Consider the following 40,900-nt stretch of genomic DNA (forward strand, 5'->3'; position numbering starts at 1 on the left):
GGCAAAGCGCTTCCAGCTTCTCACCCACATTCTCGCCCCGCAAAATCACCTGACCCATATGAGACACATCAAACACCGCCGCCTTCTCACGACACTGCTTATGCTCTCCCATTATCCCCAACGGATACTGAACAGGCATCTCCCAACCCGCAAAATCAACCAACTTACCCCCCAACTCAACGTGCAGCGCATGAAGAGGAGTGCGTTTTAATGTATCGGTCATGGCAAGTTCCGTTTCTTTCCAATTGCTCCGCGCTTATGCCGTCAGTCTGACGCAACCGGTTCATTTTGCAACGTTCGAATGCGTCGGCTTCAGCAGCAAGGCCGCGCTCGCATTTGAAGTTTCTTTTTTGGCGAACGCCAGCAGCGCGCGACTGGATGTATGCGGTTGCATGCTTCAATATTTCCTTTAGGAAACTTTTTTCCGTTACGCAACACAAGATACCTGTCGTTACGCGCTCAAAGTGCGAACCGCCTGTTCCAGCACATGCAGGCCGGCGACCAGATCGCCTTCTGTAGTGTCTTCGGCGAAATCATGGCTGATCCCGTTTATTGACGGAACAAACAGCATCGCGACAGGCATCAATCGCGAGACATTGGTGGCATCGTGCAGCGCGCCGGACGGCATGTCCCGCCATTTCCCCGGTGCGACCTCTTCGGCCCCGACCTGCAAGGCGCGGCGCAGAATGCCATCCATGGCAACAGGTTCGAGCCCGAGCATTGGGCCATAATCCAGGTTCAGGCCCAGTTCCTCTGATACCTCTTGCGCAGTGTTGCGAATGATCTCTTCCATGCGCGCGAGTCGGTCCGCGTCGCCATCCCGCCATTGCATGGAAAACCGCGCTCGGCCGGGCACGATGGAAGAGGCGTTGGGGTGCAGGTCCACCCGACCGATGGTCCAGACCGTTTGCGGCGTGACCACGTTGCGGAACCGGTCGTTGATCCGGTGGTTGTACAGCGCAACGGCCTGAAACGCATCGCGACGCAGATGCATGGGCGTGGTTCCGGCATGGTTCTGCTGGCCCTCAAAGGTGATGACCATATCGCGAATGCCGACGATATCCGTCACGACGCCGATCTGTTCGTTATGGGTGTCCAAAGTTGGCCCTTGTTCGATATGCATCTCGATAAAGCCGGAAAACCGTGCCGGATCAACAAACTCGGCGGTCAAGTCAGCCATTGAGGATCGCGCATCGCCAAAGCTTGTCCCCGACGCGTCCGTCAGGGTGTCGGCCCGTTCCAGCGGCAACCCGCCGGACCAGACAGCGGACCCGGTCGTCACGCCGAACCGGCCCTCTTCGTCCTGAAAGCTCACGACCGAGATGGGCACGTTGCTGGCCCGCGCCACCTCAAGCGCTGCGATCACGCCCAGCGCGCCGTCCAGCCACCCCCCTTCCGGCTGGCTGTCGGAATGCGATCCCATCAGTAGGGACGTGCGCGGGGCCAAACCGAACAGATTGCCGACCGGATCGAAATGCGGTGTCAAACCAGCCTCGGCCATGCGTTCGGCAAGCCATTTGCGCGCGGCAATGTCCGCTTGGGAATAGGCCGGGCGAATGACGCCCTTGCCGACCCCGGATGCCCCAAAGGAACGCAGTTTGTGAAGATCAGTCAGAAAGCGCGCAGGATCGACAGCCATGGGGAACTCCGGGAATTTACCCGCCCAACCATAGTCATATACCTGCCCCGCGCGAGGATTTTTTGCGGCGCCGGACAAACCCCTCTGGCCCCTGCCCGGAACCTGCCCTAAGACTTCGGCGCAAGAGGAACCGACATGTCGCATATCACATTGGTGCGTCACGGGCAGGCCAACACGGCGGCGCGGGACGAGATTAACTACGACAAGCTCAGCGATCTGGGCCACCAGCAGGCGCGCTGGCTGGGTACGCATCTGCGGGATACACGCTGCCACTATCCAAGGGTCTATTGCGGCACCCTGACCCGCCACGCCGAAACCGCCGCCAGCATGGGGTTGAGTGACCCGATCCGCGACGCGCGGCTGAACGAGATCGAATATTTCACCATCGCGCAATTGTTTCAGGAACAGCACGGCGTTGCCGTCCCCACGGACCGCGAGGGGTTTGTCGAGCATCTACCCCGGACCTTTGCCGCATGGGCCAATGGCGAGATTGAAAACACGCCTGAGACCTTTGCCGAATTCGAAACCCGCGTCCGGGATGCACTGCGCGACATCGGAACCGAGGGCGGGCCGGCGATCGTTGTGACCTCGGGCGGTCTGATTTCGATGGTGGTGCGACAGGCGATGGGTCTGGACATACCGAACATGGCCAGGGTGGCTCTTGCCATCATGAACACGTCAATGCATCGTCTGCACCCGATTGGCGCGCAGCTGAGCCCGGTTCTTTTCAATGCGGTTCCGCATTTGGAAGCACCGGACCGGCAATTTGCGCAGACCCATCTGTAACAGGATCGGAGACACATGATGCAGCTCTACTATGCCCCCCGCACAATCTCGGTCGCAGTTGCCATCGCGTTGGAAGAGGCCGGGCTGGAATACGAGGCGATCAAGCTGGACTTTGCCTCGGGCGAGCAAACCAAACCCGCCTACAAACAGATTAATCCAAAGGGCCGGGTTCCGGCATTGGCGGTGGATGGCGGCATCCTGACAGAAACCGGCGCGTTGCTGGATTTTATCGCGGCGGTTGCGCCCCAGGCCGGGCTGGTACCCGCCGATCCGATCATGGCTGCCCGGATGCGCGAGGTGATGTACTACTTGGCCTCGACCATGCATGTGAACCACGCGCACAGGCTGCGCGGGCCGCGTTGGGCGGACAAAAAGGCCAGTTGGAAAGACATGAAGGACAAGGTGCCCCAAACAATGACGGCATCCTGCGACTATGTCGTTTCGAACGGGCTGCGCGGGCCGTTTGTACTGGGCGAGGCATTTTCGCTGGCCGACGCCTATCTGTATGTGGTTTGCAGCTGGCTGGAAGGTGACGGTGTCGATGTCGGTTCCTTTCCCAAGATTCTCGCCTTTCGTGACGCGATGGAGGCGCGCCCTTCCGTTCAGGCGGTCCGAGCCGCCGGAATGCTCTGACTAAAGGAATTGAAATGACACATCTCTGGGTCCGGGCAGAACAGCGCCCGAACGAGGAACGGGTTGGCTTGACGCCTGAAGGTGCGGCCATGCTGATCGCCGCAGGCATCCGGGTGACGGTCGAGGAAAGCTCGGTGCGGGCGATCCCAACCAAGGGTTACAAGGACGCAGGTTGCGAGATTGCATCCGAAAACTCCTGGCCCGAGGCCCCGCTGGATGCGATCATCTTTGGCCTCAAGGAATTGCCCGAGGACGGCACACCCCTGCCCCACCGCCACATCATGTTCGGCCATGCCTATAAGGGCCAGCATTCCGGTCGCGCGCTGCTGCAGCGGTTCAAGGCAGGGGGCGGCACGCTTTATGATCTTGAGTATCTGGTGGACGCGGATGGTCGCCGGGTTGCCGCCTTTGGCTATTGGGCCGGATATGCGGGTGCGGCGGTCACGCTGAAGACATGGGCGGCGCAGCAACGGGGTCAGGAATGCCCAGCGGTTGGGGTCTATGAAGGCAAAGACGCTCTGAACGCGGAACTGCTGGACGAGCTGGATGCGACCGGGGTGGACCGCCCTCGCGCCATCGTCATCGGCGCCTTGGGCCGCGTGGGAACCGGGGCGGCCGATCTGTGCGAGGCGATGGGCGTCTCCGTCACCAAATGGGACATGGCCGAAACCGCCAGCGGTGGCCCGTTCCCGGAGATTCTGGACCACGATCTGTTCCTGAACTGCATCTTCGCACGTCCCGGCACGCCGGTGTTTGTCCCGCAAGAGGCGCTGACTGCACCACGTACGCTGACGGCAATCGGCGACGTGGCCTGCGACCCGGACAGCGACTACAACCCGGTGCCGGTCTATGACCGCGCCACCTCATGGGATGCCCCGGCGCTGCGCGTGGCGATCGACCCGGTGATGGACGTTATGGCCATCGACAACCTGCCATCGATGCTGCCGGTCGAAAGCTCGGAAGACTATGCCGCTCAATTGCTGCCATCCCTTATGACCCTGACCGATCTGGACAGCGGTGTCTGGAGTCGGGCAGAAACTACCTACAAAACCCATATTGAAGGGATCTGAGCGATGACGATTCATTGGTGTGGCACCGGCCTGTCGGCCATTCCCGGCCTGCGCCGCCTGATCGAAGGCGGGCACAAAGTCACGGTCTGGAACCGGACCATCGACAAGGCCAAGGCCGAGGTCGGAGACCTGACTGACGACATCCGCGCCTTTGACATCGACGCGCTTGGCGCGGTGTTGGAGCAGGGCGACGTGATCGTCTCGATGCTGCCCGGCGACTGGCACGTGCCGCTGGCAGAGCTGGCAATCTCAAAGCAGGCCAACTTTGTTTCGTCGTCCTACATCGCACCAGAAATGCGCGCGCTGGATGACAAGGCGCGCGACGCGGGTGTCGCGCTCGTCAACGAAGTCGGACTGGATCCGGGCATCGACCACTTGATGGCGCACGCTCTGGTCGCCGATTACCGCGCCTCGGGCGCGTTTGATGCGCAAAACCACCTGAGCTTCATCTCCTACTGCGGTGGCATCCCCAAGCACCCCAACCCATTCCGCTACAAGTTCAGTTGGTCGCCGCTAGGGGTTCTCAAGGCCCTGCGTTCGCCATCCAAATCGATCCGCGACTACGCTCCGCTGGACGTCGCCCGCCCGTGGGACGCAATCAGCAGCTATATCGCGCCGCTGCCCACCCCCGAAAGCTTTGAAGTCTACCCCAACCGCGACTCGTTGCCCTTCATGGCCGAGTACCAGTTCGAGGATCACTGGACCGTCAAGGAATTCGTCCGCGGCACCCTGCGCCTGAACGGCTGGGCTGATGCCTGGTCGGATGTCTTCACCGAGATCGAAACACTGTCCGGCCCCGAAGGCGACGCCCGTCTGAAAGAGATGTCCGATCAGTTCTGGGCCGAGAACGCCTATGACGAAGGCGAACCCGATCGCGTGGTTCTTTGCGTTGGCCTGAAGGCCGAGAAAGACGGCATCCCGGTCTGGCACAAGACCTATGTCATGGACGCCTGGGGCGACGAGCGCGGCACCGCAATGGCGCGACTGGTCTCGGTCCCCGTCTCATTTGCCGTCGAAGCCGTCCTGAACCGCGCCATCCCAGCGGGCGTTCACGCAGCGCCGAGCGATCCGAAACTGGTGCAGGGCTGGATGACCCAGATCGACACGCTGGCGCAGCATTTGCAGGTGGTGGATCATACGGTTTGAATAAGGGTGCCGACCGGGCTTTGCCCGGTCGAAACTCAATTTGCATAGACATGGGCCAGATCCAGCAAATTTAAGCGAAGCGCCATGTTATAATATTTCTCTACTTCCCGCTCCAATTCGTCCTTTTCTTCTTCCGTTTTTCCAAGATAGGCAAATTTTCCGCCAGATACACAGTCAAACAATTTGTGAATTTGAATTAACTTTCTGGCCAGATCAGATGAAATTGTTTGATCGGCTGTGTGATCGAACCAATGCTCAAACGTCCAAATATATTCCTCTGAGATTCGGTGCGTGGCAAGCTGAGTGCCGGAATCGAACAGATCACGCAGCGTCTGATATTCTGTTTTCTTTAGAATACGCTCAACTTCAACGGGTCTTTCCCGTGAATAGTCTTCTATTACATCATTGCATTCGAGGTTTGGGTAAGACCGTCGTTTTTCAGGCAACAATGGAGGACAGCTACCGGCCAACATCATACACTGATACCCAAATCTCCATCGAAGTTTCGGATTGTGTAGGTCATCTAATAGCTCGTCCCTCAGCTTCACAGTTAAATCTAGAAAAACTGCGCGGCTTTTGGGAAATTGAGACGGGTTCCAAGTTACTTTCTGAGGTTCGCCAGGCGGAAGCCAATCTGCATTTCCGCCATTGGCCCAATCCTGACTGACAAGTTCATCTAAATCCTCAAACTCTCCAAGCTTGGTCAGCAACTTGTACTTGGTTCGCAAAGAGTGCTTATTGTCCGGTTCGAGTGTCAGTGCCTCATCTATCGCCCGCAGAGCGGCCCGATAATCATCAAGCTCAACAAATATCTTGGCCTTCCACTGCCACGGAACAGGGCTTTCCGGATCGGCTGCAATCGCCAGATCCACTTCGCCCAGCGCCGCCTCCCAATCCTCTTGCAACATATGAACCCGTATCTTGTGCCGATGGATCAACGACCGCGTCGATGGTTTATACGCCGTCCATTTCAACAACGTGTCGCAAGCGGCAAGTTTCTCAGCCGGGTCCGCCACACCAAAGTTGCAGGTCTCAACCAGATCTTGGTGCTCACGGCCCAAGATCATAACCGCGCCGATGGCCACCAGCACAAGACCGGTCAGCAGCCGGGCAAGTATCGATTTGCGTTTGGGCGGATCAGCAAGTGTATCTGAGTTCATTCAATCAACCAAAAGTAAATCGGCCCCCAACGCATGGGCGATTCACCCGGTTCTGTCCATGCCAATCACCGCGACCAAAACCTCAATAAACCGATGATTAAAAAAGGCCACACCGACAACTCGGAATGGCCTTCAGACTCGAGCGTAGTTGGATACGTCCATTCAGATATACCTTCGGATCGTATCTTCGATATCGCTGCGGTTGACTCCGATCTCGGCCAGCTGCCTGTCGTTCAGGCCGTCGAGTTGCTGTGCGGCGCGGACGATATCATCCTTGATCACACGGATCCGCATTGCACGGTCAAACAGCAGCAAGGAACTGGCCATCGGGTCCTGCTCGTTCATCGGGACTTCATCAAACATCGGGCTACCTTTCGCAAAACTTCATTTCCAGACGCGCACCGACCGATCAGTGCCGGTATGGTTTCTGGTGATAGACGCTGTCGTAAGCGCGCCGTTTGATCTGATCTCGAGGCACGCCGATATCTGCCAGTTGCGTGTCATTCAGGCGTTCAAGCTCGCGTACGGTATGGGCAAAGTGCTTGCGTCGAAATTGCTCGACCCGCGCCTCGGCGTAGTCGGCGAACAGCCCGGCGAACATGCCGTTTTGTGGGCGTACTGTACTGACATTCTGCATTGCATTCTCCTCCTGGTCTGACTGGGTTTTGTCGTCACAGTTCAGATAAAGGAGCGTTGCATTAAGCTTGCCACATCCCGAAATTAACGTCTGTTAATCTTGGACGGCCGGGCGGAGAACCGCTACATCAGATCATTTTCGACATCTTCGGCCGATATTCCCAATGCATCGAGACCATTTTCCAGATGGTCAGACATGTGCGGGGTGCCGATCAGATAGTCGGCGCAGGGGGTCGAGGCTTCGGCCTTGGCGGTGGCGACGGCATCGGCCAGGTCCTCGGCAAAAAAGCTCTCGCGCCCGATCCACATGATCGCCACCAGTTCGGCCTGTTCGTCCTCGCTCATCCGGTCGACAAAGGCGCGCATTTCGCCCTCGGCCCGGTGCAGTTCACGCCCCATCATGGCAACCTGAGCAACTTTTCTTGGCGAAATCTCCAGCATATGACCAACTCCTTGCGTTCGCGGCTTTGACCTATCCAAAGCATCCCGAAACAGCGCCGTCTTTGATCTTACGCAAACCCGCTGGTCACCGCTGGTGTGAGCGAGATACGGGTTGAGGCGGAACAGGCACCGAGCGGAACGGGACAAAACGGGCCTTCTTCGCCCAGAGTTTCAGCGCCTGCCACACGATCAGGGCAAAGGCGCGGCGTGCCCCAAAGGGGCGCCGGATCAGCGCCCAAAGGATTGCACGGTTGGTCAGCTTTTGTCGTGATCCGGTCAGGGTTGCGATCAAGCCGCCCTGTTCCCGTGTGTAGTCGATCCAGACACCCACCCGGTCGGCGCGGTAATCGAAGCGGAACGTATATGTCCCTTCGATCTTCTGAAACGGTGACACATGCATCTGCTTATCGGCAACAATGCGATCCGTGGGCTCGATTTCTGACAGGTCGGGCTTGTGACACAGATAGCTGTGCCGCGTGCCATATGTGTTTGTCACCTCGGCCACCACCGCATAAAGCCGGTCGGCCTTATCGAAACAGAACCAGAAACTGACAGGGTTGAACACGTGGCCCAGAACGCGCGGCTGCGTCAGTAGTGTGATGCGGGTGGGTTGCGGAAACGCCATTTCGTCAAACCTCGCACGCAACCAGGCAGCGCCGGTACCTTTGCCCGGCACGCCGCCATGATCGCGATCCCGCCAATTGGTGACATTGGGTCGATCAAATGAGAACAGCAGCGGTGTTTCGGGCTTTGCCTCGGGGTCGAACAGAATGTAGTCCACGGAATAGCGAAAGGCGTTTTCGATCGCGCCCTTTCGCCCGTGATAGGTATGCCCTGCAATATGATCCACTGCGTTCATGCCCTGCTGCTTTGCCCGTAAACTGTTCACGAGGAATGATTTTCCTTGCAATCTTCTGACCCGCATTACGATATTTAGCGAAATCTGGATTAAAACGATCCAAAAAAGTGATCCAGCCTGGGGAGAGCCACGTAATGTGGACATGTTTACCGAGACTGACAGTGCGATCCTGGACGCGCCATTGGCTGATGCCGATGCGGTGGCAGTGCGGGGTGTGCGCAAACGCGTCAGGGGCAAATCGGTGAACGGATCGAAGCACAGCGATACCCGCCAGGAATGGGTGCTGCACATAAGGCGCATTCGCGATGACAAGGATCAGGCGGCGTTTGCCGAGCTCTTCCGGCATTTCGCGCCCCGCGTCAAAGCGTTCCTGATCAAGTCGGGCTCGGACGCGACAACCGCCGAGGAATGCGCGCAAGAGGTGATGGCGACCTTGTGGCACAAGGCCCATCTGTTCGATCCGACCCGGGCCACTGTGGCCACTTGGGTGTTCACTATTGCCCGCAACAAGCGCATCGACGTCCTGCGCAAGCAGCGCCGTCCCGAACCCGAAGAGCTAGGCTGGGGACCGGAGGCAGAGCCTGAACAGGCGGATGTGATCGCGTTACAACAGGAAACCGCGCAATTGCGCGACGCCATGACGGCGTTGCCCGAAGCGCAGAGACAGCTGATCGAGAAGGCGTATTTCGGAGATCTGAGCCATCGAGAGATTGCATCTCAGACCGGATTGCCGCTGGGCACGATCAAATCACGGATACGGCTGGCGCTGGACCGCCTGCGCCATGCGATGAACTGAGATGAACAATATGAGCAAGGATATAAAACACCACCTGACGGACGAGTTGCTGATGGCCTATGCCGCAGGGACTCTGCCCGAGGCGTTCGACCTGATGGTCGCCACACATCTGTCGCTCTGCGACCATTGCCGGGCGCGTGCCGAAAGCTTTGAGGCCGTGGGCGGACACGTGCTTGAAGAACAGTCTGTCGCAATGGATGATGGTGCGTTGGCGGATACGATGGCCCTGATCGCGCAGGGCGCGCCGACACCCAAGCCCGCGCGGCCTACCTGTTCGGTCCTGCCCGCCCCGTTGCAGGATTATGTCGGCGGTGACGTCAATGCGATCCGTTGGAAACCCATCGGCATGGGTGTGAAACAGGCGATCCTGCCGACCACGCGCGAGGCCACCGCACGGCTGCTGTTCATCCCTGCAGGTACAGCGGTTCCGGATCACAGCCACAAGGGCATCGAACTGACCATGGTCCTGAAAGGTGCCTTTTCGGACGAGGTCGATCATTTCGCCCGGGGCGATGTCGAGATCGCGGATGAGAGCCTGCACCATACGCCGACCGCCGACATCACCGAAGACTGCATCTGTCTTGCGGTCACGGACGCGCCGCTGAAATTCGGTAAGCTGATGCCCCGCCTGTTCCAGCCGTTCCTGCGTATCTGATATTCGGATCTCCAATTCCTGCGGCGCGGATAAGAAGAAAAGGAACGCCACGATGATCAAAGCAATTGCGCTTTCCTTGACACTGTTAGGGTCGGCTTCGGTCGCGTCGGCGCAAATGACGGCCGATGTTAAGTTCCAACCGGGCAATTTCGGTACGATGGTAAACGGGGCCGTTACAGGCAACGAATACTTCGACTACATACTGGGTGCGAAAGCCGGGCAGGAGATGTTTGCAGAGCTCAAGGTCAGCGATACCAACGGCAACGGTGTGATCTATTTCAACATTCTACCACCCGGCAGCGACGGTGCTGCGATCTACAACGGCTCAATGGACGGAAACACTGCGCGGATCGATCTGCCCGAGGACGGAGATTATACGATCCGCGTCTACCTGATGGGCAATGACCGCGATACCGGTAAGACATTTGGCTACAATCTGGACCTCTCGATCCAGTAGTGCCTAGCCTTCGGACTTGCCCAATGGAACCACATTCGTGTGATCATCGGGGGCCAGTTCTTCGAAATCGAAATTGTCCAGCCGCTGCGCGCGACGCCCGGCTTTTTCGGCGCTGATCTTGATCTCGGAAATGTCCTTGGCCGCCTGCCCGAAATGGCGGTCCAGATTGGTCACCCGGTCGCCCAGCCGCTCCACATCCTTGTGCAGCATCCCCAATTCCTTGCGGATTGCACCTGCCTGTTCGCGCATCCTTGCGTCCTTGAGGATTGCACGCATCGTGTTCAGCGTTGCCATGCAGGTGGTGGGCGAGACGATCCAGACGCGCTTGCCGAAACTTTCCTGCACCAGTTCGGGGAACTTGGCGTGCAATTCGGCATAGACCGCCTCGGAGGGCAGGAACATCAGTGCCCCATCGGCGGTCTCACCGTCCAGAATGTATTTGTCGGAAATATCTGTGATGTGCTTGCGCACGGTGCTGCGGAACATCTGCACCGCCGCTTTCAGTTCTGTATCATTGGTCGAGGCGATCAGCGCCTCGTATGCTTCCAAAGGGAACTTGCTGTCGATCACGATGGGCCCAGGAGGGTTCGGCAGGTTGATCAGACAATCCGCCCGTCGCCCATTCGACAGCGTCGCCTGCAGCTGAAAGCTGTCCGAGGGCAGAGCTTTGGACACGATATCGTTCAGCTGAATCTCACCAAACGCCCCGCGCGTCTGCTTGTTCGACAGGATATCCTGCAACGACAGCACGTCGCCGGACAGCTTGGTAATATTGTCTTGCGCCTTGTCGATGGCCGCCAGACGTTCCTGCAATTGCGTCAGCGAGGTCGCGGTCTGTTTCGACGAGCCGTGCAGCGATTCCTTCATCCGTTCCTGCATCTCGGCCAGCGCACGTGCCGATTTCATCGCGTTATCCGCCAGCCGGTCATTCATCTGTTGCTGGACCGAGGACAGGCGGGATTCAACCGTCTGGATCACCTGCACCTGCGCATTGGCCTGCGTGTCCGAGACGTGTTGCAATCCGCCGCGCAGCTGTTCCTGCCCCTGCCCCAATTGCTGCACATGCTGGCCAAGATGCGCCATCTGACGGGCCAAAGGTTCCGCCATTCGGGCAGAGCGCTGCGCCGCGCGCAAAGACAAAAACAGCAGCAACAGGATCAACGCGACCACGCCGCCCACGGTCAGAACCACAGGGTCACTCAACGCATATTCGGTGCCAGCAATCTCGATCATGTCGCCTCGAATGTTCTTGTTTTATTCTTCATAGCGCCTGCGCGCAAGGGGATCAACTCCGCCCGAACAGACGTTCAATATCGGCCAGTTTCAGTTCCACATATGTCGGGCGCCCGTGGTTGCATTGCCCGGAATGAGGCGTCGCCTCCATCTCACGCAACAGGGCGTTCATTTCCTCGGCCCGCATCCGGCGGCCAGACCGCACCGAACCATGGCAGGCCACCCGGCTGAGGATCGCTTCGATCCGTGCCTGTACGGTCTGGCTATCGCCCTGATCAGCCAGTTCGTCGAGAATATCGAGGATCATGGCCCGCGCGTCGACCTCGCCCAGAATGGCCGGGGTTTCGCGCACGGCGATGGCCCCGCCGCCAAAGGGTTCCAGCGTTAGACCAAGGCGCGACAGGTCGTTCGCCACCGCCAGCAGGCGCGCGCAATCGCCTTCGGACAATTCGATGATCTCGGGGATCAGCAAGGCCTGTGCGGCGACTCCGTTTTCGGCCATCTGGGTTTTCAGCTTTTCATAAACCAACCGCTCATGCGCCGCATGCTGATCCACGATCACCATTCCATCGGCGGTTTGGGCGATGATGTAATTCTCATGCACCTGCCCCCGCGCAGTCCCCAAGGGTAAATCCTGCACCGGAGGTTCGTCGGCAACAGCAGCGGCGGGTTCCACAATGCGACCGCTGTAATCCTGCGACAATTCCGCAAATCCCGGGGACTGTGCCTGATAGGCTGCCTGTCGCGCAGCAGGTGAGGGCCGGTCCATTTGGTAGACCCGCGCCGGGGCAGGTTGTGCGGGCTCTGGCCGCATCGCGCCCAGCGTCGCGTTGGCCACGGTTGAAGACGCCCGATGACCAGCCTCGGCCAGCGCGTGCCGAAGCGCCGAGACGATCAATCCACGCGCCACCCCAGGGTCGCGGAACCGGACCTCGGATTTTGCCGGATGCACATTCACATCCACAAGCGTCGGATCGCAATCGACGAACAGAGCCGCCGCCGGGTGCCGGTCGCGGCTGAGGAAATCGAAATAGGCCGCCCGCAGCGCCCCGGTCAGCATCTTGTCACGCACGGGACGGCCATTGACGAACAGGTACTGCGCCACCGCAGCCCCCCGCGAATAGGTCGGCAGCGCAGCATAGCCATAGAGGCGGATACCCTCACGCGTGGCATCAATCTGCAATGCGTTTTCGGCAAACTCGCGCCCGATCACCCGGGCCAGACGGGCGTGCAGCGCGTCAAACAGATCACCGTTTTCGCGGTCGGCACGGAAGGTCACGCGCCCTTCACCCCCGCCCGAGACATCGCGCAGCGTGAAGGTGATCGCCGGTTCCGCCATGGCCAGACGTTTGACCGTGTCACCTATCGCCTGCGCCTCGGCCCGGTCGGTGCGCATGAATTTCAGCCGCGCTGGCGTGGCAAAGAACAGATCGCGCAGCTCGACCACCGTGCCTGCGCGCAGGGCTGCGGGTTTCACCGCCTCCATCTTGCCGCCTGACACGTGGATCTGGGCCGTCTCGGCCCCCGGGACCCGGCTGGTGATGGTCAACCGCCCGACCGCGCCCAACGACGGCAGAGCCTCACCCCGGAACCCGAAGGTGTGAATGTTCAACAGGTCCGAACCGTCGATTTTCGAGGTGGCGTGACGCGACAGGGCCAGCGGCAAATCCGATGCCGCAATGCCACAGCCATTGTCGGTGACACGAATCAGAGTCTTGCCCCCGTCGGCGATATCAATCGCGATCCGGCTTGCACCGGCATCGATGGCGTTTTCGACCAATTCCTTGACGGCAGAGGCCGGACGCTCGACCACTTCACCTGCGGCGATACGGTTGATCGCCGAATCGTCCAGCTGTCGAATTACGGGACGGGTATCGCTGATATTGGGGTTTGCCTGCGCCATACCCCCATACCTAGCATAGCCCAGTCCGATTCTGCCACCAAATAGAGCGTAGCTTGCCCTCAAGAATCGAGATGTCCGGCCGCTGGGCTCATGTCGACAAGGGGGAAGCGATCATGAGCATAAGCGGCCGGACAATCCAAGGTGAGTGGTGGTCATCCTGTTAACAATTGAATGACGGTTAACACGTGTTTGCGCATAAATCTTATTAAGAATGCATGATTGTTTCCGTTTGGCGAAGATCAGCCGAAACCCTGCGGAACCCATTGGCGTGAATACGCCAAATCAAGCGGCCGCCGGGGCGCCTCCACGGGTTCGGCAAGGTCCGAACCTGGCCGTCAGCGCAAGAATCAGGCCCGACATCGTGGCGATCATCCCTGCGGCGCTGACTGCAGCGGCGCCACCCAGCCAGATTGGCCCGTACCCGGCCAGAACATAGCCGGACACTGCCGACGTTGTGGCAAAAACAACGCTCCACGTGATCTGGGTTTCCAACCGGTTCGTCATCATCCGCGCCGCAGCGGGCGGGCAAATGAACATCGCGATCACGATGATCGAACCCACTGCGTCAAACGCCGCGACAGCGGCGATAGCAGCTGTCATCACCAGCCCCAAACCAAGCACGCCGGTGCGGATTCCGATGGTGCGCGCAAACCCTTCGTCAAAGGTGGAAATCTTGAGTGGCCGCCAGAACAGCCATGTGAACAGAGATACGCCGAGCAGAGTCAGGGCGATGCGCGGTAATTCGGGCGGCAGTCCCGACAGCGCCTGTGCATCCAGCAACGAGGACCAGCCGGAGGCATCCAGCCAGATCAGACTTTCCAAGTTTCCGTACAGCGCGTGTTCCACGTCAAGATGCACGGTCGACGTATCGGTCTGTTCAAGCAGTAAGACGCCCGCCGCAAACATCGTGGTGAACACCACCCCCATCGCAGCGCCCGGTTCGATCCGACCCAGACGCCGGATCGCTTCGATCATCGCTACGGCGACAATGGCGGCCCCGGCGGCCCCCAGCATCATCGGCCAGGTCGAGATCGTGCCGGTCAGCAGAAACGCAACGACGATGCCGGGCAAAACCACATGGCTGATGGCGTCCCCGATCAGCGCCTGTTTGCGCAGAACCAGAAAATTGCCGGGCAAGGCGCAGGCGATGGCTGCAAAGGTACCGATCAGCAGCGGCGTCAGGGACAGCGGGACAAACTCGGCTCCGCTCATGGACGCACCTCCTGCGGTCCACCGATGCGGCGGTCGATCTCGTCGATCTGATCCTGGGTAAGAACGGTTTCGATGTCACGCAAACCGTCATAGAGCGCGGCTGTCGCCTCATGCGTCTGATCGGCGCGCACGATCGCCCATCGTTTTTCGTCGCGCAGGGCCTTGGCCGCGCGTGCCCGGCCCGCGTCGGTCGGCACGCCGTCCGCACGCAGCAGGCCTGCGCGGCGCAGCAGACGCAGGGTTAGGGGCTCGTATATCGTCTGATCCTGTGCCAGCGCCAGAAGCCCCTGGCGGATATGCACCCGGCGCTGGAACCTCAGATGACGCAATACGGCAGCCAGCACGCCCCGCACCGGAGCCAAAAGCAGCGACAGGGCAAAAAATCCGAAACTGACCAGAACGATTATCGGCCCCGTCGGCAGGTTCGGGGCTGAAGCAGAGACGGCAGCGCCAAGATACCCAGCCAACCCTCCGGCCAGTCCCGCCAGCAGGGCCACCCGGTCCGATCGTTCGGACCAGAACCGCGCGGTTACCGGCGGTATAATCAGCAGAGCAACGATCAGGATCAGACCAACGATTTTCAGGCCAACCACCGTGACTGCCATCACCAGCCCCATCATCGCCAGATCGACGCGGTGTACCTGCACGCCCTGGGCGGCGGCATATTCAGGGTCGAACGCCACCATCAACATCGGACGGCGGATCACCAGAACCAGCAACAGCGTGGCCGCGCCACCCAGCGCGATGATCAGCGCATCTGCCCAAAGCATGCCTGCGGTCGAGCCCAGCAGGAACCCCTCCAACCCGGCCTGACGGCCAACGCCCATGGTCTGAATGACAGTCAGCAGCACGATACCGAACCCGAAGAACACCGACAGCACTGCGCCAATTGCGGCGTCCTCGGCCAGCCTTGTGTGCCGGGTCAACCAGGTCATGCATAGCAAACCGGCCCAGGCAGACAGCGCAGAACCCAAAAGCAACCCGACCAGGTTACGTCCGTCGCCCCCCAACGCCACCAAAACCATGAAGGCAAGGCAGACGCCGGGCAAAGTGGCGTGGCTGATCGCATCGCTGACCAAAGCACGTTTTCGCAAGAACAGAAACGTCCCTGTGACTCCCGCAGAAACGCCCAGCAAGGTCGCCCCGATAGCGACCAGCGTGGCGTTATATCCAAGCTGAAGGGCAAGCGCGTCCCAAAGCATGGGTTACCCCAGCGCGCGCGAGATCTGGTCGATCTGGGCTGTGGCCAGACGGCCTCCGTAAGCCAATTGCAGGGTTTCTGCCGTAAAGGCCGTGGCGACCGGGCCTTCGGCTACTTTGCGGGTGTTGATCAGAAACACATTGTCGAAATAGTCGGCAACGGTGGCCAGATCGTGATGCACGACGACAACGGTCTTGCCTGCCTGTTTCAACCCTTTCAGAACCGCGATGATCGCCTTTTCGGTGGCGGCATCGACGCCGGCAAAGGGCTCGTCCAGCAAATAGAGGTCGGCATCCTGCGCCAAGGCACGGGCCAGAAAGACCCTCTGTTGCTGTCCGCCGGACAATTGCCCGATCTGACGGTCGGAGAAATCGCGCATGCCGACCCTGTTCAGGCAATCCATGGCGCGCGACATATGCCTCGCGCGAATTCGACCCAAAAGCCCAAGTTGACGTGACAGGCCCATCAGCACCACATCAATCACCCGGGTCGGGAAATCCCAATCGACGCTTGCGCGTTGTGGCACATAGGCGATACGGGCCCGTTGATCTTCAAGTGGTTGGCCAAAAACGCTCACCTGCCCTGACAGGGGTTTCACGATCCCCAATGCCGCCTTGAGCAGCGTTGACTTGCCAGCCCCGTTCGGCCCGATGATCGCGGTCATGGCCCCGGGCTGTACCGTCATGTCGACCGAAAACACTGCCGGTTTCTGGCCATAGGAAACGGTCAGCCCGCGCACGGCCAGCGGGCTATTGTCCGGTTGGGGTTCGTGAACGGTTACGCCCTGATCACTGACCAGATCCAACATGGTCTAAAACCCCGCCGAAAGCTTGCCGTCCATGCCGCGTCCGGGCACATCTCCGCCCAGCGCACCGGCGATAACGGTGATGTTGTGATCGAGCATGCCGACGTATGTGCCCTCATACGTGCCCGGTTCGCCCATCGCATCCGAGAACAGCTCGCCCCCGACCCTAACCGCGTGACCCTTGGCCGCAGCACCCTCGATCAGCGCTCGCATCGAGCGGTCGGAGACCGAGCTTTCGACAAAAACAGCCGAGATCTGACGATCGACCAGCAGGTCAACCAGCTCGCCAATTCGGTTCAGACCGGCCTCGGACTGGGTCGAGATACCCTGAATGCCCAGGACTTCGAACCCGAAGCTTTCGCCGAAATAGCCGAAGGCGTCATGGGCGGTAAGCAACACTTTGTTGTGGTCTGGAATGCTGGCCATCGCGCTTTGCGCATAGGCCGTCAGGCGATCCAGATCGGCCAGATGGGCCTGCGCGTTGGTGGCAAAGATGCTGGCGGCATCCGGTCGGACATCAGTCAGAGCTGCCTGAACCTCGTGCACGACATCGCGCCACAACGTGGGTGCCATCCAGACATGCGGGTCGTATTTGTCGGCATAATCGTCATGAGCACGCAGCTTGGACGGATCGATCCCCTCGGCCACGGCCACAACGGTCCGCTTGCGGCCCAGATCGTGGAAGAAATCCTCCATCTGCGCCTCAAGATACAGGCCGTGCCACAGCACCAAGTCGGCGCGGGTCATCGCCACGATGTCGGTGCGGGTCTGGCGATAAGCATGCGGGTCGACACCGGGGCCCATGAGGCCCGTAACCTCGACCTGATCACCGCCGACCTGTCGAACGGCATCGGCGATCATCCCGGTGGTGGCGACGACCTTCAGCGGCGCCTCGGCCCAGCCCGCAATCGGCAGGGCGGCAGCAAAAGCAAGAGCAGCAAGAAAGCTTCGGCGAATCATCTACGGCCTCGGATTAAGGGTCCTGTTGCAAATGAATATGCGAACCATTCGCAACTAAGTCAATGCTATTGAGAATTATTCGCAGAAAAGAACAAATATTTGTCCAAATGGTCAAATTTTTGCACTTTCAGCCACCGCCAAGCCTTCCATTTGTCCGCAACCCATGCGATTTTGGCGCAAACCTCCCTAAAGGACGTGATGATGAAACCGCAGAGCTCAGAAAGCCCCGTGCGCACCGCGCATCTGCCGCAAGTGACCGAGCCCAGAAACCCCGGAATGGATCTGGATCTGGACTGGGTGCGCGCGGTGCAGGTCAATACCTCGGCCATCGAGCGCCGCGCCGCGACCCTGCCCGGTCGGCGCTCGGTCAAGAAAGAGTACCAGGCCGCGTGGCTGCTGAAGGCGATCACCATGATCGACCTGACCACGTTGTCGGGCGACGACACGGTCGGACGTGTACGTCGCCTGTGCGCCAAGGCACGCCAGCCCGTGGCCCCTTCGGTCTTGCAAGCGCTAGACATGCCTGCGATCACCACGGGCGCGGTCTGCGTCTATCACGACATGATCGAAACCGCAGTTGAGGCGTTGGAAGGTACCGGCATCCCGGTTGCCGCCGTGTCCACCGGCTTTCCGGCTGGTCTGTCGCCGTTTCATCTGCGCGTTGCCGAGATCGAGGAAAGCGTGAAGGCCGGAGCCGAGGAAATCGACATCGTCATCTCGCGCCGCCATGTGCTGTCAGGCGACTGGCAGGCCTTGTACGATGAGATGAAGGCCTTCCGCGTGGCCTGTGGCGATGCGCATGTGAAAGCCATTCTTGCGACCGGGGAACTGGGCAGCCTGCGAAATGTCGCGCGCGCCTCATTGGTGTGCATGATGGCCGGTGCGGATTTCATCAAGACCTCGACTGGCAAGGAAAGCGTCAACGCCACCCTGCCCGTTTCGCTGGTGATGATCCGCGCAATCCGCGATTACTATGACCGCACCGGGTATCGGGTGGGCTATAAGCCTGCGGGCGGTATCTCGAAAGCCAAGGATGCGCTGGTCTATCTGTCGCTGATCAAGGACGAGCTGGGCGACCGCTGGTTGCAACCTGACCTGTACCGCTTTGGCGCGTCATCGCTGCTGGGCGATATCGAGCGGCAGTTGGAACACTATGTGACCGGGGCTTACTCGGCTGGTTACAGGCATTCGATGGGCTGAGCCTGTGGAAACGTCTGGACAGTGAGTATTTGGGAAAAGATGAAGTCATGACAGTCAAAGAGATTTTCGAAACCATGGACTATGGCCCCGCCCCCGAAAGCGCCGCCGAGGCTTTGGCCTGGCTGGTCGATCAGGGCGATAAGTTCGGTCACTATATCGATGGTACGTTCACCAAGCCCGGCAAAGGCTTCGAAAGCCGCAATCCCGCGACCGGAGAGGTTCTGGCCAAACTGACACAGGCGAAGCAGGCCGATGTGGATGCCGCCGTTGCGGCCGCGCGCAAGGCGCAACCCAAATGGGCGAAGCTGGGCGGCGCGGGTCGTGCGCGGTACCTTTATGCCATCGCGCGGCTGTTGCAGAAGCACGCGCGCCTGTTTGCGGTGCTGGAAAGCATGGACAACGGCAAACCGATCCGCGAGTCTCGCGACATCGATATCCCGCTGGTGCAGCGGCATTTCTATTATCACGCGGGCATGGCGCAGCTGATGGAAAGTGAGCTACCCGATGCCGAGGCGCTGGGCGTTTGCGGGCAGATCATTCCGTGGAATTTCCCCCTGCTGATGTTGGCGTGGAAGATCGCGCCTGCGATTGCGATGGGCAATACAGTGGTTCTGAAGCCAGCCGAGTACACCTCACTGACCGCGTTGCTGTTCGCCGACATCTGCTCGCAGGCTGGATTGCCGAAGGGCGTCGTTAACATCGTCACCGGAGACGGTGCCGTGGGCGAGATGATCGTGAACGCGGACGTGGACAAGGTTGCCTTTACCGGCTCGACCGTGGTTGGTCGCCGTATCCGCGAAGTAACCGCTGGTTCAGGCAAGGAACTGACCTTGGAGCTGGGCGGAAAGTCGGCCTACGTCGTGTTCGACGACGCCGATATCGACAGTGCCATCGAAGGTCTGGTCGACGCGATCTGGTTCAATCAGGGGCAGGTCTGCTGTGCAGGCTCGCGCCTGCTGGTGCAAGAGGGCATCGCTGATCGCTTCCACGACAAGTTGCGCGCCCGCATGGATAAGCTGCGCGTCGGCGATCCGCTGGATAAATGCATCGACGTGGGCGCGGTTGTTGACCCGGTCCAGCTGCAAACCATCAAGGGGATGGTCGAAAGCAACACGGTTGGCCGCGTACATCAGGCCGCCTGTGATCTGCCCGCCAATGGCTGCTATTACCCGCCGACGCTGATCTCGGGGCTCGAGACGTCGGACCCATTGATGCAGGAAGAGATCTTTGGACCGGTACTTGTTTCGTCCACTTTCCGCACACCGGAAGAGGCGGTCGAGCTGGCCAACAACACCCGCTACGGTCTGGCCGCGACGGTCTGGACTGAGAACGTGAACCTCGCGCTGGACATCGCACCCAAGCTGGTTGCGGGCGTGGTTTGGGTCAATGCCACCAATCTGTTCGATGCTGCCGCAGGGTTTGGCGGCGTGCGCGAAAGCGGCTTTGGTCGTGAAGGCGGCTGGGAAGGTCTGTCGGCCTATACCAAGCCCAAGGGCAAGGCCAAATCGCTGGCGAAGGTTGAGGCGGTGATGGGCGAAGGTGCCCCGGTCGATCCTATCGATCGCACCGCCAAGATGTATGTCGGCGGCAAACAGGCACGGCCTGATGGCGGCTATTCCCAACCCGTCTGGGGCAAGTCCGGCCTGCTGGGGCAAGTGGGCGTTGCCAACCGCAAGGACGTCCGCAACGCAGTTGAAGCCGCAGCTGGGGCCAAAGGCTGGTCCAAAACCACCGGTCATCTTCGGGCGCAGATTCTTTACTACATTGGCGAAAACCTCTCGGCTCGTGCCGGAGAGTTCGCTGAACGTATCGACGCGATGACCGGCAAAAAGGACGGCGCGAAAGAGGTCGAGGCTGCGATCCAGCGCCTTTTCACTGCCGCCGCCTGGGCCGATAAATATGACGGTCAGGTGCACGGCGTTCCGATCCGGGGCGTGGCGATTGCCATGAAGGAGCCGGTTGGAGTCATCGGCGCGCTGTGTGCGGATGAGGCCCCTTTGCTGGGTCTGGTCTCGGCCATGGCTCCGGCAATTGCGATGGGCAACCGGGCGGTTCTGGTGGCGTCAGAGCCCTATCCGCTGGCGGCAACCGATTTCTACCAGATACTCGAAACCTCGGACGTGCCCGCTGGTGTGGTCAACATCCTGACCGGCAGCCACGCGGAACTGGCGAAACCACTGGCCTCGCACCTGAATGTCGATGCGGTCTGGTCGTTCTCGTCCACTGACCTGTCGAAAGAGATCGAGGCTGTGTCAGCCGGGAACCTGAAACGGACCTGGGTGAATAACGCGACGGCATTTGACTGGAGCATGGACCATTCCCGCCGCTTCCTTCAGGCTGCGACCGAAGTGAAAAATATCTGGGTGCCCTACGGCGAGTAGGGCTCCCGCATCAGGGAGGCCTACATGGATTTTTCTGGAAAAACCGTCATCGTCATTGGCGGCACCAGCGGTATCAATCGCGGCATTGCCGAGGCTTTTGCGGCCTCGAGTGCCAAGCTGGCGGTCGCCAGCCGATCACAGGAAAAGGTCGATGACACCGTTGCGGCGCTGAAAGAGGCGGGTGCAAAGGACGCCATTGGTGCGGCCTTTGATGTGCGCGACCCCGAGGCGGTCGCAGCGGGTTTGAAACAGTTCCACGACGTATACGGCGAATTTGACGTGCTGGTCTCGGGCGCGGCGGGAAACTTCCCGGCGCTGATGTCCGAGATGTCCGTGAACGCGTTCAAGACGGTGGTGGACATCGACCTGATGGGTACGGTTCACGTGCTGAAAGGCGCCTATCCCTATCTCAAGCGCCCGGGCGGTAGCATCATCAACATCTCGGCACCGCAGGCATTCCTGCCTTATGAAGGTCAGGCCCATGTTTGCGCCGCAAAGGCCGGAGTCGATCAGATCACCCGTGCACTTTCGATGGAATGGGGGATCGAGGGCATTCGTGTGAACTCGGTCGTGCCGGGGTTCATCGAAGGCACCGAAGGGGCCAGACGTCTGGCCCCCACGGAAAATGCACATGAAGAGATCCGGTCCGATGTCCCGCTGGGGCGCTGGGGGCAACCGCAGGATGTCGCAAATGCCTGTCTGTTTCTCAGTTCTGATCTGGCCAGCTATATCAGTGGCACGGTGCTGTCCGTGGATGGGGCGCTGTATCAGCGAGGCTCGGGCAAGTTCAGTCAGATGATGGGACAGATGTTGCGCGCAGCTAAAAAGGACAAATCTTAGGTGAGGGCGCAGGGATTGGCCTGGAGGCTGAACTTGTCAGTCGCTGGGCTTATTTCCGGCTCACGTAACCTAGGAATTTCTGAAATAGAGGCCTGCCGCAACCAAAAGCGACGTCAGCATGCCGGCTGCCACATAAAGTGTAAACGCGCTGAGCAGGGATTGACCGAGGATCAACGCTGCAGAAAAGGTTAACAGCCCTGCAAGTGTTCCCAATCCCATTATCGCAACTATCATGGCGCCACTATCCGTCCCAAGCCTTGTCACAAGAGAAGTTGATCTGCTGAATCCTGCCTTCTCTTCCGACTAACACATATTTCTCGACATTTCTGGCCAAAGTATGGCCAAGACGAGTTAACGGTTACTTAAGGCGGAGAATCGCCGATCCTGTGTCTGGTGCTGCGCCTTTCAAACGGTGAGAAAGGGGTCGCGTACTTATTGCGTCCGCCAGCGGACTGCATCACTCATTGGTGTTAAATCCAAGAAAAATCACTCAAAAAAGAACGAACAAGCTGTTTGGTAGGCGTAGACGGACGACGTCAGCCGTCCAGCCCTTCCGGTTTGCCGACGATTGTGAAATGAAGCCCCTCAGGGTTGAGCAACTCACCCGCTACCCGGTTCACATCTTCCAGCGTCACCGCGTTCACCTTGTCGTTGCGGGTGGCGATGTAGTCGATCGGCAGACCCTGCATCTGCATCCCCACCATGATTCCTGCAATCTGGCCGTTGCCGTCAAAGCGCAGCGGGTACGCACCGGTCAGATAGGTCTTTGCGTCATCCAGTTCTTTCTGGGTCACGCCGTCTTGGGCAGCGCGAGCCCATTCGGCACGGATCACCTCGACCGCTTCGGCAATGCGATCATTAGCGGACGAGACCGAACCGAGATAAACCGAGGCCAGATCCTTGGGGACCAGATAGGTCGCCACACCGTAGGTCAGGCCGCGTTTTTCGCGCACTTCCTGCATCAGGCGGCTTTCGAACCCGCCTCCGCCCAGAATGTGGTTCAGCAGAAAGGCCGGAAAGAAATCTTCGTCGTCGCGATCAATACCTGCATGGCCAAACAAGGCGACCGATTGCGGGGTATCGAATTCGACCACGCTGACGCCGCCGGGGATGGTCACATCTGCACGCCCCGGGATGGGCTTGCCGGTTTCCGGCAGATCGGCCAGAAGCGTGTCCAGCAATACGCCAAGCTCTTCGGCCGTGATATCACCCACAGCGCCGACGTAGAGCCGATCCTTGGCGAAAACACTGTCGTAAGCGGCAACCACGTCATCCCGGGTCAGCGCGCTGACACTTTCAATCGTGCCCTTGCCTTCGCTCCCATAGGGGTGATCGCCATACGCCATCTGCGCAAAACTGCGCCCGGCGATGTCGTTGGGATCGGTCTGATCGGACCGCAGGCCAGATAGAACCTGCGCCCTGACGCGGTCGACTGCGTCCTGATCGAACCGGGGCTTATGCAGGGTCGTCCGCAGCAGGTCGATCACCTGATCCCGATTTTCGGTCAGGAACTGCGCCGAAACCGACACCGAGTCATCCGATGCATTGTAGCGGAACGAGGCCGCCAGAGATTCGAGTTCACGCGCATAGGTGCGGGCGTCCAAGTCACCTGCGCCTTCTTCGATTAGTCCGCTCATCAGGTAGACAGCCCCGCGTTTATCCGGGTCATCAAGCGATGTGCCGCCGCGAAAGCGCAGCTCCAGCGCGGTGAACGGGATCGAGTGGTCCTCGACCAACCAAGCGGTGATGCCACCGGGTGAGGTGACCTCTTCAATCTCGATTTCAGCCCAGGCTGGCAGGGCGATGACAAAGGCGATTAGAGTCGCGAAAATCCGTTTCATTGTGTCACCTCGTCGTCACGCATCAGCCAGCCGGTGACCGATGCCTCGGGCCGCAACACTTCGCGAGCGGCGGCGATGATTTCCTCGCCGGTGACGGCCTGCAGAATATCGGGCCAGGCTTGCACATCTTCAACCGTCAGGCCGCTGGTCAGGGCGCGGCCATAGCGGTTGCCGATCCCGTCCACATTGTCGCGCGCATAAGTCTGCGCGGCACGCAACTGCATCTTGATCCGGTCCAGATCTTCTGCGTTCACACCTTCGGCGATGAACTCGGCAACCACCTGATCCATCGCGTCCTCGGCCTCTTGCAGCGACACACCTTCGGCGGGCACCACGATCAGATCAAAGGTTGTGTCATCCAGCGACACGCCGCGATAGAACGCCCCTGTATAAACCACCATCTGCTGTTCGAATTGCAACTTTTCGTTCAAATACGAGGTTGTGCTGCCGCCCAGCAACTCGGCCAGCAGATACAGCGCGGCCGCCTTTTCCTGCGCGCCCGCGTCGCGTTCCGGGGCCAGATAGCTGCGTTGCACATAAGGCTGCGACACGCGCGGGTCCTTGTAGGTCAGGCGGCGTTCCGCCGTTTGCGAAGGCTCTTGCGAACGCACCCGTTCGGGCAGGCCGGGGTTTGCAGGGATGACGCCATAATATTGCTCGGCCAGCGCCTTGACGGCATCCGGCTCGACATCGCCGGTGACCACCAGAATGGCATTATTGGGCGCATAGTGGGTCTGGTAGAAGGACAGCGCGTCGTCCATATCCAGCTCTTCCATTTCGTGCTTCCAGCCAATGATCGGTACGCCGTAGCGGTGATTGAGATATTGCGCCGCACTCATCTGCTCGCCAAACAGCGCGCGGGGATTGTTTTCGGTGCGCTGGTTACGTTCTTCGAGGATCACGTCACGCTCGGTCGCAATGTCAGTCTCGCTCAACCGGATGTTGCGCATCCGATCCGCTTCCATCCGCATCATCAATTCAAGCCGGTCCGCAGCAACGCGCTGGAAATAGGCCGTGTAGTCATACGAGGTGAAGGCGTTGTCATTGCCGCCATTGGCCGCGACCGTGGCCGAGAATTCGCCCGGGGCCAGCGTATCCGTGCCCTTGAACAACAGATGCTCCAGAAAATGCGCCACGCCGGATGATCCGATGGGTTCGTCCGCCGAGCCTGCGCGATACCAGACCATATGCTGCACGACCGGCGCGCGGTGATCTTCGATCACCACGACGTCCATGCCGTTGTCCAGAGTGAAGGTTGTGACGGCTTCGTGGCCTTCGCTGGCCATCAGCGGGGTCGCAAACAGGGCAGCCGACAATGCAAGAGCCCGAACCATGGGGCGTCCTCCGTTTCGTTTCAGGTCTCAAACTACGGTGGAACGGCCCGTGTTCAAGGGCGATGACGGAAAGTTAAGAATTATTCACTTGGCGGAGACGACGGCGTTTCCAAGCCCCGCTGCCGGGCCGCGTCGGTTGCAGCATATGGGTCGATCGACTGACGCTCGTAGACCTGCGCGTAACGGTCAACCGGGAACAGTCGCAGGCTTGTCCAGCGACCGCGCCGCTTGCGGAAATCGGCATCGTCCTGTTCCACCACCTGCCGCGTATTGGCCGGAACGCCATATCGGCTTGAGGCCGTGACCAGCGCTGCATCCGTGGACGGGATTGCCGTGTTCGGATTCAGTGCCGTCTCGCTGCCACCCAAGGCCACAACCGCGTCCGCCTTTGGCGTCGGATCGGTCAGATTGCCTCCGCCCGGTGTTGGCGCAGGCAAAAAGGCATAGTCCTTGGGCTGCGTCAGCGGTTTGACCGGCAACACCGAAAACTCATCCGGACCCTGTCCCGGTGGCTGCAAATCCCGCAGGCTACGCTTGGAACAGCCCGCAACCGCAACGGCTGCAAGCGTCAGGACAAGGATGGCGTGCGGCATGCGCATGGGTATCTCCGGCCAGTTTCAGGCGCTTTTATCGCATATAAACGAGCAGGTCACGAGGGCTTTTTACCGTCAAACAGCACCAGCCCGATGGCCCCAGCAAATATGAACACATCTGCCAGGTTGAACACAAACGGATTGTTGATGCCGCAGCAGGACATGTTCAGGAAATCCAGAACATAGCCGTAAAGTACCCGATCGACGACGTTTCCCAGCGCACCGCCGATCAGCAGCCCACCGCAGATCTGCATGAACCTGGTCGGCGTATTCCGGCCAAGCCAGATCAGAACGCCGACGCAGATGGCCAGAGATATACCGATCAGCACCCAACGCGTGGCCTCGGTGTTGCCCTGGAACAGGCCGAAGTTGATGCCGCGATTCTCGCCGTATTTGAACACCAAGAGTGGCGGCAGAACGTCGATATTGCCCTCGGCCACCCGCATCACGTGAACGACCAGATATTTGCTGATCTGGTCGATCAGAAACGCGGCCAGCCCGGCCCAGAGTAACAGAGGAGACCGCATCAGTGCCGGAAATGCCGCATGCCGGTGAAGACCATCGCCAAACCGGCCTCATCCGCCGCCGCGATCACCTCGTCATCCCGCATCGAACCGCCCGGCTGGATGACACAGGTGGCCCCGGCTTGCGCCGCCTCCATCAATCCGTCCGGGAATGGGAAGAACGCATCGGATGCCACAGCCGAACCGATCGTCAGCGGCTGCAGCAGGCCCAGCACATCTGCCATGCGCTCGGCCTTTTTGGCCGCGATCAGGGCTGAATCCACGCGGCTCATCTGGCCAGCGCCGACACCAACGGTTGCGCCGTCCTTGACGTAGACAATGGCGTTGGACTTGACATGTTTGGCGACTTTCCAGGCAAACAGCAGGTCGCGCATCTGGTCTTCGGTCGGGGCCTTCTTGGTCACGACTTTCAAATCATCCATGCCGACAAAGCCATTGTCCTTGTCCTGCACCAGCAAACCACCCGCCACTTGCCGGACGGTTTTACCACCCGCAGTCACATCCGGCAGGCCCTCGGTCGTCAGCAGACGCAGGTTTTTCTTGGCAGCAAAGATCGCCTTGGCCTCATCCGACGCACCCGGAGCGATGACAACCTCGGTAAAGATACCGGTGATCTCCTGCGCGGTTTCTGCATCCAGAGGCTGATTCAACGCCACGATGCCCCCAAAGGCCGAGGTCCTGTCACAGTCGAACGCAGCCTTGTAGGCCTCTAGCAGAGTCGCCCCCTTTGCCACGCCGCAGGGATTGGCGTGTTTGATGATGGCGCAGGCGGCGCCATCTTTCGGGTCGAACTCCGCCGCCAGCTCAAATGCTGCGTCGGTGTCGTTGATGTTGTTGTAGCTCAGTTCCTTGCCCTGATGCTGAACTGCGGTCGCCACGCCGGGGCGGCCCGATCCATCGACGTAGAACGCCGCCTGCTGATGGCTGTTCTCACCATAGCGCAGGGTTTGTTTCAACTCTCCGGCAAAGGCGCGGCGCCGCGGGGCTTCGGTTGCCAGCGCATCAGCCATCCAGTTCGACACAGCTGCGTCATAGGCCGCCGTACGCGCATAGGCTGTCTGAGCCAAACGCTGACGGAACGCGTAAGAGGTCTGGCCCTCATTCGCTTCAAGCTCGGACAGCAGCGCGTCGTAGTCCTGAACGTCCACCACAACGTTGACAAAGGCATGGTTCTTGGACGCTGCGCGGATCATCGCGGGGCCGCCGATATCGATGTTCTCGATGCAAGTGTCGTAGTCAGCGCCTTTGGCAACGGTCGCCTCAAACGGGTAAAGGTTCACCACCAGCAGATCGATCGCGCCAATGCCATGTTCGTTCATCGCAGCCACGTGGCTTTCGTTGTCGCGCAGGGCCAGCAACCCGCCATGCACCATCGGGTGCAGGGTCTTGACCCGGCCATCCATCATCTCGGGGAAGCCGGTGATCTCGCTGACGTCCTTGACCTCAAGCCCCGCGTCGCGCAGCGCCTTCGCGGTGCCGCCGGTCGACAACAACTCGACCCCGCGCTCGGCCAGCGCCTTTCCCAGCTCGGTCAATCCGGTCTTGTCGGAAACGGAAAGCAACGCGCGGCGCACGGGGTGAAGATCGGTCATGGGTCCAAAGGTCCTTTTGGCGTCAGTCGAATTCTGGCTCGTCCCGGTGCAGATCGCGCACGGCATAGGCTGTATCCTGAGCCTTGCTGAGCGTCCACCGGATGCGCGTCGCATACTCTATTGCGCGGCCAGATAGAACGATCTGTTTTGTCGCGCGTGGCTTCAGACGGCCTTTTTCCAGGTAAACGCTTGGTTCGACTGACAACTTTCCGATGTTGTCATGGCGGAAAACCCAGATCTCGCCACTTTTGAGCGCCATCGACACCGCCGCGCCCCCCAGATCCAGTGCTGCATCGACGTCAGGATGCAGGTGAAATCGGATATCGAAACCGATACCCTTCAGTCCCGAGGCGTCCATCGCCTTGTCAAACTGCCGCTTCGCCTTATCGGTCGATGTCAGCAGAATATCCTCTCCTATCAGTTCGCGCCCGTCAAAGCGCAGCTCAAGCGTACGCGCATGGGTCAGGCCAAAAACCTTGGTATATCCGTCATGCCCCACCATGAACCGCCGCCCCTCAAAGGCTTCCTCGCTGTCGGTGGGAACACTCTGGGGGCCGTCGATCAGGGCTTGCCGCGTGGCCCCGCGTGAAGGCTCGGACAGCCGGGCGCTGGAATAGCCTTCAACACTCAGGGTCGAATGTGACGGAGTGGCCCGTCCGGCGCGGCGCCAATCCGCGCCGAAACTGTCGCCAGATCCGCAGTTGACGACCAAAGGGCGCCGCCCGGATGTCAGTTCGAACGCCGCGGTCGAGGCGTGTGCGTTATAAGAGGCCGCGCCCGACGGTGGGGTGCTGGCATCGACGATCACGGTGCTGCGCGCGGCGGTCAGGCGGGCGAACCCCATCGAAAGGCCCGAAACCGGCTGCGGTTTCACCCCGCTTTGGGCCAGCGCCTGGTCCAGCCGCCCGTCGACGCCACGCCCGCCACCGTGAAATCGCGCAAGCGCTCCATCCGCATGACGCAGATTACGCAGGGTCGGGGCCATGCGCTTGATCGCCTCGGTCTGAGCGGCTGGGGTACCCCGACCAACCTCGCTGAGCGCGGCAGAGGTCCAGGACAAGAGCGTGAAGACCTCGAGCAGTTCTTCAGGGTTGCGGGTTGGAATGCCGCCCTCGGCACTCACCTGTTTGTCGCATTCGCGGGCTATGGCGCGTAGCGCCGGGTCGGCCATCTGTTCGAGCCCCTCAAGCGCCAGACCTGCCTGCACCAGCCCAGCCAGAGCTTCGAACCGGGGCAGGCCCGGTGTGGCGGCAGACCAGCGTTTTGACAGGAACCACGTTTGTTGCGACAGCGACCGGAAGAACAGCTTGCTCTGCGCCTCATCGACACCGCGCAGCAGAAACAGGGCGTGGTTGATCCAGCGCATGACGCGCCGACCGGTCAAATCCGGAGCCCAGCCCGGGCCGCGACCAGAGCCATGCGCCTCGATCCAGCCCCAGACCCAACGCTGCGCCTTTTCCCGCGCACGCATGTCGCCAACAGCGGCCAGATCGTCCAGCCAGGCAAAGCCGTGGCGCTCGTCATCAAACTCGGCACTGGGGGCGGCGACATCCCACAGATCAGTGTCTTCAGCCTCGACCAGATAGCCGGCAAACAGAAGGTTGCCTGCAACCAGTTGCCGTCCGCGCGCAAACGCGCCTACCGTGCGCGGTTCGGGTTGACCGACAAACCCGGACACCGCCCGACGCCGCTGGCTGAGCCGCGCATAAAGCCGGTTCTGAAACCGGGCCCACCGGTGTGCCATGGTGTCTGACTGTGACATGCCGCTTGTTACTCTGCCCCTGACGCTCTGCTGGCGCTTGAACCAACGATAGACGGGTCCGAAGGTCAAGTCATCGAAAAGCGTGCGCTCAGGACGATTTGTTGAGACGGGCGATATAGAAGCCGTCCATACCGCCCGTGTCGGGCCAATAGTCCGGGCGCAGGCGCAAACCGCCCTCTTCGCTGATCCACGCAGGATCGACGCCGTCGATTTCCAAAGCCGCGCGATCCACGCGCATGTCAGGATGCTGCTCCAGCGCGTCTTCTATCTGAACTTCGCCCTCATCCGGCAACAGAGAACAGGTGCAATAGACCAGACGCCCGCCAGGTTTCAGCAGGGTCCAGGCATGGGCCAGCATGCGCGCCTGCAAGTCGATCAATCCGCCGAACTCGGATCCGTCCTTGGCAAAGGGCAAATCCGGGTGGCGACGGATGGTGCCCGTGGCCGAACAGGGCGCGTCCAGCAGTATGGCGTCGTATTGGCCCTGATGTTCCAAAGCGTCGCCAGCGACCACGTTTGCCGTCAAGCCAGTACGGGCAAGGTTCACGCGCACCCGCTCCAGTCGGTTTTCCGAGATGTCGAGCGCCGTGGTCTCGGCCCCGGCGGCGGCCAGTTGCAGGGTCTTGCCACCGGGGGCCGCGCATAGGTCCAGCACCTTCTCGCCCGACTTCGGTGCAAGCACCCGCACGGGCAAAGCAGCAGCGGCGTCCTGAACCCACCAGTCGCCGGCGTCAAAGCCCGGCAAGGCCGAAACCTGCCCCGCATCCGTCAACCTGATGGACCCGGTCGGCAAGGTCTGCCCCTCGGGGGATTGGCCACCCGATTTGACTGTCACATCCAGCGGCGCGCCCGCAAAATGCGCGCGTTCCATACCGGACACAGGCTCGGCCCCCCAGGCCATCACCAACGGATCACGCAGCCATTCGGGCAGGCGCGGCACCCGCATCTTGGGCCAGGCGTCCGGCCCTTCGGCCGCGACCTTGCGCAGTACAGCGTTCACCAGCCCCTTGAGCCGACCATGTTTGCGCGAACGCCCGACGATATCCACCATCGAATTGACCACACCATGCGCGGCTTCGCCCTGACATAGTTCGACTGCGCCAACACGCAGCGCATTGTGAACAGTCAGCGCAGGTGTGCGGTTCAGATGATTGTCCAGCAGGCGATCCGCACGCTCCAGCCCGCGCAGGGTTTCCAGCGTCAGGCGCTGCGCGCGCGCGCGATCCTCGCGGTCAAGCCGGTCCAGCGCACCAGCGGACAGGCATTCGGACAGCAACCGCCCCTCGCCCAGAATCTGATCCAGCAGATAAATCGCGCTGCGACGGGCCGCTATTGCGCTGTCGGACATGAGCTTCGCCTTTCCTGTGACTTTGGTCCGCATTGCCAAAGGCGGACGCGGGCGTATATCAAGCCTGTGCCCGGAAAGGAACCCGATGTCATGAGCGACGACCGCAAAGACCTGCCGCCTGCTGCCCAACGTGCACTTGCCGAAGCTGACGAACGTCGCCGCAAGGCCGAGGCTGAGGCAAAAGCCCGCCCAAAAGAGCTGGGTGGGCGCGACGGCCCCGATCCCGCACGCTATGGCGATTGGGAGAAAAAGGGCATCGCAATCGATTTCTGACAGTCAGCCCTGTAACGCCGCCAGAAAATCATCGATCAGCGTACGCTGCTTTTTTGACTGGGCGCGATCTTCGGGCCAGGTCAGCCAATAGCCATCCTTGGTCTGCAATTCCGGCAGGTCCAGCCTGCGCAACCGTCCCGCTGACAATTCACCCGCAGCCAGAGGCATCGACCCCAGTGCCACGCCCAATCCCTGCCGGGCTGCAGAAATAGCGTGTTCCATCGAATCGAAACTGACCCGAGACGGCGGCAAGTCCGCCTTAGCTGATTTCCCGGCCCATTCGCTCCATCCCGGCCGCTCGCCGCGTAGATCGATCAGCGGTTCGCCCCAGACCACTCCGGGCGCGGCCATCGGAACCAACACTTCCCGTGCAATCAACGCGGCATCCCGTCCTGGCCAGACACCACGCCCATAGCGGATTTGCAGCCAGGTGCGCTCTTCATCCAGTGACGAACGCCGCGCCACCGAATCTGTCATCACGCGCACCTTGGGCCGCATCTGCTGGAACCGCGCCAAACCCGGCAGGACCAGCGCGTGGATGTTCGACGACAGCCCGGCAACGCGCAATTCACGCGGGGACTTGCCGAACAGGTCCTCGGTGTTGCGCTCCAGCGCCTTAAGACTGTCCTGCACCAGCGGCAAATAGCTTTCCCCCTCGACCGTCAGCGACACGCCCCGCGCCTCTCGCACGAACAATGTTCGGCCCAGCCATGCTTCGAGATTGCCAATTCTTTGACTGACCGCCGCCTGGGTAAGCCCAAACTCGCGTGCTGCTGCCGAAAAACCGCCGAGCCGGCCGGCGGCTTCGAACACGCGCAGCCAGTCCAACGGCGGCAATCCGATCTTTTTCTTAGCCATTAGTTTTTCCAGCCCTAAGCAGAAAGAAGGATTAATTGTGATAATGCCACGCGGCGCGTATGTCCTCAAGCAGAGCCCGCGCTGAACAGGAGATCCCCATGCTGCGCAAAGCCACCTTTGATCCTTCGGTTGTCACGGTCGAGTTTGCAGACGGATCAACCTGTCGATTTCACGCCATCTGGCTGCGAGACAACGCGTTGGACCCCGAGACGCGCGCTCCGGGCAATGGTCAGCGATTGATTACCATCGGCGACATTCCTGCCGACACTTCAATCAGCGCGGCGCAGGTTGTGGCCAGCGGTTTGAGCGTGACCTTCCAGCCGGAAGACAAGACCGTCACCTTCCCCGCCGATTGGCTGAACGACCACGCCTACGACCGTGAACAGGGCGGCAAGCAGGGCCGCGTCGGCCCCGGAATCACCACCTGGGAACGCGGCATTGATGCGCCCTGCGGCGATTGGGGTGCGGTCCACGCCAACCCCGCCGCCAAACTCGATTGGCTGGCCGCTGTGGCCGAATATGGCTTTGCCAAACTGACGGGTGGCCCCACCGAACCGGAATCGCTGCTGAAGGTGGCTGATCTGTTCGGCTATGTCCGCGAAACCAACTATGGCCCCTATTTCGAAGTCCGGACCGAGGTGAACCCGACCAACCTCGCCTTTACCGGTCTTGGGTTGCAGGCCCATACCGACAATCCCTATCGCGACCCTGTGCCGACGCTGCAAATCCTCTACTGCCTGGAAAACAGTGCCGAAGGCGGCGATTCGATCGTGGTTGACGGCTTTCGCGCCGCCGAAAAGCTGCGCGATCAGAACCCCGAAGGCTTTGCCCTGCTTGCAGGCTACCCAGCGCGGTTCGAATACAAGGGATCCGATGGGGTCTGCCTGCGCGCACGCCGCCCGATGATCGAACTGTCGCCGGATGGTGAGCTGATTGGCATCCGCTTCAACAACCGCTCGACTGCGCCGCTAGTCGATATCCCGTTCGACAAGATGCAGGCCTACTACGCGGCCTACCGCCAACTGGCCGAGATCATCGATGACCCGGCAATGGGCGTATCGTTCAAGCTGGAACCGGGCGAGAGCTTTATCGTCGACAACACCCGCGTTCTGCATGCGCGCCTGGGATATTCGGGCGCGGGTTCACGTTGGTTGCAAGGCTGTTACGCCGACAAGGATGGTTTGCTGTCGACACTGGCGGCGATGGAAATGGCACAGCCGGAGGCCGCCGAATGAAACCCGATTTTTCGACCCTGAACCGGGATAACATCGTGGCCTTCATTGGCGACATATTCGACCGTCGCGGCGGAGAGGAATATCTGGGCGAACCTGTCACCATGGCCGAACATATGCTGCAAGGTGCCACCATCGCCGAGCAGAACGGCCAGCCTGAAGAGATCATCGTCGGCGCGCTGCTGCATGATATCGGTCACTTTACCTCTGAGTTCGGCACCTATCACCCCGACGACACGGAAGACCGCCATCACGAGGATGCGGGCGCAGAGGTGCTGGAACAGTTCTTCCCCTCGGTCATCACCGATTGCTGCCGCTATCACGTTGCGGCCAAGCGCTATCTCTGCGCCACCAAGCCGGAGTATTTCAACCGCCTGTCCGCTGCCTCGGTGCATACGCTGGAGTTGCAGGGCGGTCCGATGAGTGCCGAGGAAGTGGCCGAGTTTGAAGCCAATCCGAACCTGAAAGAGATCATCCAGGTGCGTTATCTGGACGAGGCCGGCAAGCGCGCCGATATGGAAACGCCCGACTTTATCCATTTCGCCCCGATGGTGCAGCGTATGGTTGACAGACATCTGGGGGCGTCATGACCGCGCCTGAATATATCTTCGAGGCCCGTTCGAAACCGTCACTGCCCTGGCATGAGGTTCCTCTGATCCGTGCGACCGACGAGTCGGTCAAAGGCTATGGCTGTCTGGTCGATGACCCCGACAGTTTTGAGATTGAGATCGTGCGCTGGCCGCAACAGGGTTGGCGACCGATTGATGAGGGCACCGGTGACGAAGGCGGCTGGGTTGAGGGTACGTTTAAATGCGACTGGCAAGGCGATGTGCTTTACGGTGAGAACGAGGCGGTCAAAGGTCACTATGTTCTGGGCTGGTCCGTAGATCCGCAGCTGGCACAGACCGACCGCCAAACCGCGCCCCGCGATCAGGTGCTGCTGTGGCACATGAACTATCACCCAGATGGCGGACAGATGTTCTGGCCGCTGGACAACAGGCCCTTCATCGTCCCTGTTGCCCTGCCCGGAGACAATCTGACACCGGACAAGGTCGTTGCGTTCTGGTGTGACGGCTCGCGCGGTCTCTATATCCATCCCGGCATCTGGCACGAGGGGATCTTTCCGGTTGAAGACTACCAGCGTTTTCTTGACCGTCAGGGAAAGGTTCATGCCCGCGTCAGTGCCGACATAGGCCAGGAATTCGGTGTCTATCTCGCCTGTCCGCTGCGGGCGGACAAGATCAAGGATCTGTAAACACGCGCGCCGCCGTTCCGAGCGGCGTGTCTTCAGAAAGCCTTAACCCTTATCTGAGGCATCTGTGTTAATCTCGGACCGAGTCCAATGGGTACGGGAGGCCTCAGATGGGATTGAACAGGCGTAGAGTCGTGCAATTGGGGACGGCAGCGACGGTCGGATCGATGCTGCCGCGATTGACAATTGCTGCGACAGGCCAGAACGAGTCGTTCGAACAAGCCCTAGCCGAGGCACTTGCCCGCCTCAGAACCACGTTTGCCGAGCTTGGGTTTGCCGAAGCCCAGCCACTATCAATTGTGTCCGGTAACGAAGACTATAATGGCGGGTTGCGGCACGATTTCGACCAATCAGCCCTGCCCTCGAACGCCTTTGTGATCCAGCCGTTGGCAAGGGTTGCTGATGTCGGCGAGAAATCACGCGCAGATGTGTTGCCCTTGTTCCATGAAGTCGGATGCCATCCTGCGGTGACTGACGGTCAGACCACGACCCGTCTGATGATGCGCCTGCTGACCGAAGGGTTCGGCCTCGACCCGTCCCGCATCGCCTTTGTCAGCGTGCCACAATCCGAAGGTATGCGACCGGTTCTGGATGAGATGGGTCTGCCCTTCGTCGAAAAGGTTATGTTGCGCGATGAGGCCGAGGCGCTGGCCGCCCGCGATGCCTCGGGCTTTTTCTTTCCCGATCCGTTCGGCGACGACTACATCGTGACCATGGGCGTCTATTTTCGCATTGGGGACACGGATGAACCTGCGCCCAAGGCCTATCCTCCGTCCCCTAACTGGACCGAGATCGGAGAGATCGTGATCGGCGGCGAGGCAGCACCGTTGGGGATCTCCATCGGGGCTGAACGCCTGACCTATGCGCTTACTGGCCAATTCCCGACATGGGATCAGCGGCTTGGGATACTCTTTGCCACGGCACAACAGGAAGGATCTGAACCACCCGGATTGGCCGCGTTCCGCTAAGTGACTAAAGCCCCAGCACGTCGACCATGTCATACTGCCCGGGGGCCTTGCCCTGACCCCACAACGCCGCTTTCAGCGCGCCACGGGCAAAGATGGCGCGGTCAGTGGCCAGATGGCGCAGGACGATGCGCTCGCCGGGCGCGGCGAACAGGACGTCGTGTTCACCGACGATGTCGCCACCGCGAATGGCGTGGAATCCAATGTCTCCCCGTTTGCGCGCGCCGGTGATGCCGTCGCGGGCGCGGTCGGACACGTCTGCCAGATTGACTCCGCGCCCTTCGGCGGCTGCTTCACCCAGCATCAGCGCCGTTCCCGAGGGGGCATCGATCTTGTGGTGGTGGTGACCCTCGATCACTTCGATGTCGAAATCTTCATCCAGCGCGGCGGCGACCTTTTTGGTCAGTTGAACCAACAGGTTAACGCCAAGGCTCATGTTGCCCGCCCGTACGATCACCGCATGGCGCGCGGCCGGTTCCAGCGCAGCGATCTGGTCGTCACTCATGCCGGTGGTGCCGATCACATGCACACAGCGCGCTTGAGCAGCCAGTGCGGCGAACTCCAGCGTCGCCTCGGGTGCGGTGAAATCGATCACCGCCTGCGCCTGTGCGAAGGCTTCCAGCGGATCATCGGTCACGGTCACACCCAGTGACTGACCGCCCGTCGCTTCACCCACGTCCTGCCCGATCCAGTCGTGACCCTTACGTTCAACCACACCAACCAAACGCGCCTGATCGCTGTCGGTCACGGTCTTGATCAGCATCTGCCCCATGCGGCCCGAAGCCCCTGTGATGACGATCCCCGGAATATGGGTCATTGCTTTCTTCCCCTGCTGTAGTCGGCTCAAAGCCTCCTACCCGGTTCGCGCCCGCTTGGCAAAGCCCCGCTTTGCGCTTAGATCGGGGTTTATGGCAAAGAACAAATTCCACGATGGCCCCGGCCCATCCCAACGACAGCTGCGCGTCGGCGAACTGATCCGCCGCAGCCTGTCCGAGGTACTGGCGCGCGGAGATGTACACGACCCCGACCTGAACCGCATGTCGATCACCGTAGGTGAAGTGCGCACCTCACCCGATCTGAAGATCGCCACCGCCTATGTGCTGCCTCTGGGCGGCAAAGGGCAGGAGGACGTGATCGAGTTGCTCGCCCGCAATAAGGGTGAGTTGCGGCGCATGGTCGGCAAGAAGGTCGGCCTGAAATTCTCGCCCGATCTGCGGTTCCGACTGGATGACACGTTCGACCGACTGGACGATACCCGCCGCATGTTCGAACAGGACGCGGTGCGCCGCGATCTGGACGAGTGATCCGTACCCTGACCACGTTGGGCGCGGTGCTCTGGGCGGCGCAAGCCGGAGCAGTCGCGTGCGAAAAGCTAACCCATGAGGACAAGCGGTTCACCATCTGCGAGGTGGACGCCGCATCCGAAGACCTGCGCCTGTTCCTCAACGACGAAGATGGCGATCTACTGGGGCATTTCTCGTCGGTGAATGAGGCGCTTGCGCCGGGTGGCAAGCGGCTGGCCTTTGCGATGAACGCGGGCATGTATCACGACGACCGCTCGCCTGTCGGCCATTACGTCGAGGACGGCACGGAACAGATGCGTGTCATCCCCAACGCCGGCCCCGGCAATTTTGGCCTGCTGCCCAACGGCGTGTTCTGCATCCGCGAGGGCCGCGCCGATGTGTATGAAACGCTGGACTACATCGATCAGGCACCCGTGTGTCGCTTCGCCACCCAATCCGGCCCCATGCTGGTGATCGATGGCGAGTTGCACCCGCGTTTCCTGCCCGATTCGACCTCGCTTTATGTACGCAACGGTGTTGGCACCAGCGCCGATGGAACCCGCGCGGTGTTCGCCATTTCCGAGGACTATGTTACCTTCCACGAATTCGGCAGCCTGTTCCGCGACGCGCTGGAAACCCCGAATGCACTGTTCCTGGACGGCAATATCTCTCGTATGTATGACCGGGCGAACAACCGATCCGATGTCGGGTTCTCGTTGGGGCCGATTGTTGGCGTGGTCGAAGACCTGCCCGCAAATTGACAGGGGCGGGGTGATCCGCTAACCCGCGCGCCTCAGCAAAGGGCAAGGTGCAAGATGGGACGCAAACGCAAGGGTCGCGACATTTCCGGTTGGCTGGTGGTGGACAAGCCCGCGGGCATGACCTCGACCGCTGTCGTCAACAAGGTGCGTTGGGCGATGGACGCAAAAAAGGCGGGCCATGCGGGCACGCTGGACCCCGAGGCAACCGGCGTTCTGGCCGTGGCCTTGGGTGAGGCGACCAAAACCGTTCCCTACATCACCGATGCGCTGAAGGCTTACACTTTCACCGTGCGTTTGGGACAGGCCACCAATACCGATGATGCCGAAGGCGAAGTAATTGCCGAAAGCAATGCGCGCCCGTCGGAAGAGGATATCAAACAGGCGCTCAGCCCGTTTCTGGGCGAGATCATGCAGGTGCCGCCCAAGTTCTCGGCAGTGAAGATCGACGGCCAGCGCGCCTATAAGCTGGCCCGCGATGGCGAGGATGTGGAGCTGTCCGCCCGACCTTTGTGGGTCGAAGAACTGATCCTGGTCGATCGCCCGGACGACGACCACGTGGTGCTGGAAATGACTTGTGGCAAAGGTGGTTATGTCCGGTCCATCGCGCGCGATCTGGGTGCGGCCTTGGGATGCCACGGCCACGTAAAGGAATTGCGGCGCATCTGGTCCGGCCCGTTCGAGGCCGAAGATGGCCTGTCCATCGAACAGATCGACGAGATGGCCAAAACCACCGCGTTGGACGAACACCTGCACCCGCTTGAAACCGGCCTCGCCGATCTGCCCGAGTTGAAATGCACCCCCGAAGGTGCAAACCGACTGCGCAATGGCAACCCCGGCATGGTTCTGGCCGCAGACGTGGAATACGGCGACGAAGCATGGGCCTCGCTGGATGGCAAAGCCGTGGCCGTGGGTATCTATAAATCCGGCGAATTGCATCCCAGCAGGGTGTTCGTCACCTGAGCCACGTGTTAGGCGAAATGCATGATCACCCGCACCCATACCAAGGGCGATGCGCCCTCGACCGCCGTCTACTCCGATTGCGAGAAATACCGCTATAGCCTGACCCGCATCTGGGACGCGGGCGGACGCAAGGCTCTGTTTGTGATGCTGAATCCCTCAACTGCAACCGAAGTGCAGAATGACCCGACAGTGGAACGTTGCGAACGCCGGGCGCGTGCGCTGGGGTTCGGGGCGTTTCAGGTCACTAATATTTTCGCCTGGCGCGACACCGATCCGCGCAAGATGCGCGCCGCGGCAGATCCCGTCGGACCCGGCAACGATGCAGCCATTCTGGACGGCGTCGCTTGGGCTGATCAGGTGATCGCGGCCTGGGGCACTCATGGCGCCCATCTGGAACGAGGACCGGTAGTTGAGCAACTGCTACGCGGCACCGGGCAGCCGCTGCACCATCTGGGACTGACCAAGGACGGTCACCCAAAGCACCCGCTTTACATCGCCTACACTCAACAACCCGAGCCTTGGTGACAAAAGGTTAACCACGGACTCAGGTTGGCTTTGACCAACCGATTGACATTATGGGACGTTTCACACTCGGAGCGGTATGCTTGCGGAGGGTTCCCATGTTTCTGATTGGCCTATTCAGCCTTGCAGCGGTCGGAGGTGCGGCCTACGCGATCAGCGATGTTTTCACCGTCGAAGAGCCGGACGAGGATGACGAGGACCGCATTGAAGAGGCCGAGGTCGAGGACATCCCCACAGGAAACCTGCTGGAGGACGGCGAAAACGTCGACGAACCCGCCGAGGCCGACTTTGACGACCCGAAGGACGAAGAGCCGTCTGAGGGTGAGGTCGACGCGAAGCCCGGCGGCGATCTGGTAATCGAAGGTCTGAACGAACCAGCCGGGATGGGCGGAGAGGACCTGATCAACCCGTTCGATGGGGACGATCTGATTGACAGCGGGTCGGGCAACGACATCCTGTATGGCGGCGGCGGTGCCGACGTGATGTCCGGCGGCGAAGGTCACGACATTTTACACGGTGAAGACGGTGGCGATATGCTGGCAGGGGATGCCGGGGATGATGTCCTTTTCGGGCATCTCGGCGATGACGATCTGCATGGTGGCGAAGGCGACGACCGGCTTTATGGTGGTCAGGGCGACGATTCCTTGCAGGGCGATGACGGCGATGACGCCTTGCAGGGCGGCGGCGGCGATGACCGTCTGTCAGGAGGGGCGGGTGAGGACACGCTCTTTGGCGGCGATGGCGACGATGTTCTGACCGGTGCCGACGATTCCGGCGACTTCGCTGCGGATTTCCTGAACGGCGGCGCTGGGGACGACTTTATCCTCGCTGGTTCGGGGGACACTGTTACTGGTGGCGAAGGGGAAGACAATATTGCGCTGGATACAGCAGCCGAAGACGATCCGGACCCGGTGACGATCATGGATTTTCAGGTCGGTCAGGACAAACTGCTGGTCACGTGGGATCAACCCGATGCGCCCGACATCAAGATCGAAACCGGGCACGCGACGGACTCGGTGACGCGGGTCATGATAGACGGTCAGGAAATCGCGCGCCTGCTGGGTGCCGAAGGTCTGAGCCCAGCCGACATCCAACTGGTGACCGAGGCGCAACTGGCGCAATTCGCCGCCACCGGCTGAGGGGAAGAATCCCTTTGCCATTCCGTAGAAAAGCGCCTATACGCGCCCATCCGCATTGGAATCGGTGCGGTTTTCTCCATGGGCCTGTGCTGGACGACATCCCGGCCTGCGCCATCAACTCTAACCTTTATAGGAGACCCCGATGTCGATTACTGCCGCTGAAAAAGCACGCGTCATGAAAGAATTCGCAACCAAGGACGGCGACACTGGTTCGCCTGAAGTCCAGGTTGCCATCCTGACCTCGCGCATCACCACCCTGACCGAGCACTTCAAGACCCACAAAAAAGACAACCACGGTCGTCGCGGTCTGCTGAAAATGGTCGCCCAGCGCCGCAAACTCCTGGACTACCTGAAGGGCAAAGAAGAAGCGCGCTACCAGGACCTGATCAAAAAGCTGGGCATCCGCCGCTAAGCGCACCTTGGGCGCTTTCTATGGGCTTCAAAGCTCAGCTTTTCTCAAGCTAACGCCTGCCATCATGGCAGGCGTTTTTCGTTTAGATGACCACCAAGCGGACCTTAGCTGCGTTTGTTGTGCCAGCCATCCGTGATGGCGACTTTGCGGAGATAGTGTTGAAAAATTCCGTTGATTGGTTTGCCTGTCGCTGATTCACTCGTTTTTGAGAGTGGAGGTGCGGTGATGATGGGACC

The 40,900-nt window shown here is 60.4% G+C and carries 42 protein-coding genes and 1 pseudogene; 21 read left to right on the forward strand and 22 right to left on the reverse strand.

Annotated elements, in window-relative coordinates:
* Positions 1-223 (reverse strand): annotated as a pseudogene (gene gcvT / locus ACR0LX_RS21635) (glycine cleavage system aminomethyltransferase GcvT); the annotation flags it as partial.
* Positions 224-451: 228 nt separating this feature from the next.
* Positions 452-1,639, reverse strand: a complete 1,188-nt coding sequence (locus ACR0LX_RS21640; protein WP_480785424.1) for a Zn-dependent hydrolase — start codon at positions 1,637-1,639, stop codon at positions 452-454.
* A gap of 135 nt (positions 1,640-1,774) precedes the next feature.
* Between ACR0LX_RS21640 and ACR0LX_RS21645 the strand changes: the two genes are divergently transcribed.
* The 4 genes from ACR0LX_RS21645 to ACR0LX_RS21660 are packed head-to-tail and all read left to right on the forward strand — an operon-like array spanning position 1,775 to position 5,274.
* The gene (locus ACR0LX_RS21645) at positions 1,775-2,425 is read left to right on the forward strand and encodes a histidine phosphatase family protein (RefSeq protein WP_480785425.1); all 651 of its coding nucleotides are present in this window, start codon (positions 1,775-1,777) and stop codon (positions 2,423-2,425) included.
* An 18-nt stretch (positions 2,426-2,443) separates the two neighbouring features.
* Entirely contained in the window at positions 2,444-3,058 is a 615-nt protein-coding gene (locus ACR0LX_RS21650; protein ID WP_480785426.1) for a glutathione S-transferase family protein, read from the forward strand.
* A gap of 14 nt (positions 3,059-3,072) precedes the next feature.
* Complete coding sequence (locus ACR0LX_RS21655) at positions 3,073-4,128, forward strand: saccharopine dehydrogenase (protein WP_480785427.1); 1,056 nt, start codon at positions 3,073-3,075, stop codon at positions 4,126-4,128.
* 3 nt (positions 4,129-4,131) lie between these two features.
* The gene (locus tag ACR0LX_RS21660) at positions 4,132-5,274 is read left to right on the forward strand and encodes a saccharopine dehydrogenase family protein (protein WP_480785428.1); all 1,143 of its coding nucleotides are present in this window, start codon (positions 4,132-4,134) and stop codon (positions 5,272-5,274) included.
* 35 nt (positions 5,275-5,309) lie between these two features.
* Here ACR0LX_RS21660 and ACR0LX_RS21665 read toward each other — a convergent pair whose 3' ends face one another.
* The 5 genes from ACR0LX_RS21665 to ACR0LX_RS21685 all read right to left on the reverse strand — a co-directional run bounded on the left by ACR0LX_RS21665 (position 5,310) and on the right by ACR0LX_RS21685 (position 8,370).
* Positions 5,310-6,434 carry a tetratricopeptide repeat protein gene (locus ACR0LX_RS21665; protein ID WP_480785429.1) on the reverse strand — a complete coding sequence of 375 codons (1,125 nt, stop codon included), beginning with the start codon at positions 6,432-6,434 and terminating at the stop codon, positions 5,310-5,312.
* Positions 6,435-6,596: 162 nt separating this feature from the next.
* Positions 6,597-6,797: a DUF1127 domain-containing protein gene (locus ACR0LX_RS21670; protein ID WP_480785430.1), complete on the reverse strand. Its 201-nt coding sequence runs from the start codon at positions 6,795-6,797 to the stop codon at positions 6,597-6,599.
* 46 nt (positions 6,798-6,843) lie between these two features.
* Positions 6,844-7,071, reverse strand: a complete 228-nt coding sequence (locus tag ACR0LX_RS21675) for a YjiS-like domain-containing protein (RefSeq protein ID WP_480577865.1) — start codon at positions 7,069-7,071, stop codon at positions 6,844-6,846.
* A gap of 122 nt (positions 7,072-7,193) precedes the next feature.
* Entirely contained in the window at positions 7,194-7,511 is a 318-nt protein-coding gene (locus ACR0LX_RS21680) for a DUF3775 domain-containing protein (protein ID WP_480785431.1), read from the reverse strand.
* Between the two features lie 85 nt (positions 7,512-7,596).
* Positions 7,597-8,370 (reverse strand): DUF1365 domain-containing protein, encoded by a 774-nt coding sequence (locus ACR0LX_RS21685; RefSeq protein WP_480785432.1) that lies wholly within the window; start codon positions 8,368-8,370, stop codon positions 7,597-7,599.
* A gap of 142 nt (positions 8,371-8,512) precedes the next feature.
* On the opposite strand from ACR0LX_RS21685, the gene ACR0LX_RS21690 reads away from it, so the two are divergent.
* From ACR0LX_RS21690 to ACR0LX_RS21700, 3 genes are read left to right on the forward strand one after another with little or no spacing between them, the layout of a single operon-like run.
* A complete protein-coding gene (locus tag ACR0LX_RS21690; protein WP_480785459.1) occupies positions 8,513-9,166 on the forward strand; it encodes a sigma-70 family RNA polymerase sigma factor in 654 nt (217 codons plus the stop codon).
* 10 nt (positions 9,167-9,176) lie between these two features.
* Positions 9,177-9,821: a ChrR family anti-sigma-E factor gene (locus tag ACR0LX_RS21695; protein WP_480785433.1), complete on the forward strand. Its 645-nt coding sequence runs from the start codon at positions 9,177-9,179 to the stop codon at positions 9,819-9,821.
* A gap of 52 nt (positions 9,822-9,873) precedes the next feature.
* Positions 9,874-10,278: a hypothetical protein gene (locus tag ACR0LX_RS21700; RefSeq protein WP_480785434.1), complete on the forward strand. Its 405-nt coding sequence runs from the start codon at positions 9,874-9,876 to the stop codon at positions 10,276-10,278.
* Between the two features lie 3 nt (positions 10,279-10,281).
* Here ACR0LX_RS21700 and ACR0LX_RS21705 read toward each other — a convergent pair whose 3' ends face one another.
* The 6 genes from ACR0LX_RS21705 to ACR0LX_RS21730 all read right to left on the reverse strand — a co-directional run bounded on the left by ACR0LX_RS21705 (position 10,282) and on the right by ACR0LX_RS21730 (position 17,592).
* Positions 10,282-11,511, reverse strand: a complete 1,230-nt coding sequence (locus ACR0LX_RS21705) for a DNA recombination protein RmuC (RefSeq protein WP_480785435.1) — start codon at positions 11,509-11,511, stop codon at positions 10,282-10,284.
* A 52-nt stretch (positions 11,512-11,563) separates the two neighbouring features.
* A complete protein-coding gene (mutL, locus tag ACR0LX_RS21710) occupies positions 11,564-13,414 on the reverse strand; it encodes a DNA mismatch repair endonuclease MutL (RefSeq protein ID WP_480785436.1) in 1,851 nt (616 codons plus the stop codon).
* Between the two features lie 282 nt (positions 13,415-13,696).
* Complete coding sequence (locus ACR0LX_RS21715; RefSeq protein ID WP_480785437.1) at positions 13,697-14,626, reverse strand: metal ABC transporter permease; 930 nt, start codon at positions 14,624-14,626, stop codon at positions 13,697-13,699.
* Positions 14,623-15,828, reverse strand: coding sequence for a metal ABC transporter permease (locus ACR0LX_RS21720; protein ID WP_480785438.1), 1,206 nt, complete (start codon positions 15,826-15,828; stop codon positions 14,623-14,625). Before ACR0LX_RS21720 ends, ACR0LX_RS21715 begins: the two co-directional genes overlap by 4 nt.
* Before the next feature lie 3 nt (positions 15,829-15,831).
* Positions 15,832-16,635, reverse strand: coding sequence for a metal ABC transporter ATP-binding protein (locus tag ACR0LX_RS21725; protein ID WP_480577893.1), 804 nt, complete (start codon positions 16,633-16,635; stop codon positions 15,832-15,834).
* A gap of 3 nt (positions 16,636-16,638) precedes the next feature.
* A complete protein-coding gene (locus tag ACR0LX_RS21730; RefSeq protein WP_480785439.1) occupies positions 16,639-17,592 on the reverse strand; it encodes a metal ABC transporter solute-binding protein, Zn/Mn family in 954 nt (317 codons plus the stop codon).
* A gap of 201 nt (positions 17,593-17,793) precedes the next feature.
* On the opposite strand from ACR0LX_RS21730, the gene deoC reads away from it, so the two are divergent.
* The 3 genes from deoC to ACR0LX_RS21745 are packed head-to-tail and all read left to right on the forward strand — an operon-like array spanning position 17,794 to position 22,013.
* Positions 17,794-18,792, forward strand: coding sequence for a deoxyribose-phosphate aldolase (deoC, locus tag ACR0LX_RS21735; RefSeq protein WP_480785440.1), 999 nt, complete (start codon positions 17,794-17,796; stop codon positions 18,790-18,792).
* 47 nt (positions 18,793-18,839) lie between these two features.
* The gene (locus ACR0LX_RS21740; protein ID WP_480785441.1) at positions 18,840-21,173 is read left to right on the forward strand and encodes an aldehyde dehydrogenase family protein; all 2,334 of its coding nucleotides are present in this window, start codon (positions 18,840-18,842) and stop codon (positions 21,171-21,173) included.
* Between the two features lie 24 nt (positions 21,174-21,197).
* Complete coding sequence (locus tag ACR0LX_RS21745; RefSeq protein WP_480785442.1) at positions 21,198-22,013, forward strand: SDR family oxidoreductase; 816 nt, start codon at positions 21,198-21,200, stop codon at positions 22,011-22,013.
* A gap of 536 nt (positions 22,014-22,549) precedes the next feature.
* Here the strand turns inward: ACR0LX_RS21745 and ACR0LX_RS21750 are convergent.
* The 7 genes from ACR0LX_RS21750 to ACR0LX_RS21780 all read right to left on the reverse strand — a co-directional run bounded on the left by ACR0LX_RS21750 (position 22,550) and on the right by ACR0LX_RS21780 (position 31,007).
* Complete coding sequence (locus ACR0LX_RS21750; protein ID WP_480785443.1) at positions 22,550-23,854, reverse strand: M16 family metallopeptidase; 1,305 nt, start codon at positions 23,852-23,854, stop codon at positions 22,550-22,552.
* Positions 23,851-25,188, reverse strand: coding sequence for a M16 family metallopeptidase (locus ACR0LX_RS21755; protein WP_480785444.1), 1,338 nt, complete (start codon positions 25,186-25,188; stop codon positions 23,851-23,853). Before ACR0LX_RS21755 ends, ACR0LX_RS21750 begins: the two co-directional genes overlap by 4 nt.
* 80 nt (positions 25,189-25,268) lie before the next feature.
* Positions 25,269-25,787 (reverse strand): DUF3035 domain-containing protein, encoded by a 519-nt coding sequence (locus ACR0LX_RS21760; protein WP_480577912.1) that lies wholly within the window; start codon positions 25,785-25,787, stop codon positions 25,269-25,271.
* A 50-nt stretch (positions 25,788-25,837) separates the two neighbouring features.
* Positions 25,838-26,308: a signal peptidase II gene (gene lspA / locus ACR0LX_RS21765; RefSeq protein WP_480785445.1), complete on the reverse strand. Its 471-nt coding sequence runs from the start codon at positions 26,306-26,308 to the stop codon at positions 25,838-25,840.
* Complete coding sequence (gene purH / locus ACR0LX_RS21770) at positions 26,308-27,897, reverse strand: bifunctional phosphoribosylaminoimidazolecarboxamide formyltransferase/IMP cyclohydrolase (RefSeq protein WP_480785446.1); 1,590 nt, start codon at positions 27,895-27,897, stop codon at positions 26,308-26,310. Before purH ends, lspA begins: the two co-directional genes overlap by 1 nt.
* Positions 27,898-27,919: 22 nt before the next feature.
* Complete coding sequence (locus ACR0LX_RS21775) at positions 27,920-29,659, reverse strand: heparinase II/III family protein (RefSeq protein ID WP_480785447.1); 1,740 nt, start codon at positions 29,657-29,659, stop codon at positions 27,920-27,922.
* Positions 29,660-29,747: 88 nt separating this feature from the next.
* Positions 29,748-31,007, reverse strand: a complete 1,260-nt coding sequence (locus ACR0LX_RS21780) for an RsmB/NOP family class I SAM-dependent RNA methyltransferase (RefSeq protein WP_480785448.1) — start codon at positions 31,005-31,007, stop codon at positions 29,748-29,750.
* A 90-nt stretch (positions 31,008-31,097) separates the two neighbouring features.
* Between ACR0LX_RS21780 and ACR0LX_RS21785 the strand changes: the two genes are divergently transcribed.
* Positions 31,098-31,280, forward strand: coding sequence for a DUF1674 domain-containing protein (locus ACR0LX_RS21785; protein WP_480577925.1), 183 nt, complete (start codon positions 31,098-31,100; stop codon positions 31,278-31,280).
* Positions 31,281-31,283: 3 nt separating this feature from the next.
* Here ACR0LX_RS21785 and ACR0LX_RS21790 read toward each other — a convergent pair whose 3' ends face one another.
* Positions 31,284-32,138 (reverse strand): LysR family transcriptional regulator, encoded by an 855-nt coding sequence (locus ACR0LX_RS21790; RefSeq protein ID WP_480785449.1) that lies wholly within the window; start codon positions 32,136-32,138, stop codon positions 31,284-31,286.
* 98 nt (positions 32,139-32,236) lie between these two features.
* Between ACR0LX_RS21790 and tmpA the strand changes: the two genes are divergently transcribed.
* From tmpA to ACR0LX_RS21810, 4 genes are all read left to right on the forward strand, one after another.
* Positions 32,237-33,373 carry a 2-trimethylaminoethylphosphonate dioxygenase gene (gene tmpA, locus ACR0LX_RS21795; RefSeq protein WP_480785450.1) on the forward strand — a complete coding sequence of 379 codons (1,137 nt, stop codon included), beginning with the start codon at positions 32,237-32,239 and terminating at the stop codon, positions 33,371-33,373.
* Entirely contained in the window at positions 33,370-33,960 is a 591-nt protein-coding gene (gene tmpB / locus ACR0LX_RS21800; RefSeq protein ID WP_480785451.1) for a (R)-1-hydroxy-2-trimethylaminoethylphosphonate oxygenase, read from the forward strand. The genes tmpA and tmpB overlap by 4 nt, the downstream gene beginning before the upstream one ends.
* The gene (locus tag ACR0LX_RS21805) at positions 33,957-34,625 is read left to right on the forward strand and encodes an ureidoglycolate lyase (RefSeq protein ID WP_480785452.1); all 669 of its coding nucleotides are present in this window, start codon (positions 33,957-33,959) and stop codon (positions 34,623-34,625) included. Before tmpB ends, ACR0LX_RS21805 begins: the two co-directional genes overlap by 4 nt.
* Positions 34,626-34,732: 107 nt before the next feature.
* Positions 34,733-35,590, forward strand: a complete 858-nt coding sequence (locus ACR0LX_RS21810) for a hypothetical protein (RefSeq protein WP_480785453.1) — start codon at positions 34,733-34,735, stop codon at positions 35,588-35,590.
* 4 nt (positions 35,591-35,594) lie between these two features.
* On the opposite strand, the gene dapB is transcribed toward ACR0LX_RS21810, so the two are convergent.
* The gene (dapB, locus tag ACR0LX_RS21815) at positions 35,595-36,404 is read right to left on the reverse strand and encodes a 4-hydroxy-tetrahydrodipicolinate reductase (RefSeq protein WP_480785454.1); all 810 of its coding nucleotides are present in this window, start codon (positions 36,402-36,404) and stop codon (positions 35,595-35,597) included.
* A 91-nt stretch (positions 36,405-36,495) separates the two neighbouring features.
* Between dapB and rbfA the strand changes: the two genes are divergently transcribed.
* The 6 genes from rbfA (at position 36,496) to rpsO (ending at position 40,664) form a co-directional block, all read left to right on the forward strand.
* Positions 36,496-36,891: a 30S ribosome-binding factor RbfA gene (rbfA, locus tag ACR0LX_RS21820; RefSeq protein WP_480577946.1), complete on the forward strand. Its 396-nt coding sequence runs from the start codon at positions 36,496-36,498 to the stop codon at positions 36,889-36,891.
* Positions 36,888-37,631: a phosphodiester glycosidase family protein gene (locus ACR0LX_RS21825; RefSeq protein WP_480785455.1), complete on the forward strand. Its 744-nt coding sequence runs from the start codon at positions 36,888-36,890 to the stop codon at positions 37,629-37,631. The genes rbfA and ACR0LX_RS21825 overlap by 4 nt, the downstream gene beginning before the upstream one ends.
* A 54-nt stretch (positions 37,632-37,685) precedes the next feature.
* Complete coding sequence (gene truB / locus ACR0LX_RS21830; protein ID WP_480785456.1) at positions 37,686-38,591, forward strand: tRNA pseudouridine(55) synthase TruB; 906 nt, start codon at positions 37,686-37,688, stop codon at positions 38,589-38,591.
* A gap of 21 nt (positions 38,592-38,612) precedes the next feature.
* The gene (locus ACR0LX_RS21835; RefSeq protein WP_480785457.1) at positions 38,613-39,116 is read left to right on the forward strand and encodes a DUF1643 domain-containing protein; all 504 of its coding nucleotides are present in this window, start codon (positions 38,613-38,615) and stop codon (positions 39,114-39,116) included.
* 95 nt (positions 39,117-39,211) lie between these two features.
* Positions 39,212-40,252 carry a calcium-binding protein gene (locus tag ACR0LX_RS21840; protein WP_480785458.1) on the forward strand — a complete coding sequence of 347 codons (1,041 nt, stop codon included), beginning with the start codon at positions 39,212-39,214 and terminating at the stop codon, positions 40,250-40,252.
* Between the two features lie 142 nt (positions 40,253-40,394).
* Positions 40,395-40,664 (forward strand): 30S ribosomal protein S15, encoded by a 270-nt coding sequence (gene rpsO, locus ACR0LX_RS21845; RefSeq protein ID WP_008757925.1) that lies wholly within the window; start codon positions 40,395-40,397, stop codon positions 40,662-40,664.
* Positions 40,665-40,900: the final 236 nt, after the last annotated feature.

The sequence above is a fragment of the Ruegeria sp. CH11 genome (assembly GCF_056537105.1).

Bases quoted from the DNA above. Each gene is read 5' to 3' on its own strand.
- ACR0LX_RS21640 (WP_480785424.1), bottom strand. From the start codon at position 1,639: ATGGCTGTCGATCCTGCGCGCTTTCTGACTGATCTTCACAAACTGCGT.
- ACR0LX_RS21645 (WP_480785425.1), top strand. From the start codon at position 1,775: ATGTCGCATATCACATTGGTGCGTCACGGGCAGGCCAACACGGCGGCG.
- ACR0LX_RS21650 (WP_480785426.1), top strand. From the start codon at position 2,444: ATGCAGCTCTACTATGCCCCCCGCACAATCTCGGTCGCAGTTGCCATC.
- ACR0LX_RS21655 (WP_480785427.1), top strand. From the start codon at position 3,073: ATGACACATCTCTGGGTCCGGGCAGAACAGCGCCCGAACGAGGAACGG.
- ACR0LX_RS21660 (WP_480785428.1), top strand. From the start codon at position 4,132: ATGACGATTCATTGGTGTGGCACCGGCCTGTCGGCCATTCCCGGCCTG.
- ACR0LX_RS21665 (WP_480785429.1), bottom strand. From the start codon at position 6,434: ATGAACTCAGATACACTTGCTGATCCGCCCAAACGCAAATCGATACTT.
- ACR0LX_RS21670 (WP_480785430.1), bottom strand. From the start codon at position 6,797: ATGTTTGATGAAGTCCCGATGAACGAGCAGGACCCGATGGCCAGTTCC.
- ACR0LX_RS21675 (WP_480577865.1), bottom strand. From the start codon at position 7,071: ATGCAGAATGTCAGTACAGTACGCCCACAAAACGGCATGTTCGCCGGG.
- ACR0LX_RS21680 (WP_480785431.1), bottom strand. From the start codon at position 7,511: ATGCTGGAGATTTCGCCAAGAAAAGTTGCTCAGGTTGCCATGATGGGG.
- ACR0LX_RS21685 (WP_480785432.1), bottom strand. From the start codon at position 8,370: ATGAACGCAGTGGATCATATTGCAGGGCATACCTATCACGGGCGAAAG.
- ACR0LX_RS21690 (WP_480785459.1), top strand. From the start codon at position 8,513: ATGTTTACCGAGACTGACAGTGCGATCCTGGACGCGCCATTGGCTGAT.
- ACR0LX_RS21695 (WP_480785433.1), top strand. From the start codon at position 9,177: ATGAGCAAGGATATAAAACACCACCTGACGGACGAGTTGCTGATGGCC.
- ACR0LX_RS21700 (WP_480785434.1), top strand. From the start codon at position 9,874: ATGATCAAAGCAATTGCGCTTTCCTTGACACTGTTAGGGTCGGCTTCG.
- ACR0LX_RS21705 (WP_480785435.1), bottom strand. From the start codon at position 11,511: ATGATCGAGATTGCTGGCACCGAATATGCGTTGAGTGACCCTGTGGTT.
- mutL (WP_480785436.1), bottom strand. From the start codon at position 13,414: ATGGCGCAGGCAAACCCCAATATCAGCGATACCCGTCCCGTAATTCGA.
- ACR0LX_RS21715 (WP_480785437.1), bottom strand. From the start codon at position 14,626: ATGAGCGGAGCCGAGTTTGTCCCGCTGTCCCTGACGCCGCTGCTGATC.
- ACR0LX_RS21720 (WP_480785438.1), bottom strand. From the start codon at position 15,828: ATGCTTTGGGACGCGCTTGCCCTTCAGCTTGGATATAACGCCACGCTG.
- ACR0LX_RS21725 (WP_480577893.1), bottom strand. From the start codon at position 16,635: ATGTTGGATCTGGTCAGTGATCAGGGCGTAACCGTTCACGAACCCCAA.
- ACR0LX_RS21730 (WP_480785439.1), bottom strand. From the start codon at position 17,592: ATGATTCGCCGAAGCTTTCTTGCTGCTCTTGCTTTTGCTGCCGCCCTG.
- deoC (WP_480785440.1), top strand. From the start codon at position 17,794: ATGAAACCGCAGAGCTCAGAAAGCCCCGTGCGCACCGCGCATCTGCCG.
- ACR0LX_RS21740 (WP_480785441.1), top strand. From the start codon at position 18,840: ATGACAGTCAAAGAGATTTTCGAAACCATGGACTATGGCCCCGCCCCC.
- ACR0LX_RS21745 (WP_480785442.1), top strand. From the start codon at position 21,198: ATGGATTTTTCTGGAAAAACCGTCATCGTCATTGGCGGCACCAGCGGT.
- ACR0LX_RS21750 (WP_480785443.1), bottom strand. From the start codon at position 23,854: ATGAAACGGATTTTCGCGACTCTAATCGCCTTTGTCATCGCCCTGCCA.
- ACR0LX_RS21755 (WP_480785444.1), bottom strand. From the start codon at position 25,188: ATGGTTCGGGCTCTTGCATTGTCGGCTGCCCTGTTTGCGACCCCGCTG.
- ACR0LX_RS21760 (WP_480577912.1), bottom strand. From the start codon at position 25,787: ATGCGCATGCCGCACGCCATCCTTGTCCTGACGCTTGCAGCCGTTGCG.
- lspA (WP_480785445.1), bottom strand. From the start codon at position 26,308: ATGCGGTCTCCTCTGTTACTCTGGGCCGGGCTGGCCGCGTTTCTGATC.
- purH (WP_480785446.1), bottom strand. From the start codon at position 27,897: ATGACCGATCTTCACCCCGTGCGCCGCGCGTTGCTTTCCGTTTCCGAC.
- ACR0LX_RS21775 (WP_480785447.1), bottom strand. From the start codon at position 29,659: ATGTCACAGTCAGACACCATGGCACACCGGTGGGCCCGGTTTCAGAAC.
- ACR0LX_RS21780 (WP_480785448.1), bottom strand. From the start codon at position 31,007: ATGTCCGACAGCGCAATAGCGGCCCGTCGCAGCGCGATTTATCTGCTG.
- ACR0LX_RS21785 (WP_480577925.1), top strand. From the start codon at position 31,098: ATGAGCGACGACCGCAAAGACCTGCCGCCTGCTGCCCAACGTGCACTT.
- ACR0LX_RS21790 (WP_480785449.1), bottom strand. From the start codon at position 32,138: ATGGCTAAGAAAAAGATCGGATTGCCGCCGTTGGACTGGCTGCGCGTG.
- tmpA (WP_480785450.1), top strand. From the start codon at position 32,237: ATGCTGCGCAAAGCCACCTTTGATCCTTCGGTTGTCACGGTCGAGTTT.
- tmpB (WP_480785451.1), top strand. From the start codon at position 33,370: ATGAAACCCGATTTTTCGACCCTGAACCGGGATAACATCGTGGCCTTC.
- ACR0LX_RS21805 (WP_480785452.1), top strand. From the start codon at position 33,957: ATGACCGCGCCTGAATATATCTTCGAGGCCCGTTCGAAACCGTCACTG.
- ACR0LX_RS21810 (WP_480785453.1), top strand. From the start codon at position 34,733: ATGGGATTGAACAGGCGTAGAGTCGTGCAATTGGGGACGGCAGCGACG.
- dapB (WP_480785454.1), bottom strand. From the start codon at position 36,404: ATGACCCATATTCCGGGGATCGTCATCACAGGGGCTTCGGGCCGCATG.
- rbfA (WP_480577946.1), top strand. From the start codon at position 36,496: ATGGCAAAGAACAAATTCCACGATGGCCCCGGCCCATCCCAACGACAG.
- truB (WP_480785456.1), top strand. From the start codon at position 37,686: ATGGGACGCAAACGCAAGGGTCGCGACATTTCCGGTTGGCTGGTGGTG.
- ACR0LX_RS21835 (WP_480785457.1), top strand. From the start codon at position 38,613: ATGATCACCCGCACCCATACCAAGGGCGATGCGCCCTCGACCGCCGTC.
- ACR0LX_RS21840 (WP_480785458.1), top strand. From the start codon at position 39,212: ATGTTTCTGATTGGCCTATTCAGCCTTGCAGCGGTCGGAGGTGCGGCC.
- rpsO (WP_008757925.1), top strand. From the start codon at position 40,395: ATGTCGATTACTGCCGCTGAAAAAGCACGCGTCATGAAAGAATTCGCA.